A 57,671-nucleotide genomic window follows, 5' to 3' on the forward strand; every position below is an offset into this window, starting at 1 on the left:
AAATTGAGTTTGAATACTTAAGTGAATCTAAAATGAAGGTATATCGAAATCCTCTTATGTGTCTCATTTAATATTTTTAATAGATGGGGTGGGATAAAATTAAGATTACGAGTGCCCCAATAGTTAATGTCAATATCCAGAAGCTTAATCGTATCTAGTAAAGGAATCATTTCATTAACGATCAGTTTTCCAATAATTGTCAATTCATAAGTATCGTTATAATGAGTTACAAGATAATTATCTTCCAGAATTTTAGTTTGAGGAAGTAAGGCCTGTCTTGTTGTCTCCAGGTATTTGAGAAGGTTTTCCATTTCTGTTGGTCCTTCCTGTAATATTATCAATGTGTTTTTTCGTTTTTCCGATTTGAAGATAACATCTAGTATCAATTTTTTCATATATATGGCCACCAACATTTGTATCCATGTGATGGAGTTATATAAGTAAATTGGATGGTAGTAGCAATGGAACTTAAAACCTCTTCGAATATTTAGTCTATGTGAAAGTAACAATACCTGAGAAGTGGTAACAAATGATGAAACTTGGGATCTATCGCTATCCATGCCTGTATTTATTATTGTGCAAAATCAGTGAGCTTGCTGTAAAGAAAAAGGTCAGAAAAAAATAGCATCTTTTCATTCTATTTCAATATCAAAGACATTCAAAAGAGCGATTACTTCTGGAATGGAGAATTTTGTCTTTTTCAGGAAATTATTATTCGGATCGATGTCATAGTTCCTTGCATTCCTAAATGATGTGAAACTCAGGTTTGTATTTCTAAAGAGAGTGTTATTTAGATTAGAACCTTCAAAATTTGCGTTTTTGAGGTTGGTATTCATAAAATCACAGTCATAAACCTGACAATTAGTAAAATCGGTATTCTCCATATTTATATATGAAAATATTGAATAAGAAATGAAAGAGTCTTCAAATCCAATCGTAAATATAAAATCGTTGCATTTTGAAAAATCCAGTCCCTGGATTTTGCAGTTCCTGAACCTTACATCCTGAAATCTTGTGTTATTCAAATCTACGCTTGGTAAATTGCAGTTTTCAAAATTACAATCGATGAACTTTGAATTTTGAAAGGATATACCTGTAAAATTGGTGTTCTCAAAGTTTTCTCCTTCAAACTCTTCATTCTGGTATTCCATGTTCTATAACAGTTGTTCCTATCTAATATAGTTTTTTTAGTTCATCTATGGAAGATTAAGTCACTATGGTCCAGCAGGTCATACAACCTCACCTTTATCAGGTCTGTGATAACAAAAGCCACCAGTGCATACAGCCACACGATACCTGCAAGTTTCCAGCCAATTGGCGATATATAGAAACCATAAACCACAACGAGAGTTGCCAGGAACTTTGTGCCTATTGTTGACCAGAACAGGATACCGCTTGGCCTGATAGACCAGAAAGGACCTCTTGTACGGGCAAGGAATATCGTCAGGTGTCCTGCAACTGCAAGCTTTAGGAATATAAAAGACTGCAATACACCCTGACTGAGATTGAGGACATTCAACCCTATGTAAAAGATTGTAAAGGAAGAAATTACACCTATAATTCCCAGGAAAGTTGCCATACTCAAGACTTCCCTGATGTTCCACTTTTCCGGCATATTGGAATATTTCACATTATCATAGGCTATAGCCATGATAGGACCATCATTGAACAGTGCAAGTAACACTATCATGATGGCGGTCACCGGATAGAAATTAAACGCAATGATAGAAACTGTGATGAAAAACAGGACTCTCACAGTCTCAGCTATTCGGTAAATGGAATAGCTCTTCATGCGCTGGAAAATTTTGCGACTCTCTTTGATGGCATCAATGATCACTGAAAGTCCCGGAGTTGTAAATACGATGTCTGCAGCAGACTTTGCGGCATCTGTAGCTCCGAAAACGGCAATTCCTGCATCAGCTTTCTTCAGAGCAGGAGCATCATTGACACCATCCCCGGTCATACCAACAATGTGCCCTTTTTTTTGGAGAAGCTCGACTATTCTGTATTTATGTTCCGGAAACACCTGGGCAAAACCATCTGATCTTTCAATTAGATCCTGTGCCTGAAGATCAGTTTTGCCTTCAAGCTCCGGAGCACTTATGATATTCGTACCCATATCTATCTGACTGGCAATCTCCTTTGCAATTGCAACGTGGTCACCAGTTATCATCTTAATATCAACGCCCATGGAATTAGCAGTCTTAATGGTCTGAGCTGAATCTTCATGAGGTGGATCATACAGACCAATGAGTCCTACAAAGCTGCATGTTCCATTATCCTCACACTTTGCCACACCCAGCGGACGATAACCTTTAACTGCAAGATCATTTACACTCTTTTCCACCTTCTCTGTTATCATTTTCTTATTTGTGGACATGTCAAGAATGACCTGCGGCGCTCCCTTGATAACCTTAAAGTGCATGCCTTCAGGACTTTCGACACTGGCCTCCGTATGTTTTATTACAGGATCGAAAGGCTTGAACTCTGTTATTTTATAGTCGTCCAGCTTTTTTGTTGAATCTTCCATGGAACTTATTTTTCTGAAGACAGCATTATCGATGGGATCATTATCCTCTTTCCTCGATGCAAAAGCACTGTAGATTAAGAGGTCTTCATCTGTAAAACCATCAAAAGGAATAAGCTCTGATAAAGTCAATTCGTTCTTTGTAATTGTACCTGTTTTATCTGAACACAATATGTCCATACCTGCCATCTCTTCAATTGCCACGAGTTTACTGACAATCGCACCTTTTTTGGCAAGTTCGGTTGCGCCTACGGCCATAGATACTGACAGAACAGCAGGTAGCGCAGCAGGTATTGCTGCAACCACCAGAACAAGAGCGAATTGAAGAGTATCCGGAAGACTTTCGTGCCTGAATATAGCAACCATGAAAACTATGGCTACCAGTCCGGCAGCAAGGAATATCAGGTAATCTCCTATCTTTACGATTGCTTTCTGGAAATGACTCTGTGTCTTGACATCTGCAAGCAGTTCTGTGGTTTTACCAAAAAAGGTATTCATCCCGGTGGCAAATACTAACGCATTCATTTCACCTTTCTGAATAATGGATCCGGAATATGCAATATCTCCTAAAGCTTTGTCTACCGGAAGTGATTCTCCTGTCAGGGCGGATTCATCCACCTGAAGATAATCACCATCAATAAGTTTAACGTCAGCAGGAACAATATCTCCTGAACGTAAGCGGACAATATCTCCGGGAACAAGTTCTCTGGAAGCCATTCCTTTCCAGTCTTCATCCCGTAATACTCTGGCCTGCAAAGCCATTTTCTTTTTTAGCAATTCAATGGCATTATCAGCCTTATTTTCCTGCCAGAACCCAACCACAGCATTAAGGAGCAACAATATTGAGATAATGATGAAATCTCCCCAGTGTTGTATGATTGCCGAAAGGATAGCAGCAATTTCAATCATCCAAGGAATAGGGGCCCAAAAATAACCGATGAATTTTTGAAACGGATTGGTCTTCTTTTCAATAAGCTCATTGTAGCCATATTTCTGAAGACGCTCACCAGCTTCAGCATCAGAGATGCCCCCTATGCTGGAATCTAGTTTTGTAAATAGCTCATCGATATTTAGCTCTTTTACATTTCCAATTGTGTGTGATGCAGGTTCTTCCATTTTGACTGTCTCCCATAAAAGGTTACATGGACATATTGCTAAACTCACCCCAATGAGCTGCAAAATATGCAATGGTCCAAACCAGCATTATAAAGTAAAGTACATAAAGGAAAGTTGTGATAGGACCATGAGATTCGGCAATTATTCCACCAAATTCCTCTGCATGGGAATTTGCATCTTTCAGAGAGTAGTGATCCTGGTTCTTTGCGCTCAGCCATACCAGTACCAAACTTGAGAGTACTATGAGAACGGTTATCCATACTAAAGAGTTCACATAGCTTGCATATTCCAAGGTGAAACTCATATTTTCTCCCCCTGATGATTATTTGTTTCACTCCTATTTGACATTTCGTCAGGTATCTCCAGGATCCTGTATTTTGCTTCCTCGATATCTGTGAACTGTCCGGTTCTAATTCCCCATATCAGAAAACCAAGGAAAATAAGGAATAATGAAAATGCTGTGATGAGCATTGCCAGATTATATTCATCCATATCATCAGCTCCTCATATTTCTTGCATAGTTACTTTCGTACAATGGTCCCCATTTTGCATTGTAGTCATCCGGTGTGGCAAAGTGTTGGATGTAGAATATCGCCATGTACATCTCATCATCACTTAGAGAATACTTCCATGGAGGCATATTCGTAGTTTCCACGCCCTCCTTAACTTTCCAGACGTACTGTCCATAGTACTTGAAATCAGCACCTGATTCTGTGAAATTTGCAGGTTCCGGATCAATGTATCCTCCAGAGCTTAGAATAGAGGCAACACCATCTCCCTGTCCGCCCTCACCGTGACACTGTGCACAGTACAAGTTGAAAATCATCTGTCCCTTCTCGAACTGGTCCTGAGTACCTTCAATAGGCGGCACGATATGGGTCTGATTTGAAAAATTAATAGCTTCACCATCAGATACATCACCACTGACCGTCCTTATCGATCCTGTTGTAAAACTCATTTCATAGAGATTTATCTTCCATATCTCAGTTTCATTGAGACTTAGTTTCCAGCTTGGCATTGCCGTACCTGGCACACCCTCGCTTACTCTCCAGAAATGATATGAATCGCCTGTTTCAGGCATGTAGCTCATGATTCTTTCGTGAAGATTGGCGGGCTGGGTTACAACATGTCTTGCATATGGACCCTGGGCATTTCCTGAACAACCATGACATGCAAGACAACGTTCCGTGTAAGTTTTCTTACCTTCTTCAAAGATAGCTGCAAACTCTGCCCCTGTTTTTTCGTCTCCTGTATATGTCTGATTACTGGAATTATAATTCTGCATCGCAACAGACATAGAATCGGCAAATGGTTGCGTTTTATCTTGATACTCATAAGGTACTTCCGGATGGAAACTCATTACAGTAAGGTTATTTGTACCGAGGTTCTGGATATATGCAACCAGGGAATCCAATTGCGTATCTGAAAGGAATCCGAAAGGTGGCATAATGGAACTCGGACTGGTTGTTCTTGCATCCGTGTCATGAAGATAATGCCACTCAGTTGGTCTCATACCGCCTATCTGCGATAAATCCGGACCAGTACGTTCTGTTCCCAGAAGATGAGGAGAATCATAATAATAATCTCCCTGCTCAGATATTCTTCCAATAGCCCAGTCCTGAGGTCTTACAAATTGTGAATGACAGTAGAAACAGCCCATATCTGTGTATATTTCCCTTCCCTTTGCTTCTTCTATCGTATATGGATGAGCTATATCCGTGGCATTCACAGTATCAAGATTAAGTGCTGGCATGGCAACGACCATCCAGGTCATGAGAAGGAAAAGAGCCAGACCACCCACCACTATAACAGGCATACTCATGGCATGCTGAGACCGTTTCTGCAACTTAGAATGTGGCCTTGAACTTTGTTCGGGAGATATACTGAAAATATCTTCTTCAACATGGGGTTCTTTTGAATGTGTAAAGGTCAGCAGTGTATTATATGCAAAGACATACCCTGCCAGTACAACCATTCCTCCACCCATGGCTCTGGTAACATACCAGAACTGGAGGAGCTTTAATACAGGAGCAACAGTGATATTCTGGAACCAGGCTGAATTGGCGACCAGTCCTGCTATGGTCATGGATAGAAAAAAACTGGTAAAACCAATAAGTGCAAGCCACCAGCTGATACTCATAAGCCTGTCACTGTATATTTTTGTCCGGGTTATTTTAGGTATCAGCCAGTACATCATTCCGATTGCTAGAAATCCGAATCCTCCGAGTATTGCCAGATGAGCATGTCCTACTGTCCACTGGGAGAAGTGCAAGAATGAGTTTGTCCCCCTGAGTCCCTGAAGACTTCCCTGTACAGAAGTGAGAACGTAGAAAAAGAATCCTGTTACAATGAATCTGAATGGGATGTTCTCTGTAAAAATGTTCCATGAACCTCTGAGCGTCATTCCCAGATTTACTGCAAATGTAACTACAGGTACTAACATCAAAATACTCATAACAACTGCAATAGTCTTCACCCATTCAGGGATTGCAGTTTGAAGTAAATGATGGCCTCCAACACCTGTATAGAAAAAAGCAATGGTGAAGAAACTGATCACAGAAAGGAGATGACTGTACAGAGGCCTATTTATGATACGTGGGACCGCATAATACCATGTACCTATTCCAAGGGTGGTAAACCAGAGCCCCAGGACATTATGGCCGTAGTACCAGTTAAATATAGAATCCGTAATTCCTACCAATGCTCCCGATGGAGGTCTCCACATGACATTACCGATGAAATAGACTATAGGGAACCAGATGAAAGTGCCTGTGTAGTACCAGGTTGATACATAGAGTTTTTTCTCGGTCCTTCGCCCAAAAGTCGACAATATATTGTACAATATCATCAACAATGTCACCATAATCAGAACATCAATTGACCATGGAAGTTCTGCATATTCCCTTCCCTGAGTATTTCCAAGAAACAGGATCATTGCTATACCAGTCAAAAGAGCAAGATTCCATAAAATCGCAGAAAGTTTTGTAAGTCTGGCACTATAAATGGGAGTATTGACCAGCCTCGGAATGGCCCAGAACATCCCGCCTATCAGACCAGATGAAACAAAACCAAAAAGTACACCGTTAACATGAGCAGGCCTTATTCTGCCAAAGGTCAAAAAAGCTGCGTCGCCTAAAAAATACGGCTGGAAGAACTTAATTGCCAGTATGAACCCAAGTGTGGCAAATATCGGGAACCATATAAGTGATCCCAAAAACCAGTATTTTACAGCATCGTCGCCTTCGAGGAACTTATCCTTGGCAAGCTCGTTTCTGTTATCATTATCTTTTATTTCAGTTCCATCTTGAGCAGATAATTCGCCTTCTACTCCCCCACCGTCGTTAAATTCCATAATATACGACCTCCTTCAAGGAAAACATTGAGTGGATTTGAAGCATAAAAGGTTCCCCAACCTTTACTTCTCAATAACAAAGGGAAGTGATTACTATTTAATTATGTCTATAACTGTACAACTTTTCATGTTTCATCATTGTACAAATTATATTAGATAAATAAGTCTGGATATTTTAAGACCTACCCCTTATTCCAGGGTCAAAAGTATTTAAATACCCAACAACTAAGTTATTATTAACTGGAAAATGGGGTGAATATATGAAATATAAATTAATTCTTGTATTGTTCTTAGCAGCGATAATGTTGACAGTGGCACCTATGGCATCAGCAAAATCAAGTTTTATGAGTTCTTTCAACAATTACTATGATACCGGAGACACCAGGCTTGATTCATGTGCAATCTGTCACTCAGGTCCGAATGGTGGTTCTTTGAATTCTTATGGAAGAGCATATGGGGGAAATTATGCGTCAATTGAAGATCGTGATTCAGATGGTGATGGATTCAGCAACCTGGATGAGATAAATGCCCTGACTTTCCCGGGTAATGCCAATGATTTCCCCGAAATTGCAGCTGAACCTGTAGTTGAGGCTATACCTGAACTCATATCTGAAACACCAGTCGAAGAAACAGTAGACGATCAAAACATGGAAGAGCCAATTGTTGATGAAACTCAGGAAGAAACAACAATTGAAGAGCAAAGTGACGAAGCAACAACTGAAGAGCAATCTCCAGGGTTTGAAGTTATTCTTGCAATTGCCGGAATTTTTTCAGTAGCATATCTGAAAAGACGGGTATGACCTGAAATGAGTTGAAATCAGACAAACTATATTAGAATTAGTATATTTTATTCTGACATTCAGTCAGGATTTCTCTTTTTTATGTAAGGTTATGAAACAGAGGCATAGTCATCGTTGATATTTATATTTTTAATTTATTTTTTAATCTGGTGTTTTTGTTTAGATATTTTGTATGGAGTAAGGATTACTTTTCACAGATATCAATTAATTTCATTAGTAATTCCGTTCTGCTTCATCCAATCTACTAAATATTCAATTTCAGCAAGCTTATCCTCGAGAGATTGGAGACGCTTATATTCTTCATTTAAGGCAAAGTCAGTAAAAGAGTCCATGATACTAAAATTACTTTACTAATACTTAGTTTTTATCGAATAGTACAGGGTATCGATGGCAGTTTATCGAAATCCTCTTTAGACAAATCCAACATCTCGTTTTTAAAAGTAGAATCCACAGAAGTCGAATATCACATACTCAACACTATTATATATCATGGGTTATATATTACCGCACTAATTAATGTAATGATTATTTTTAAAAAAAGTTCATTTGGATACGTAGGTTCTTTTTGATAGGAAAGGTGTCGTATGAATGCAGAAATACTACTAGCCCTCATAAATAATGCGGCTTTACTTCTTGCTATAGGTGTTTTGTACGAAGTTCTTTTCTTCAATATGGACACTAACACACGCTTTAAAGGAATAGCTGCGGGTATAATCATTGGTTTGATAGGCATTGCCTTGATGCTAAATCCATGGGAGCTTTCCCCAGGATTATTCTTCGATACACGTACTATTCTGCTAAGCATAGTTGGTCTATTCTTTGGATTTATTCCCGCAGTTGTTGGAGCACTTATCATCAGTTGTTACCGCCTCTATGAAGGTGGTGTTGGAACAATTGTTGGTATTGCTACAACAGTAAGTTCTATGACATTGGGACTGCTATGGAGACAGTTCCATGACAGATTCCAGAAGCTCTTCGGTAAGTTTGATTTATACTTTTTTGGTATTCTAGTTCACATTGTCATGCTTATTTGCATTTTACTGCTTCCCTGGCCGTTTGCTTTCGAAGTTCTAAGCCATATCAGTTTTCCGGTAATGCTGATCTATCCGATTGGAACTGTATTGCTGGGAAGTCTTCTGAAAAATCAGTTGTCTCGTAAAGAAACTCAGGTTGCTCTGAAAGAGAATGAGGAAAAGCTTCAAAACTTCATAGATAATGTCCCGGTTGGAATTTTCCGCACAAGTTCCGAAGGAAAAATAGTTCAGGTAAATCCGGAAATGGCTCATATTGTCGGTCAGAGTACCCCTGAGCAAGCCATCAGTTACTTACAGGATATGGACGAAAACTATTATGTTGACCCCAATTGCCGTAAAGAACTAATCAACTTCCTTAAAACGAAAGGCTATGTTGAGAATTTTGAATATGAGGCTTTACGTGCAGATGGTAAGCACATTTGGCTACTGATGAATGCAAGGACAAGCGATGAACTGAAAGGAGGTTCATTCGTAATTAATGGTTTTATCCTTGATATCACAGAGCGCAAACGAGTGGATGAAGCACTGAAACAAGCCGAACGCAAGTACCGGCGGGCATACAATCTCATGCAGGGAGTGATTGAAAGCCCTGAAGATGTCGTTATATTCGCTCTTGATGGAGAATATCGATATCTTGCCTTCAACAAAAATCATCAGATAACAATGGAAAATATATGGGAGGCAAAGATAGAGGTTGGCGTTAGCATGCTCAATTACATCAGAGACCCTGCAGACAGAGAGAAAGCAAAAGTGAATTTTGACCGGGCACTCGCTGGTGAAGCTTTCACTCTAATTGAAGAATACGGTGATTTGTTATTCGAAAGAAGATGGTATGAGAATGTGTATAGTCCTCTTGAGGATGACGAAGGAAGTGTTATTGGAATCACACTGTTTTTATCAGATATCACTGAGCGCAAGCAGACTGAAATGGCTCTTATTCAAGCCAGGGCACTTGCTGAAGAATCAAACCGCATCAAATCGGAATTCATTGCAAATATGAGTCATGAGTTACGTACACCCCTCAATTCAATTATTGGTTTTTCCCAAATTTTGACTGAAGAGATAGTTGGTAATTTGAATGAAAAGCAAGTGAAATATGTCTCTAATATTCAAAAAAGTGGGAATCATCTGTTGGGTCTAATCAATGATATACTTGATATTTCTAAAATTGAATCCGGCAATATGAAATATGAACCTGATAAAATAAATCTGCAACAATCAATTAATGAAGCTATTTTGTTAATGGAGCCTATGATTAAAACGAAATTAATTGATTTTAAATTCAACACGGATCTTAAAAATCTGGAAACGTATGCTGATAAGATAAAAATAAAACAAATTATGTATAATCTTCTTAGCAATGCAATTAAATTCACACCTAAAAATGGGAAAGTCTGGATCGATTCCAAACTTATTAATAATAAGATTCAGATTTCCGTATCTGATAATGGCATTGGTATTCCTCTGGATGAACAAAAAACCATCTTTGATTCATTCAAGCAGGTAGATTCATCCGAGAATCGTGTTTATGGTGGAACCGGATTGGGACTTGCAATTGTTAAACATTATGTGGAGATGCATTCCGGAGAAATACATGTTGAAAGTGAAGTTGGAAAAGGAAGTACATTCACGTTCACAATACCTATAGATACTATTTAAATAAAATATTCAGATCGATTGATAATTCCTTACTTTCCTCGTTTTCTTTATGGGAGAATTCAGAGCAAATAGTCAATCAATCACAGGATTATATTTTAGGCTTTAATTGTCTCATCTATGATTTTCAGGAAACAATTTTACGATAGAATGGACAAATGATCAAATCGATTTGCAAAAACTACAAATTCAATGTAAACGAATTTATTCATGGAGAGTATCAATGGATAATGACAATAAACCTGTGATCAAGGTTTCAAAAAATGGACCACTCATTGTGAAAAATCTAAAAACGCTTAGAAATTCAAAGAGTGCTTTCATTGAAACTCGTCCTACTATGACACTGTGCAGATGTGGAGAATCCGAAAAAAAGCCATTCTGTGATGGAGTGCATCTGAAGAATGGATTCTCAGGGGAGAAAAAAGATGACCGTATTCCTGATAAAGTAGACAGCTACGAAGGAAAGCAAATCACCATCCATAATAATAAGGGAGTATGTTCACATATTGGCAACTGTGTCTTCAATTTACCTTCAGTATTTAGAAAAGGAATGACACCCTGGATCGATCCTGATGGTGCAGACCCGGAAGAAATAATAAAAATCATCAAAACCTGTCCTTCAGGTGCATTGAGTTATACCGTTAACGGAGAATTTCATAAGGAATATCCTCATGAACCGGAGGTCTTCATCATAAGGAATGGACCTTACAATGTTATTGGTGGAATAAAATTCGATGATTCGGATGGTTCAAAGCCTGAAACAGAGGACCATTATGCTCTGTGCAGATGTGGTGCTTCCAAAAACAAACCGTTCTGTGATGGTACCCATCTATTTATTGAATTCAAAGACAGGAAAAACTAAATCTTTCTGCTTTTCATTTATTATATTTCATCATTGGCACTATTATACTGGGTTTGCGATAGAAAAACCTTATATTGATGGCAACCTATTGGAAGGCGGTGATCGTGTTGAAAAAAGACCTTATGGAAATTCTTGCATGTCCTGTGTGTAAAGGGGACCTTGTCCTCAACATAGAAAAAGAAGACAGCAATGAGGTTTTATCGGGCACCCTGTACTGTTCTGTATGTAATGAATACTACCCTATAGAGGAGGGTATACCAAATATGCTTCCTCCTGAACTCAGGGAATAACACTGGTGAGGAAATTCAATTGCAACAGGTGCATATTAACAGACTGGGAGTAAATTCGATAGAATTCGAAATGGATACTGTTGAGTTACCTTTATCCCCTGGTGAGGAACGTAGTTTTGAAATTGTAATGATCAATTACGGTGCACCAACTCATATTAATTTATCCGTCGGTGAATCCTTAAGGGAAAACATTACTGTTCTTGAAGATAATCCATATGTGAGGCATGAGGAGTATATTCCTTTGATTGCAAGGATTCCATATGATGGGAGAGTCTATACTAAAGGACAGTTCTTTATTACAGTTGGTTATGGTTCCAAAAGACAGGCATTTGATCTGAATCTGGGTTATCCGAATCCAAGTGAAAAAAATTATGGCGTAGACGTTGACGAATCATTGTACAAGCCAGCACAGTCTTCTAAACAATCCAAATCTCCAAAACATTCTAAGTCTTCTTCTTCTGGTATGTATGAGCGTGAACATTGGAGTGCTCAGCTTCCTTCAATATCTGCTGAAATGATACAATCTGCTTTGAAAATAGCTGCTCCTCATTCAGGAAGTATTTTCAAAGTATTTATAGTATTATTAATATTCTCTGTGCTTGCCATAGTAGTGACGTCTATAGATTTTTCACGGTTCTTTGGTTTTTACCCATCTGTATTCTATTCAATTTTACTGACGTATTTTATGGTTTATCTGTTAATAGGACTTCCAAAAACGAAAAGATAATCAAGGTAGATGATTAATATGAAATATATCATAGTAACCGGCGGCGTAATGAGTGGGCTTGGAAAAGGTATTACCACTGCTTCTATCGGGCGTAACCTGAAGAACAAGGGGTACAAAGTTACGGCCATCAAAATTGATCCTTACATAAACATTGATGCAGGTACTATGAGTCCTTTCCAGCATGGTGAAGTTTTTGTTCTTAAGGATGGAGGTGAAGTCGATCTTGATCTTGGAAATTATGAACGTTTCCTTGATACCGAACTTACAAGAGAGCATAACCTGACCACAGGAAAGGTGTATGAGTCTGTCATATCCAAGGAACGCAGGGGCGAATATCTTGGAAAGACCGTGCAGATTATTCCTCATATTACAAACGAGATCAAGGACCGTATACGTAGAGTAGCTGCTAAGAGCGGTGCTGATATTTGTCTTATAGAGGTAGGTGGTACCGTTGGTGACATTGAGAGTATGCCTTTCCTTGAAGCTGTAAGGCAGATGCACAGGGAAGAACCAAAGGAAAATCTTGCTTTTGTGCACGTTACCCTTGTTCCTATGGATCCACAGGGTGACCAGAAGACTAAACCCACGCAACACTCCGTAAAAGAGCTAAGGGAACTTGGTCTTAAGCCCAATATTATAGTTACAAGATGTCATGAACCTCTGCTTGAAGGAACCATTTCCAAGATATCACTTTTCTGTGATGTTTCAGAAGAGGCTGTCATAAGTGCTCATGATGCCAATGATATCTATGAAGTGCCCTTGATGCTTGAAAAAGACGGACTTACTGATTTCCTGATGAAACACCTTGAACTGAGCTCCGCCGAATCAGATGATTCATGGGCCAGAATGGTTGACAGGATGCACAACCTCAAAGGTGAGGTAAAGATAGGAATTGTTGGTAAATACACACACCTTGAGGATTCATACTTGAGTATAAGTGCTTCTATTAAGCATGCTGCAATTGAATGTGGCGTTAATTATGAAGTATGCTGGATTAATGCGGAATCTTTTGAAGAACATCCTGAAATAATTTCTTCACTTTTCGGATACGATGGTATACTTGTTCCGGGAGGTTTTGGTGAAAGAGGTACTGAGGGTAAAATCAAGGCAATACAGTTTGCCAGGGAGAACGATATTCCTTACCTTGGTCTTTGTCTTGGTATGCAGCTGGCTGTCATAGAGTTTGCTAGAAATGTAGCAGGTCTTGAGAATGCAAACAGTACAGAGTTCGATGAGAACACGCCTTACCCTGTAATTGATCTGCTTCCAGAGCAGGAAAACGTTGTTGACATGGGTGCGACAATGCGTCTTGGTGATTATTATGCAGACCTGAAAGCAGGTTCATTGGCAGAAGAGATATACGGACAGTCTCAGATAATAGAGCGCCACAGGCACAGGTACGAGGTCAATCCTAACTATGTTGAAAGGATAGAGGATAGTGGAATGTTGTTCTCCGGTAAAAACAGGAACAGGATGGAAATAGCAGAGATACCTGGCAAGAAATTCTTCTTTGGATCACAATTCCATCCGGAATTCAAATCTCGTCCCGGTAATCCATCACCACCTTTTAAGGCTTTTATTCAGGCGATGCTGGATTAAACGTAAAGAGCTTATTGATTTAAAAAAGAAAGCCCGCTTTCTGTGGGCTTTAACTCATTTTTAATGGATTCGTTTTCATATACTCCCTAAGCACAGTTGTTGCATAACTTCCCTTTGGAAGGGAAAATGTTAGTGTTGCCTTGCTTTTTCCAGGGTTAAGCTCGTCCTCTTCGGTTTCAAATTCAGGTTTGCAGTTGAGAAGTATTTCCCTGCGCAGTCCTTTTGATGCAAGAGCAGGCATTTGTTTCATTCGGAAAGCTTCCTGTGGCACTCCGTTATCTTCAAACATCTTCCTCTCGAGTTCTCCTGGCACATCGGTAGCGAATTCAGTTTCATACCCTACAAGGGGTGCTGTTACAAATGCCCTTTTTCTTTTGAGGAGATTGTTCATGCCATCAACGTTATTTTCAGCTGTTTTCTGCATTTTTTTAACATCCGGAAGACCTTCTTTGTTCTTGAAACAGATGATATCTCCTGGATGGGCTTTGTCCAGTGGAAGTCCCTGCTCTATTCTTTTGCAGATAACGCGGTTAAAGATGTATGACTGGTATGCATGTATGAACATCCTGCTTATATTTTCTGAAAGTACACCGAATGAACCTGCAAAATCGCCCGGATTTTCTACAAGATAATGCATCATTGCTCTTTCATACCTCAGGCGCAATGGGTATGTTTTAAGTCCTTCAACAAAATCTCTTGTTTCCCATACATGGTCCCTTGCGTTTTGCACATCTTCCGGCTCATCCAGGAAGGACTGTGCAATGTATATGAGTGCAGCTTTTTCGAAATCGCCTTTAAGGAGCTGTTCTCCAACCATGTGGGTAACAGGCCTGATCGCTCCAAATCTCTGAATACCAAAAAAGTTTGGAACTCCACCAAAAGCAAGTATCTCTTCAGTTGTGTTCCTTAGTATTTTTTCCAGTTCATCGGGCTTAAGGTCAATATCTCTTATCGTAATTTTGAATTCGTTGCCATAGAGATCACCGAGTCCAATGGACCGTGTAGACTTTCCTATTACTTTCACTTCCACATCCTTAAGGTAAAAGTTCTCAATATCCTTTTCAGAAATATCATATATGCTGATCTTCTGAGTGGTCTTTGCTCTTTTGTCCTTTGTACCGGCAAATCCTATTCTCTTCTGACTGATGCCAAGTTTACGTGATACATCTCTGATAAGGTGGTGCATATCCCAGTTTGTCTTCGTAATTTCAAGAATTAGCTGCTTTCCGCTGTCACCTTCTTCACGGTTTGTTATTTCTCTGACAATAAAATCCTCAGGTTCCTGTCTCAGCACACCACCAATTCCTTTGGCATGTGTACAATAAAGCTCAATTCCCATTTTTTTTTCAATCGGTGGTATCATTTGTAATCATCCTATATGTAGGGTGCAGTATCAATCACGGTGACTGTGCTAGTGTTAAGGAAAGTCCAGCCTTCATCGGTGGGGGCTGTTCCGCTAGGCAGCCCGCCTGCATATATGCTGGATGTCGGGTCAAGCATAAGCCAGGATCCATACTGATCAGTAGTATAATATATAGGCACAGAGCCGTAATAATTCTCTATAGACCTTCCTACTTCTTCAATGTCGTTTCCTATATATACTGTCGCAAAGGCATGTGTGTCTGTCAGATATACTCTTGAAGTCCCTCCAATGGCTTCTATTAACGATGCCAGGAGGATTGCATAGTCATCACAGTCTCCTGCGCCCACTGTAATTGTTTCATCAGGTGTGGACCATAGGTCTCTTCCTCTGGGATCACTGATATACTCTATGCTTCCCCTGGTATCATCGAATAATGCACACACCTGGTATATGTTATATTTCCCCGGATACTTCTTTGCAGAAGCTGCAGCCATTGTCCTGACTTGTATATTATGAGGGTCTATTTTACTGTTTACCAGGTTAAAGACATATTCAGGGTTTGAAGAATATTCCGGTTCCTGCATGGATGCACTTTCCCGAACATTGATAGTCATCTCTCTAAAATCCTCAATCCCGTAATCATGCCATTTTCCCAAATCAGTCTGTGCAAGTATTGCCATCTCAGGCCGGACTTTAAGTTCTTCTACATCATCTGGAACATTCAGTGTAATTATTCCTATATTCCGCTCCTCTTCCGGAAGTATGGTCACACCGGTATCAACCATCGTAGTTTCATTTTCAGATAACAGCAGAAAACCAAATTTGTATATGAAAATTGGGGTATCACCTGTGTTTTTTACGTATACGGTGACAACATTCTTTTTTCCTTCGTAAAATTGCATGTACTGATAATAGCTTGAAATTTGAAAACCCGGAAACAGCTTTGAAGAATTATCCGGTATCTTTTCAGACCTGCTTACTTGCCTGCCTGTAGTAACCGGAACAGTAAGATCATTTGTTTTTATCCTATAATTATCTTTATTGTCTAACTCGCTGGTAGAATAAGAACTTAAAATCTCTCTTACTCTGTCAGTTTGTCCCAAAAGGAAACCCGACGCCAGGATTATTCCAATCAATATTATATAAAAGATGGCATTCCGAACATGATTCTTTTTCATCAAGATCCCTTACCAAATATAAATTCGATAAACCCAACGAAAATTGAATTCACACATTTATATAATTTATGGTTATATTTATACAAGCTTCAGGTTCCCTGTAATTTTATCGATATCATCGGCTTTTGCAGGTCCGATACCAAGTACTGTTACGGTTCCGGGAGCTATTTCTGTTAATCCTGCATCCTGTATGAGTGCTGTTGGAAGTCCCTGTCTTCTTGCCACTTCCTTTAGTTCAAAAAGATCTTTTAATGCAGGTACTCTGAGAACTACTTTTTTCTGCCCGCCTTCTTTCCACTTATCAAGGGTTGTACGGTCAGCCCATTCAGAAGCTGAAACTGCAGCATGTGCAACCTGTACGGCAAGTTTTCCTTTAGATAATTTGAGGTCGTCCCTGATAACGATACATTGTTTATATTCGCTCATTTTTTTATCCTTTAAGGCTGATTTTGAAGCCTGTTTTCTATAGTATTCAATATATGTTCTGCAACATTAATATTAAGGGAGTTATATATACCTGCTCCGGAGGGAGTTGCATTCACTTCCAGAACGAAACACCCATTTTTACCTTCAATAAGGTCTACCCCGGCAAATACTGCTCCAACAGCTCTGGCAGCATTTAAGCAGATATTTTCCTGCTCAGTTGTGAGTTTGCATTCCTCAGAAGTGCCACCCTGGCTCAGGTTATTCAGCCATCCTCCATCTGGTGTTTTCCGATATATTGCTCCTACAACGCTGTCATTGACAATAAATGCACGGATGTCCCGTCCCGGATTCTCTATAAATTCCTGTATGTAAAGAATTCCATTTTCTTCTATATAATGTGTTATAAGGTCATATACTTCTGTTTTATCGGGAGTCCCGTCCGGATTTATGACTTTATTACTTTTTATGCGCTTAATTCCTATCCCTTTGTATCCGAAAATCGGCTTGATTATAACATCTTTCAGGCTTTCGATAAGTTTCATGGCCGATCTAGTTTCTTGTGTGACAATGGTTTTCGGTGTGGGAATCCCGGCTTTAGAGATCAAGCAGCTTGTATGGAACTTATTCGCTGCATTCTGTATGGCAGCTGGGGAATTGATCATAAGTACTCCGCTTTCTTCAAGTTCCCGGAGTACATCAAAACGGAAAACGTGTGCATCGTTTTTTCCAGGTCCCATGTCCCTTATGATAATTGCATCTAACTCTGAAAGGTTAACTCCGTCAGCTTCATGTTTAATGTCTTTTCCAATGGTAGTTCCCACCTTTCCAAGGTCCAGGCAAAAGGTTTCAAAACCTCTTTTTCTGGCTTCCTGTATCAATGCATTTGCAGTCCAGTCGTTTGTGTCTGTAACCACTATTCCCAGTTTTTTCATGTGGGTTCCTTAAGTATTCTGTATAATTAGACTTGTTGCTTATCTGACATTAATGCCTATATCTGCCTGTTACTCAATTTCCTGGATATGCAGCCGGGGACATCAACAACACTTTTCACAGCATCGATTATGATTCCATCTGCTGTAGCTACAACATATGACGAGTCGCAGTTCTTCAGGCCATAGTCTGTATGTTTAGATGTTCTTGCATCTCCTGATATTGAAAGATCTTTCATTCTCTTTCTGATCAAGGCTGCAAGTTCTCCACTGTGCTTCATCTGGGTGTCCAGCAGTATAGTTGCTTTCTTCACTTCTGACATTACAAGGAAAGAGAGCATTTCTTCAACAGTTTCATATGTGATTTTATCGTTCGAATGATTTCTGAAAAGTCCACGAATATCCCTGATAAAAGAATCATCTGCAACCCATGTTCTTTCCCCCTGAAGGATACTTTCCAATGTGATAAGTACATTGTATCCGTCAATAAGGAGTGTTTTTCCTTTGAGTTCCTCGCATTTCAGTTTCTTTTTTCTGCGTTTCACGGATGTATCTGGTGAAAACACCGTACGTGCAAGTATAAATCTGTCATTTTTTCCAAGCCGATAATGATCACTGGTAAACCTGATTGAGCTATCTCTTCTGTATCCTCTTTCAAGGAGATAGCGGATATCTGCTGCAGCTATTGCAAGCTTTTTTGTCTCTTCATCAGCTATTTTTATCATCAGATGTCAATATATAATTCTGTATTTCAGGGGAATTATATGTATCGGAATAAGATGAACAATGTATTGGATTCAAATCGAGTGAACTATATCGTATGAAATTTGCTATTTTCCTGTCCCAGAGTTATTTTATTTATTAAAATCGGGTTTTGTTTATATAGTTTTAATAATATACAGTTTCTGGCTTTGATATTTGTTTATTTAATTTGAAAATAAATGCTAACTGAACATTTTATGAGTGACCGGGATGGATGAGCAAAAAAGAGGAAAGGTGCTTGTAGTTGATGATGAAGTAATGAACATCAGGCTGCTGGAAGCCTATCTAACCCATGATTATGATATATTCTCCGCATCAGGTGGAGTTGAAGCACTGGAAAAAGTGGAGATTCATAATCCTGATATAATTCTTCTCGATCTGATGATGCCTGACATTACAGGTTATGAGGTATGTAAGATACTAAAGAAATCTGAAAAAACCCGTTTTATACCTATTATAATGGTCACAGCACTCTCAAGTCTTGAAGATCGTATCAAGGGTATAAATGCAGGTGCTGATGATTTTTTGACAAAGCCTCTTGACAGGCTTGAGATTAAGACAAGGGTAAGTTCTCTTCTGAGAATAAAAAATCTGCACGATGAACTTATTGCTGAAAGAGATCAGGCACAGAATTATCTGGATCTTGCAGGAGTCATGCTTCTTGTTCTTGATGAAAAGGGTATTGTAAAGCTGATTAACAGGAAAGGATGTGAGATTCTTGGTTACAGTGAAAATGAAATAATCGGTAGTGATTGGTTTGAAAATTATGTACCTGAACTTTTCAGGGAACACGCCCAGCAAGGATTCACTAAACTTCTGTCCAGTGAAAATGTTGGAAATGGGTACTTTGAAATACCATTTCTCAACAGCAATCAGCAAAAAAGAATAATGAGCTGGAACAATATTGTTCTGCGGGATTCTGATGGTACTATAAATGGTCTGCTTGTTTCAGGTGATGATAGTACAGAAAGACTTGAAGCAGAGTCCAAGATTAAAAGAGCCAATGAATACCTCGACAATCTTTTGAAAGCATCTCCGATTGCCATACTTTCTCTTGACGGTAAAAAAAAGATAGTTACAGCTAATAAGAATGCTGCAGATCTTCTCGGTTATGATGTGGGTGAACTAATTGCAAAGCCTGTTAGAAATATTGTGGATGATGTGGACTTACTGGAATTTGCTGACAAAAAAGACTTTGAGATGGCATTTTTCACAAAACACGGCGAAAAAGTCTGGATGAATGTTTCAACTTCTCTCCTTAAGGAAGATGGTGAAAAGGAAGGATTGATAGTTGCACTTCAGGATCGCTCCAGCCTAAGGGGGTTATTCATTACTCCTCTTACTGAAGATGTAGGGGATGATACACAAGATACTGAAGTTGAACTGGAAAGTGGTTATGTTTATCTTTCGGATTGTGAATTTCCTGAAAAATGTTACCAGTTATTCTCTGAACTTGTTAAAAGCGGAAAACCAGGACTTTGCATCACAAGGAGGAACCCGGACAAGGTTCGAAATATGTATGGCATCGCAAAGACGCCTATTGTCTGGTTGACAAAGAATAAGGTAGAAGGCCAGCAATCAATAGATTCAACTGAAATTTTCAGGATATATCCTACAATAGCTGATTTTGTTAATAAGGTAGAAGATGGCGTTGTTCTGATGGATGGTCTGGAGTACCTTATATTGGACAATGATTTCTTATCAGTTGTAAAGCTTGTTGAGCAGACTAATGATACTATAATGGCATCAAATTCAAGGATGGTGCTACAATTGGATTCCGATGTCCTGGAAAAGAAGGAGTTCCATCTGCTCAAAAGATGGATGAAGTCGGTGTAATATTTCCTATGTATATTGCAAGGTAGTTTTATTTTAATTAGACAGTATTACCAATAAGTGTTGTTTTCTCCATTAAGGATATATATTATTTTTACACTAGTATACTTATTTATTCTTTGCACATAAAAGAAAGAGGAGTACAATGCGATTTGTGGACACCATAGGCGGCTTGAATGAGGTCTTTACGACTGATATACCAAAAGGCAGTGTTGTGCTTGTTACTGGTGCAGCAGGTACGTTAAAGTCAGGCTTTACTTTTCAGGTCCTTTCTAATTATCTGGAACAGCAGGATGAGTATGGACTTTATATAACTCTCGAGCAGAGTAAGGATAATCACCTTCAAAATATGGATAGTATGGGCATTAGCCTATCCAAAAAGCTGCATATATCTGATTTTAGTGACTATAGGGTACTATTCGATGATTTCTCAGGTGATTTTCTAAATATTCTTGAGGAGAACATCATCCAGTTCAAAAAGAATGTGGGGGATAAATGCACTTGTGTTGCTATTGATTCTCTTGGTGCGTTGTATTCTCTTCTGGATCTGGAATCCCCAGTTCTAAGGAAAAACATGTACAAAATGCTTGAAACCCTGCGGCGTGAACAATTTACAATTTTCCTCATCCTTGAGGAGGAAAAGCTATCAGGTATGGCAGATTCATCAACTGGTATGGAAGGCTACCTTGCGGATGGTATAATTGAACTTGGTCTTCAACTTAAAGGCAATGTTGCCAATAGGTATCTGAGAGTTCGAAAAATGCGTGCTACTTCTCATAGCATGGAACCCTGGATACTGACGGTCTCAGAGAGTGGCCTCAAAGTATATAAGGGTAATTTCTAATATTTAAAGCTAATATTTTTATACTCTGACATATCATATTCCTGTTGTACAAAAAAAGGGATGGGGGTACGCAGAATATGTTTACACAGTTCAATCAGGCTTTTGCAAATATATTGTTACAATTATTGTCAGTTCTTGTACTGGTTATTGCTGTATCGCAGGTGTCAAAAGACCCTGTGCGCAGACACTGCAAACTTGTAAGTGTTGCAGTATTACTGCAATTTGTATCCATCATTGTGTTCATGTTCCCTGCCATGTCAACATATACTGAGATTGGGGTTGGTTCCTCACTCAGCACACAAATGTACGTGCATCATTTTGCAGGTTTGTTGGTGATTATTTTCTCTATTTACATTAAACTTGCAGTCGATGGCAGAATCAAGCATATAGTTAATCCCTTTAAATTGATGAAAATAACTCTTGTATTGTGGGTAATCGTTTTTATTGGAGGTCTTAGCCTTTATCTTTCACTCTGGGAAGGTATTTCGCTTCTATGATCATCTTCTGTCAACTATGCGTTTTGGTCTTCCTTTGACACGGTAAAATTCCAGTTCTCCGGGTTTTGCATAGTTGAAAAGGATATTCAGGCTTCCGTCAATATATGAATTCTCAAGTTTTTTCTTATAAGCAAAGAAAGAGCGGAGGAAGTTTTCCTGAATGAACTCCTCGTCACATTTCAGACTATCATTACACTCCATACTTACTCTCAGGGTTGTTTCTCCTTCGTCATCCCCTCCATAAAGGAAAGCCTCGTATTCTCCGGTCAGGTACTCCATATTTTCTCTCTGAAAAACTCCCTTTTCAACATCGACACGATTAAATGGAGTGCCTGAGACCCAGAACGTCTCAGCTTCCCTTTCTGGATTCATTATTTTCATGTGACTTCTTCCACAGGCACATTTATCCCGGCTGACAACCACAGTTGTGTCTTCTGTATCATAGTTGATTAGTACATTTCCACTTTTTGCGCCGACAGGTAAAAGTGTCGTGAGTACTACCCTGCCACATTCCCCGTCCCTGACGAACTTGTCCATATGAGGATCATATACATCCAGATGCAGAAGGTCTTCAGGTACATGCAGACCGCTGATATCCGTGCATTCTCCGCACATGGTGCCCTCAGTACTTCCATATGTGTTATAGACTTCACAGCCCCATATATCAGATACGTAATTCCTTGCTTCTTCTGCAAAACTCTCACCACCTATTACAAGGCGTTCAATGCTTGAGCTTGCAGGGTCTGTGCCCTGTTCTTTCATCCTTTTTGCCAGACGGATCAGCTTGAAAATACTTCCAACGATCGATGTCGGTTTGTACGCTTCCATTACTCTCACAGGGAACGTGCACTTTCCTTCAGGTATCATTGTCATACCAATATTCCTGGCTGCAAGAGTCATTGTGTTTGCACCCACGTTCATTCCATAGGAGGCACATACAATAACACGATCACCAGCTCCAAATCCCTGGGACTGGAAGCTTCTTGCATATTTTTCTGCATATCTTTCCCAGTCATCCCATGTAAGGAAAAATGATTTTGGTGTTCCGCTGGTTCCACTTGTTTCATGAATTGTGAATACATCTTTCCAGTCCACCGTCTTAAATCCAAAATCCTCATTCACAGGTGGCTGGTTCTCACGAATAGTTTTTCCAGATATTATGGGAAGTTCCAGGAGATCATCATGTGTCCTGATATCAGAAGGTTTGACACTATTTTCCCTGAACCATTTCTTGTAGAACAATGAGTTCTCTGCAGCGTAGTTTACAGTGTACCTGATTCTCTCCTCCACAAGGGTGTCAAGTTCACTTCTGTCCATTGTTTCTATGTCCGGATTATAGAATCTACCTGATGTCATATTCATCATCACCCACTCTAAATATGTGTAAGTGCTTCTATCTGGCCCTTTATTGTGTCCATATCATTGGAAGGCAGTTTACAACTATGGTTCTGGCATATGTGCACTGTTACCCTGCCATCCTTCATTTCCATATTCTTTGTATAAGCTGCAATATCTGATATTCTGTCTTTTCCGTTTCCATCTTTGAAAAGCAGTACTTTCCCGGGGATAAATCTCTCATTTATGAATTCTATTATATCTCTTGTATCAACACTTTCCAGCTCCCCGACAATGACTATTTCTAAGGATTCATTCATAGCCAGGTCCGCAGCAGACATGAACTGTGTATAACCCACCGGTGCAGAACTTACTTTGCTCGTAAAGGCCTTCATTGTTGTGTGGGCCATGTCCTCAAGTTTGGAATCAGCAGTTATCTTTGCCAGTTTCAAGAGATTCAGTATACACACGGAGTTTCCTGAAGGAATGGCGCCATCATATACTTCCTTGCTTCTGAATATGAGTTCTTCAGCTTCATCAGATGTATGGAAAAATCCTCCGTTCTCATTATCAATGAAATGGGCCATAATATAATTGTTAATCTTGAGTGCATGTTCCAGATACTTTTCTTTAAAGTTTGTCTGGTAGAGTTCTGTAAGTCCCCAAATGAAAAAGGCATAGTCCTCAAGGAATGCATCAATGGCAGCTTCCCCTTCACGATACCTGTGTTTCATTTTTCCATTATTATCTGTCATTTTGGTAATGAAAAAATCTGCTGCATTTTCGGCTATTTTTACGTATTCTATTTCACTAAAAGCCTGTGCAGCTTTACAGAGTGCAACTATCGCAAGTCCGTTCCAGTCAGTGAGTATTTTGTCATCCTTTAAAGGATGAATGCGTTTTTCCCGTGCATTGAACAGTTTTCTTCTGGATTTCTCAATAGATATCATTATATCTTCCATGTGCTCAGATGTTGAAGATGTGATTTCATTCATGCTTTTTGTCATGTGGGGGATGTTTTTTCCGGTGAGCACTTTTGTGTGTTCCTCAACAAAGTTTCCCTTTGGTTTAATGTTGAAAAGATCGCTGAAAAGAACACTATCATCTTTTCCAAGTATGTCTTCCAACTGTTCAGTTGTCCATAGGTAAAATTTCCCTTCTTCTCCTTCACTATCGGCGTCTTCAGCTGAGTAGAATCCACCTTCCTTTGAAAGCATATATCTTTTGAGGTAAGTCAGTATCTCCTTTGCAGTGTTTCCGTATTCCGGGTTTCCGGTCACTTGATACGTTTCTGCGAGGGCGACTATCATTAAAGCCTGGTCATATAACATTTTCTCGAAATGGGGCACAAGCCACTGCCTGTCTGTAGAATAACGATGAAATCCAAAACCGATCTGGTCGTAAATACCACCCATGAGCATTGCGTCCAGGGTTCTTTCAACCATTTCCAGTGCATTTGGATTGCCGGTTCTTTTCCAGTATCTCAGAAGAAAAGTGAGATGGTGGGGGGTAGGAAATTTGGGTGCTCTTCCGAAACCTGCATATTCGCCGTCAAAGCTTCCTTGTATCTGCTGGAATGCCATGTGCAGCACCTTTTCATCGATATTGGTACCATGATCCTGTTTTCCGTAAGCTGATACCGCGGAAGTGATTGCTTCAGAACTATCGATAAGTTCACTTCTTTTATTTGCCCAGAGGTCTCTTATGGCCGGGACCAGATCTAACATTCCCGGCATACCTTGCCGGCTTTCCCTGGGGATATAGGTGGCTGCATAAAATGGTTTTTTTTCCGGTGTCATAAGGATTGTTAGTGGCCAACCTCCTCTTCCGGTAAGTGCCTGGCAGACCGACATATAAATATTATCAATATCCGGCCTCTCTTCCCGGTCGACTTTAACGCAGATGAACGACTCGTTCAAAAATTGTGCAACATTATTATTTTCAAATGACTCTTTCTCCATCACATGACACCAATGGCATGTGGAATAGCCTATTGACAGGAATATTGGCTTGTCGTTTTTCATTGCAATTTCAAAGGCTTCTTGTCCCCATGGGTACCAGTCTACCGGGTTATGGGCATGTTGTAGCAGGTAAGGACTTTTTTCTCCAATTAACCTGTTCTTTTGTTTAGGAACTTTATCTTCGTCTTTTGTCAATATGTCACTCCCAACTTCGAGCTTATTTTTGAATACAAGGATATATTCAATTAAATCCTGAAATACTCTCTCATGAAGTTGCCTGTAATTTGTGTTTCTTGTTTGCATCAACTTCCTAAAGTCAATATATTATAATAATGATGAGAATTGATTATTTTAAATGTTCTATAAGATATTTATGGGCTTAAAAAGAGACTAATAGGAGCAAATAAATACTTTAATAAGGCAAAGAAGCTTAAATTTAAATTATTTTGACGTAATTTCTATGGAGTATTTGAATTATATTTTTCATTGTATAAAGATTTATATGCAGTCATTTTAATGGTAACATATAAATTGTTTTAAAGAGCATTATATTCCATGAAAGCTGTCATTCTTGCAGCCGGCGAAGGTAAAAGATGCCGGCCTCTCACACTTACCAGGTCAAAGGTCATGCTTCCAGTGGCAAACAAGCCAATCCTCGAGCACGTAATCAATGCTCTGGTTAAAAACGATATTAAGGAAATCGTACTGGTAGTAGGGTACAAAAAAGAGCGTATAATGGACTATTTTGAAGACGGTATTAATTTTGGTGTCAAAATCAAGTACGTTGAACAAAAAGCACAAATTGGAACCGCGCATGCCATTCTCCAGGCACGGCAAATAATTGGTGAGGATGAAGGGAAATTTATAGTTGTTAATGGTGACAACATAATAGGACAGGATACAATATCTGCCCTGATAAACGGATCAGAAGGCGACGCAACAATTCTTGTATGCAAAAAGGATGATGTCAGCAATTGTGGAGTAATTGTTGCAAAAGGAAAGGATGTTAAGGAAATAATTGAAAAGCCAAAGACCCTTGTAAGTCATCTGATAAACACAGGTATCTATCTTTTAACGCAGGATATATTTGATCTGATCGAAAAAACGCAAATATCCACCGCCGGCGAATATGCCATTACTGATACACTCCAGTCTATGATAAATGCTGGAATGAATGTGACTATGGCAATGACCAATACGGAATGGCTTGATGCCGTTTACTCCTGGAACCTACTCGAAGCAAACAGCATCGTTCTTGGCGATCTGGAATCTGATATCAGCAAAGGAAAAGTTGAAGATGGTGTAAACATCAAGGGCAGTGTGTCAATTGGGAAGAACACTACCATAAGAGCAGGTTCATACATAGTGGGGCCGGTGGTTATTGGCGATAATTGCGATATCGGACCGAATGTTGTTATCCTTCCTTCCACAAGCATTGGAAATAATGTATCAATTGGGGCATTCTCCTATATCAAGAACAGCATACTTATGACTGATATACGTGTCAGCACCCATAGTAACGTGTCTAGTTCTGTTATCGGGAGCAATGTTTCAACTGGTCCTAACTTCCTCACTGAAGAAGGCAAAGATTTGTTAGTAAAAATTGAGAAAGAGCTACACAGTGCAGAAAAACTCGGGACAGTCATAGGGGACGATGTTGAAATTGGTGGAAATGTGCTTGTACGTGCAGGAAACCTAATCTCGGCAAACAGTCGCATCAGTTCGGGCAAAACAATATCTGAAGATGTTCCGACAAATTCAGTTGTAATTTAGGTACAGGGTGGTTATAATGTGCGGAATAGTTGGATATATTGGAAGTGAACAGGCAGTACCTATTTTAATTGATTCACTCAAGACATTGGAATACAGGGGGTATGATTCAGCCGGTGTTACAGTTTATAATGGAAAACTTGAAACATACAAAGTTGCAGGGAGAATAATGGAACTTGAAAAAGTTCTCCCTATAGATACTCCTGGAAATGTTGGTATTGGGCACACTAGGTGGGCAACACACGGTAAGCCTGAAACCAGAAATGCACATCCTCACCTGTCATCCAATGTATCAGTGGTTCATAATGGGATCATTGAAAATTATATGGTACTCAAGGAAAGGCTCATAGGTCTTGGTTATGAGTTCAAGTCTGATACAGATACTGAAGTTATTGCACATCTTTTGCATTTCAACATGAATCATGATGGTGGAAAACACCTTCTTGACGGGCTAACAGAGACAATAAAGGAACTTGAAGGTTCATATGCAATTGCTGCTATGTGTGAAGAAGAGCCAGATATAATTGCTTTTGCCAGAAAGGACAGTCCTCTGGTAATTGGAATTGGGAAAGGTAGCAATTATGCAGCATCTGATGTGACTGCTTTTTTAAAGCACACAAGGGAAGTCATCTTTATCAGTGACAATGAGGTGGGGCTTCTAAGGTCGGATTCATTTGAGATATTCGATCTTAATGGGAACAGCGTCTCCAGAGATATAGAAATCATAGAATGGAATCTTGAAGCTGCTGAAAAAGCAGGTTATGAACATTTCATGCTCAAAGAGATACATGAACAACCTACTTCAATCCGGAATACCTTTGCAGGGAAATTATCCGAAATAGAGGGAACCGTTACGCTGGACGAACTTTACCTCCAACCAGAAGAGGTTAAAAGGCTTAAAAGAGCTACTATTATAGCCTGTGGTACTTCATGGAATGCAGGCATACTTGGCAAATACCTCTTTGAAAAACTTGCAGGTATCCATACTGATATTGAAACAGCATCAGAGTTCAGGTACAGTAATCCTATTCTATGTGGGGAAGAACTTACAATTGCAATAACTCAATCTGGTGAAACAGCAGATACTCTGGCTGCGGTAAGGAGCTCAACTTCATACGGATGTCGTAGTATTGCAATCACAAACGTTGTTGGAAGTACTATCACAAGAGAATCTGATAGTGTACTCTATACCAGGGCAGGACCTGAGATAGGAGTTGCAGCAACTAAGACCTTTACAGCACAGTTGCTTGTGCTCTATATGCTTGCTATCAATCTTGGAAGAACACGCGGAGTTATTAGTGCAGCCGAAGCAAAGGATCTTATTGCTGGAATTAAGCGTCTTCCAGGGCAGATACAGAAAGTACTCGACAGGAAGGATGCAATAAACGAATGTGCCATACAGTTTGCAGACAAGAGGGACTATTTCTTCATCGGACGCTATCTCAATTATCCTGTAGCCCTTGAAGGAGCCCTTAAGCTAAAAGAAATATCATACATACATGCTGAAGGATATGCAGCAGGCGAACTCAAGCATGGTCCTCTGGCGCTCATTACAGATGAGACTCCGGTGGTTGCAATAGCCACAAAGGGACACACATACGAGAAAATACTTAGCAACATCAAGGAAGTAAAGGCACGTAATGCTACTGTTATTGCAGTTGCAAATGATGATGACACTGAGATTGAAAAGTATGTGGATGTTGTTATCAGGGTGCCTTCTTCACATGAGTTGCTTGCACCGGTACTTTCGTCTGTAGCTCTGCAGTTGCTTTCGTACTATACTGCATTGGCGAGGGATTGCTCCATCGATAAACCGAGGAACCTTGCAAAAAGTGTAACTGTTGAATGATTTTTTAATGAGAGGATGTCGAATGAAGTTATTTGGTTCTTCAGGTATTCGTGGACTTGCAAATGTAGAAGTCACCGTAGACCTGGCATTGAAAGTAGGAATGGCTCTTGGAAAGTCAAAAAAGACAGCAGTCATTGGAAGAGACCCTCGCGTAGCCGGAGAAATGATAGAACTTGCAGTTATTTCAGGCTTGATGTCAGCGGGATGTGATGTAATCCGTGTCGGTCTTGTTACCACACCTACGCTTGCATATGCAGCACGTAATTATGACTGTGGAGTGATGATTACTGCATCACACAATCCTGCCCCGGATGTTGGTATTAAATTATGGAACTCTGATGGGATGGCATTTGACTCTGTTCAGCAGGAAGAGATAGAGAACATTATTGAGAAAGAGGATTTTGTCTATGTGTCATGGAACATGGTAGGTAAGATCTCCATATATGAGAATGCTGTAAGGGATCATATAGACATGATACGAAGCCACTCTACCGGTGCGCCGATCCGTGTTGTTATTGATTGCGGAGGCGGTGCCGGCGGGACTATCACTCCTTTCCTTTTGCGGGAAATGGGATGTGAGGTCATTACGCTGAACTCCCAGCTCGATGGGCATTTCCCGGCACGCAATCCCGAACCCAATGACAAGAATCTCTGGATGCTGAAAAAAGCAGTAAAGGAATTTGAAGCTGAGCTTGGTATAGGGCATGATGGGGATGCTGACAGGATGATGGCTGTGGATGAGAATGGAATTTTCTTGTCTGGTGACGAAATGCTTGCCATATTTGCACGATATGAATGCAAGGAAAATGCAACGGTAGTAGTTCCTGTAGACACATCAATGATAGTTGATGACGCACTTCCAGGTTCAACTGTTATTCACACGAAGGTCGGCGATGTATACGTAGCTGAGGAAATGAAGAAACTTAAGGCTGATTTTGGAGGGGAACCTTCAGGAAGCTGGATATTTCCACGAATATCCTATTGCCCTGATGGGATCTATGCCGCAGCCCTGCTTGTGGACATTGTGAAAGAAAAAAAGCTCTCACTCCTAAGGGATGAATTGCCAAAGTATCCAACACTCAGAAGCACGGTAGTCTGCGATAACTCTAAAAAAGCAAAGGTTATGGAAGCTATCAGCTCAAAGCTTGCCACCATGGGTGATGTTTCAAACATTGATGGTATCAGGGTTGATATGGAGGATGGCTGGGTACTTGTTAGGCCATCGGGAACAGAGGCAAAGATAAGGATTACAGCAGAAGCCCGGAAGAATGTGGAAGAACTACATGCGAAGGTTGAGCATATCGTACAGGGGTGCCTCTGATGAAAGTAGTTATACTTGCTGCCGGTGAAGGCACACGCATGAGACCGCTGACTGCATCTAAGCCAAAGGTAATGCTTCCCATTGCGAATAAACCCATGATGGAACATACTATTAATGCTGCTGTGGGGGCTGGAGTCAAAGATTTCCTGATTGTAACCGGTTACCGGGAAGATGCAATCATGGATTACTTCAAGGATGGCAGTGAATTTGGAATCAGTGTTGAGTATGTGCATCAAGAAGAACATCTGGGAACTGCTAATGCCATAGGTTATGCAAAGGAGTTTGTGGAAGGTCACTTCATTGTACTTAATGGGGATATGCTTGTAAGCACGGAACACATCAGCCATCTGGTGTCCCGGACAGAAGATGCCATTATCAGTGTAAAGGAAGTGGAAAATCCTTCTCAGTTCGGCGTAATTGAAACTGATGAGGAAAAGGTTATCAGGATAGTCGAGAAACCAAAGAACCCGCCTACAAATCTTGCAAATGCCGGAATTTATCTTTTTGATGAGGTTATTTTTGATTATATTGACAGAACAGGGAAATCAAAGAGGGGGGAATATGAAATAACCGACTCCTTGCAAATGATGATAGATGATGGCTGCAGCGTTGGTTATGACCTTCTGGAAACTGAATGGATAGATATCGGCAGACCTTGGGATATGCTGGATGCTAATAAGGTGCTGCTTGAGAATATTGATAACACACGGGAAGGGACTATTGAGCCTTATGCAACTCTACACGGAAATGTGAAAGTTGGAAATAATACCATTGTCAGAAACGGTGCTTACATTGTTGGCCCGGTTATTATTGGTGATAACTGCGACATCGGACCCAATTGTTTCATCAGAGCTTCAACTGCAATTGGTAATGATGTCCACATCGGTAATGCTGTTGAAGTCAAGAACAGTATAATTATGGATGGCACAAAGATAGGACATCTCAGTTATCTTGGTGACAGTGTCATAGGTGCAGCCTGTAATTTCGGTGCCGGAACAAAAGTAGCAAACCTGCGACACGACAACAAGAATGTAAAAACCATGGTGAAAGGTGAGATCGTGGACACCGGACGCAGAAAACTTGGTGTGATCATGGGAGATGATGTTCATACTGGTATCAATACCAGTATCAACATTGGTGCTGTTATGGAGCCGGGAAGTTCTACAATGCCCGGTGAGGTAGTGACCCATAAAAGGAAAACTAATTAAGGCTCATTACCATCGTAATCCCGGAGATTCGGATGAACTTAAATATCGAGATGCAAAAACTCAAGGAACTGGCAAGAGAAGCAGCAGACAAAATTGAGAAATATGAACATGTCCGTATCATCTCTCACAACGATGCAGACGGCCTGACATCTGCAGGAATCATCTGTCAGGCGCTGATGAGAAAAGGCATCCATTTTCATGTAAGCATCGTGCCACGTCTTGATAAATCTGTAGTGGACATGGTAAAAGAAACTGCATCAGACGGTGATCTTGTACTGTTCTGCGACATGGGCAGCGGGCAGTCCGATATTATATCCGAGATCAAACAGGATATAGTTGTACTTGACCACCACGTTCCGGTGGGTGAGACTCCTGCAAAGGTCTTTGTGAATCCTCATCTTGTGGGAATTGACGGAGCTATGCATATATCAGGTTCTGGAGTTACTTTTTTTGTGGCAATGGAAATGGAACCTGCAAATGTTGATCTGGCAGGACTTGCCATTGCAGGTGCTGTGGGTGATAAGCAGCTTTTTAACACCCTTAACGGTCACATACTTGAAGAGGCTGTGAATGCTGAAGTGGTTTCTGTAAAGAAGGGACTTAAGGTCGGCGATGGTGACCTTGCTAAGGTGCTTGAATACACACCAGAACCTTACCTGGATATAACCGGGGATAGTGAAAAAATAGAGCAATTTTTGGATTTTCTTGGTATTAGCGGAAATATTGAAGACCTGAATCCTGATCATACTAAAAGTCTGACATCAGCTATCGCGCTTAAACTTGCAAAGAACGCCAGTCCTGAAGCTGTCGATGCTGCAATTGGTGACCTCTACATCCTGAACAAGGAAATAGTACACAATGTCTATGACCTTGTTGCAATATTGAACACCTGTGGCAAGGCTGAAAAAGGGGGTATGGGACTGTCAATTTGTATGAAAGATAAAACACATCTGGAAGAAGCCATAGATATGACAATATCCCATCAGATATCTATTGTTGAGAATATCAAGAAAGGTATGGATATGGTGAAGCAGGGTAATAGCATAGGTTACCTGATAGGGGAAGATATGGAATCCACTGGCATGATTGCCAGTACATTTGTCAGGTATGTAAATCCAGAAATGCCTTTTATTGCTGTAAATCAGGTAGAGGGTCTTGTAAAGGTTTCTGCAAGAGGCACCCGTGCACTTGTGGAAAAAGGACTCGACCTGTCATTTGCACTCCGCGAAGCTGCAAAGCTTGTTGGTGGCGAAGGCGGTGGGCACAATGTGGCATCCGGTGCATCGATTCCTCCGGGAACTGCTGAGCAGTTCATTGCCAAAGTTGACGAGATAGTTGCAGAGCAACTCCCAAAGCAGGGGAAAGCTGAATGAAGATTGAAACAACTATCGAGTTTAAGGATGAAGGTGGCATGAATGTAGCAAAGAGGATTGTCAATTCACTGGCTCCTGATAACATGACAAACATGCATACTGAAATTAAAGAGGATAGTGTGTGTATTCATATCACGACTGAGAAGATAACATCACTTATAGCTACAGTTGATGATCTCATGATGAATGCAAAACTTGCAGAAGAGATTGCTGAAGACCTCGGTGAATAAGATTTCTAATCCTCGTTTTTCTTTTTATTCCCACAGATGCCTGTTACTATCAATAAGATTATTCTGCTCCTCAATCCTTGAGCGCTGATAAATAAGCGCTGCTGGATGGTATATTTTAAGAAGTGTGTATTTTCCGTTGACTATCCTTGGGACTCCCCACTCTAGTTTCTCCCCATCACAAAAAGCTTTCTCTGCCGTGTTTCCCAGCAGAATTATAACTTTAGGGTCAAGGAGTTCTATCTGTGCCTGAAGAAATGGTTTGCAGGCATTTATTTCACTTTTAAGAGGATTGCGATTTTTAGGGGGACGACATTTTATAGTGTTTATGACTGCGTAATCATCCCCGGAGAGTCCCATATAATCGATCATACCATCAAGGTTCTTGCCAGCCCTGCCACAAAACGGGATGCCTGTTTCATCTTCATTTTTCCCAGGTGCCTCTCCGACAAAAACCACCCTGGGATTTCTGGAGCCTTTGCTGATTACTCTGTTTGTAACAGTTTCATGTAGTTGGCAGTCAGTACACTCAACAATCTCTTTTTCAATACCTTCAAATCCCTGCTTTACAAGTTCACTCACTGTTCGGATTGCCATGTACACACCTGTCAACTATAGTTACATCAGTTCAATAAATAATTTAAGAATGTTCTTGTTTTTCTGCCTGCAATGCTTCCATAAAACGTATCTGTTCTGAAATAAAAGTATTGTAAGGGGTATCAATACCCAGTTTTTTTGCCCTTGTCACTATGGCACCGTTGAGGAACTCAATCTCAGTCTTTCTTCCTGACGAGATATCCTGGAGCATTGATGAATGGTGTTCTGCTGTATTTGGCAGCTGGAAATTACGCAGAAATTCAAGGTATTCATCTGCTGTTCTCCATGGAAGGGGAACACCTTCAGCTTTTGTTACCATGCAAGCTTCCTTTACAATATTCTTAATTATACTCCATGCATGTTCGTTTTTCTCTTTGCCGTATGGGACGCCCATAACAGCACCAAGAGGATTGAGGGCTGAATTGTACAGAACCTTTGACCAGACAGAACTCATGATGTTCTCTGTTCCTGTAACCTGGAGACCTGCACTTTTTATCAGTTCTACAAGCTGGAGTACATTGTCATCAATTCCTGAGGGGAATCTTCCAAGGTTCATAGGCCCCGTTTCCACGGAAACATGTATCTGTGCATCACCTGCCCATTCAAAGCCTGTGATTATAGTGCCACCAATCACTTTATCGGTATATCTGGCGATAATCTCCTCGTTTCCAATACCGTTCTGCATGCTGATTACTTCTCTGCCTTTGATAACATCAGAGAACTGTTCACATATGGACTCGGTTGCAGTGGACTTGGAAGTGATGAATATATAATTGTAATCTTCCTCTGGCACATCTTCAGAGCAACTGAAAGTACAGGTGGATTTTCCCCAGAGGCCTGTCATCTTGAAACCTGCATCCTTTATCCTGTTAGCATGTCTCTGGCGGCAGACTGCGTGTACGTCACAAACTGAAGATAGTTTTGCAGCAAGGCTCAGACCTACTGCTCCTGCACCTAGTATCAGGACTTTCATAGAGCACCTCATTTCTGGCTTAGATGTTTTTTACCGTTAAAAGAATAACTCTTGGTTAACAGCCAACTAAGAGAAGCTCTTAATTAGCAAAAGATACATCATGCATAAAGTAACCAGACGCAGAAAAACATTTGTTAAAAGCAGGTGTAGCTGCTTACTTATCATAATCATACAGAGGAATGGAAATCTATGGAAGCAAAGAAAAGAGATGAATGCTGCCCGGCGGATAAACCGGAAGGTGTCGGAAGTGTAATGAATTTCAAATTCAGGCTGGAGTGTTCACTGAAGACAAGTGCCGATGCAACACAGGCTGTAGATGTTATTGACGAATATATACACGAGGCAAATCATAGCGTTCTGGCCAAAGGTGCACCGGAAGGACAGGGTGCAAAGGTCACAGGTTGGAGGGTTGAGGGTGACAGGATCAAGCTCATCATCGAGTCAGGTAGGCATGTTCGTGTACACGATGCACTGCTCCGTATGAGGAAACCACTTGCTGGAAAGCTTGGGAAAGAGTTTAAGATCGGTATCCGTGGAATAGAGGTTGAATCATATACTATTGAAGTACCTTCCGAAAAGGAACTTCCTGCAATGAAGATTCCCTATGTCAGTGAGATGACATATGAGGATGGGATCATTAAATTGGTGCTTGATGTTGATGAGGCTGCAATGTCAAACCGTGTGCCTGACCGAATACTTTCCCTGATGGAAGATAAACTGGAGCAGGGGGAATACGGCGGTAAAACAGAACACTGGCATGTACTCTGGCAGAGTGAAAAAAAGGAACATACGTTCACAGAAGACCCTACCAAAGCTATGATGGAGGCTGGCTGGCTTAAGAGAGGTGCCAGCAGGGGACAGTGGATACACGGTCCTCAGTCCACAAGGATGTTCAGGACTTTTGAGAAGATAGTGCTTGACGAACTGCTTGAACCATTGGAGTACAGGGAAATGATCTTCCCAAAGCTTGTACCATGGGAAGTCTGGCAGAAATCCGGGCATGCTAAGGGTGTCTATCCTGAAATATATTATGTGTGCCCTCCAAAGACGAGAGATCCTGAGTTCTGGGAAGAAGTAATTGACCATTATAAAGTAACTCTTGAGGTTCCAACAGCCCTTATCAAGGAGAAGATCGGTGACCCTATTGGTGGAATGTGTTATGCGCAGTGTCCTCCATTCTGGACATACCTTCAGGGAGAGACAATACCAACTGACGAGTTCCCAATAAAGGTGTTCGACAGGTCCGGAACCTCACACAGATATGAGAGTGGTGGAATCCATGGCATGGAGCGCGTGGATGAGTTCCACAGGATCGAGATTCTCTGGGTAGGAAACAAGGAACAGGTTATCAAAACCGCAAACGAGCTTCATGAAAAATACATGTACATTTTCAACGAGCTCCTTGATCTCGAATGGAGAAAAGCATGGGTCACACCATGGTTCATGGCACAGGAAGGACTTACAGGAGTTTCTGAGCAGACCGAGGCCGGCACAACCGACTATGAAGCTGTACTGCCTTACCGCGGCGAAGACGGAGAATGGCTGGAATTCCAGAATGTCAGTGTGAACGGTAACAAGTATCCATCAGGTTTCAATGTAAAATGTCAGTCAGGTGAAGAACTCTGGTCCGGATGTTCCGGTGTTGGACTGGAAAGGTGGGCATCAGCTTTCTTTGCACAGAAAGGTCTGGATCCTGCTAACTGGCCTGAAGAATTCAGAAGAAGAGTAGGGGATATGCCAGCAGGTATCAGATTCCTCTGATTATTTTTAAAAATTTCGAGAGGGTTAATTCCCTCTGTATATTTTTAAATATCTAGTACATTACTTTTGTGAAACCGCCTATCTGTTTCTTACAGATACTTGCGTGAACATCTTCATCTTTGATCAATTGTTCCAGGTCAGTCAGAAAATCAGTGACATCCTCTTCATTAGGAAGCAATTCTTTAATGATGTCCGAATTAGTGTTTTTCATGTCCTTGTAAACATTCATTGCCAGGATCTCATACTTCATTATGGACCTGAACATTTCTTGGTTTGCCATTCCGTCAAAATTAAATATGTGCTTTGGAAGTCCTGGTGGAGCTTCTTCTGGAATGGTAATGTTTGCTTTAATAAGCCACTTTTTCATAATATCTCCATGTCTGTCAGAGTCATGTGATAATGTTTCAAGTGCAGCCACGTTATCATCCATCATCTCTATGCGTCCTTCCCAGGTGCCGAGTTGCTCCATTTCAGCTTCTATCCAGTACATTCGCTGGAGCGTTTTCTCAAGGGTTACTTTATTTTTGATTGCTGGCAAAATTATTCCTCATATTTATTATAGTCATTTTTATATTTATCTCTTTTGAAATACCTGGCGATGATTATTTATAATCATATATTCTTTTAGTAGTCCTACAATAATACTGGAGTATTACTTATTACTCCTTTTACGGAGGGATCTCTATTAGCGCAATTGCTTTGTTAAGTAGCGGCCTTGACTCTGTTACTGCGGTCACCATGGTCCTGCAGCAAATGGAAATCAAAATGGCTCTTATATTCAACTATGGCCAGCGTTCGGTGAAGCGTGAGATACAGAATGCAGTAAAGGTCTGTGAAAATCTTGGAATAGAATATAATGTCCTTGATATAACATGGATGAAAGGAATAACCAATACATCCCTTGTAAATACAGATGCAGAAGTCCCTTCTCTTAGCATGGATGAGATATCTGATGATGCAGATCCTTCTATTACCATAGAGTCTGCAAAAGCTGTATGGGTGCCGAACAGGAACGGTATTCTCATAAACATTGCAGCAGCATTTGCTGAAAGCATGAGTTGCGACTATGTGATTGTCGGTTTTAATAAAGAGGAAGCAGTAACCTTCCCGGACAATTCTGGAGAGTTTATCGCTGCCATTGATGATTCACTTTCCTATTCAACACAAAATGGTGTAAAAGTGTATGCACCACTTATTGGTATGGATAAAAAAGAGATAGTTGTCAAAGCCATGGAACTTAAAGCCCCTCTGGAATATAGCTGGAGTTGTTATCATGGTGCGGATGTGCCATGCGGTGAGTGTGAGAGCTGTACTAGAAGAAGAAGGGCATTTGAGGCAGCAGGCGTTAAAGATCCTCTTCTTGAAAGGCTTGGAAATAACAGGACTAATTGATTGGTGCAAATAATGGAATGTATAGTCCTTGATAAAAAAACAGATTATGACGGTAGCCAGATATCATCACTCTGGGCCTATAATTTTGCAGACATACAGTCAGACTCTATAATTGCCTTCAGGGGTGGTTGTGATGTTAAGATCGAACACATGATTGACCTTGAGGACAAAAAACATGGAGACATGATTTTCTCTACTGATATGATACACTTCATAGTAGAACACTTTGATTCAACAGACCTGAAACTTGTTTATGCAAGACAGCGTTTGTTCACTGCGATTGTAAAAGAGATACTTTCTGAATACCGTGCTGATATCATAAGAAATGGTGATGACCTTTTTGTGGACGATAAAAAGCTCACTGTATCCATAGCCAGCACATCGGCAGTTTCACAGAAGATCCATTTCGGGATCAATGTGGAACATGACTATTATGGCAGCCTTGAAGATCTTGGACTTGGCAGTGATGATGTGCAGGATTTGATGGAAAAGATTGCCAATCTTTACTATAATGACTTCCTCGATATTGAGAAAGACCTTCGCAAATCCAGGCCATTGGATGTGGTATGATGCAGGCATCAATCAGTGAGGTATTTTGTTCTGTGCAGGGAGAAGGTCCTTATGTGGGATACAGGCAGGCTTTTGTCCGTTTTACCGGATGCAACCTGAATTGTAATTATTGTGACACTCCTGTGGAAGTGACAAACGTTTGCAGGTATGAGGCGGTTCCGGGATCAAATGTATTTCTGGATATTGAAAACCCTCTTCTTCCTGCCAGGGTAGGCGAGATGGTAAATTCCTATCCGAGATTACATTCGGTGTCGCTTACAGGTGGTGAACCTCTTCTATGTGCGGAATTCATATCTTCGCTGATTACGGATGCTCCATTGTATCTTGAATCAAACATGACATTGCCTCGTATGGCTAAAAAAATAAAGGATAAAATTTCCTATGTTTCCGGTGATGTGAAGCTTCTTCCTCATTCATTACTTGAGGACCCGGAGTTGCATCTTGACAGGACAATTGAGTGCTTCAGAATCCTGAAGGCTACAAAGGCCAGGGATTGTTTCTGTAAGATCGTTGTGACTAAGGATACGCCAGTTGATGAGATTGAAGGTGTTGTTGGTGCTATATCGGGCTATATATCCAGCCTTATACTGCAGCCTGTTACACAGAAGGATATGCAACCGGAACCTGGCTGTCTGCTGAAACTGCAGAAGTCATTCCTTAATGATGTTAATACGAGAATAATACCACAAACCCACAAAATGTGGGGGTGCTTATGATGAAAATGAAACTTGGAATAATTGATTATATTGACAGTGCCCACTATCTTCCGGGGCATGAAACATGTGGAATCGTTCACGGCCACACTTATAAAACTGAAGTTGTGATCGAAGGCGAGAAAAAAGAATCTGGCATGGTTATGGACTTCTATGAGATCAAGAAAGTAATAAAAGAAGTTCTCAAAGAATATGATCATGTGCTTTTGAACAACATACTGGAGTTTCCGAGTGTTGAGAATCTGTGTGAGCATGTTCATGCAAAGCTGTCTTCACGGCTTGATTTCCCGATGTCTGTAAAGATGTGGGAAGGCGAAGGCAAGTGGTGTGAAATAAGTACCCTTTAAGTCAATCTATACAAAAGTATATCTAGTAGTTTCCCTTAAATTGAGCCGTGTTTATTGGAGCTGCTCAGAACCATAGGAGCTATAAATATGGAAACGGAAAATGAAAAAGACATTTGCGAAATAGAAATTTCCAGGGATGAAGATGTCAAGAGAATGATTTCACAGCATCCTTGTTATTCCAAAGAAGCCCAGCATAAGTTCGGCAGAATCCACCTTGCAGTAGCTCCGAAATGCAATATTCAGTGCAATTATTGTGATCGTAAGTTTGACTGCGTAAATGAGAGCAGACCCGGTGTTACCAGTGAAGTACTGAGCCCACAGGCTGCCCTTGAAAGAACAAAGCAGGTACTAAAGGATTATCCTTTCATTAAGGTAGTTGGTGTCGCAGGTCCCGGTGACCCTCTGGCCAACGATGCAACCTTTGAGACACTGGAACTCATCAAGAAAGAGTTCCCTGATGTGACTCTCTGTCTGAGTACCAACGGACTCGCACTGCCTGAGAGACTTCCTGATCTTTTGAGGGTAGGAGTCACTACATTGACAGTGACCATGAATGCAATTGATCCTGAGATCGAAGCTCAGTTGATAGGTCATATTTCCTATAAGGGGAAGATCTACAGAGGACTTGAAGCTGCCGAGATAATGGTGAAGAACCAGCTTGAGGGTATCAGGCTTGCCGTGGAAGCAGGTCTTGTGGTAAAGGTCAATACGGTGCTTGTTCCAGGCATCAACGATAAGCATATCATTGAGGTTGCCAAGAAGATCAATGAGCTTGGTGTCTTTATCATGAATGTGATGCCCCTTATTTGTCAGGCAAAGTTCGCTGACATGGAACCGCCAACGCCCGAAGAGTGCAAGGCTATTCAGAATGAATGTGAACCTTATGTACAGCAGATGAGACACTGCCGTCAGTGTCGTGCTGACGCAATCGGTCTGATTGGACAGGATCTTTCACAGATGAGTGAAGAGCGTAGAAATATTATTAAGCTTGATATGAAAAAGAAGATGGGTTCAGATGAAAAGGCTTAAGCCTTTTCACTGGAACATTATTTAGTAACTTACATAATTTACTATTAATTCTATTATCGTTATGCAGGTGTTTTTTTGAATATTGAAGAGCTTGCGGCAAATTTAAGGAACTTTGAAGGGGTCACCCGGAAAAAGCCAATCGCAGATATTGTGAGTATATTCGAAACAGTTCGTTCGGAGTACGGTGAGGTCATTGATGATTTCGGAGATGATGCTGCAGTTATTGACATTGGTACTGATGATGTGATACTCTTTGCAGCTGATGCTATCTGGGGAAAGATAGTCAATAAGAGTCCCTGGTGGACAGGTTACACTTCAGTTGTTGTCAATGTGAATGATATATCGGCGATGGGTGGTCGTCCTCTTGCCATGGTCAATGTCATGGCTTCCAGTGACCTGAAATCAACTGAAGAGATTATGAGAGGTATCCGGGATGGAATTAAGAAATTCGGTGTTCCTATGGTAGGTGGGCACATGCATCCTGACACTCCTTATAATTCACTTGCAGTATCAATTATAGGTATTGCTAAGAAAGACTGTGTGATTCGCAGCGACAGTGCAAAGCCCGGGGATGTTGTGATAGTTGCCTATGACATGGATGGCAGGGTAGGGCAGAATTCTCCTTACAGCTGGGATACAACTTCATTCAAGGAAGCTGCTGTTGTTCGAGAGCGTTTTATGGTCATGCAGGAGATAGGTGAAAAGAAACTGGTAACTGCCGGCAAGGATATCAGTAATCCAGGTACAATCGGCACTCTTGGTATGCTCTGTGAAGTGAGCAGGATGGGTGCTTCTGTGGACCTTCGAAAAATACCACGACCTGATGATGTTGACTTTGAGCAGTGGTTGAAGATATATCCTGCAACTGGTTATGTTGTTACTGCAAAAGCAGAGAATGCTTCTCAATGTGTTGAGGTATTTGAGAATGCTGGCCTTAAGGCTGCTGTTGTTGGTGAGATCAATGCTAGCCAAGTCATTGATATTTATGAAGACAGTGGCAAAGCAATTGTATTCGATCTCAGAAATGATACAATAACTGGAATTTGAAAGGACCGGCCACAGAGCCTGTGCGCTTTCATTTCTATTTTTCAATCGCTGTTGATCCAAGCCTGTAGTTCTTCATGCAGGTACTTTTCAGCAGCCTGTACTTCTTCCAGGATTCCCCTGAGAACGATTAATTCCCTTTCGTCGGCCTCTACTATTTTGACATTCAATTTCCTTCCAAGAGGTTCAAGATCGAATTCCTCTACGAGATCGTAGATAATGTATGAAGGAGTCCCAGGTGGTATTATAAGATCATATAGGTCTTCAAGATTCTGCTCTTCAGGTCTTGCTTCTTTTTTGTTCTTTGATTTTTGAAGATCTTCAAGTTGTAGTTTCTTTGCCAATGTAATCACCGTCTATTCTGGTTTGATAGTGGAATACACATAAAAAGTAATCGCTGTGGTTTGCAGGGTTTAACTATTAATAGTGTTAGTTATAAAAATGGACATAGTTGAAATGTGGTAAAAACCACATGTGACATCCGGAGGGAATGAATGAGATTAATCGATTTATCAGAGGCAAAGGGGCAGATAAGGGTTGAGTTTGGTGGATGTAACATGAAATGTCCTTATTGTGTCCATATACACCAGTCTGTGAAAGAGTGGACTGTTGATGAGATTGTGGAATATGCCAGCAAGTCTACAACAGAGAATGTTTATCTTGGAGGTGCTGAGCCTACTCTTCAAAAAGATCTTCTGCCTCTAATAGAGGAATTACAGAGAATAGGCAAGAGTATAATACTAAAATCAAATGGTATGAAGCCTGATGTGCTTGAAAGTGTCCTTCCGTTGGTGCATGGTTTTGTACTTGAGGTCAAGACGGCAAATGATGATATCAAGGGCATCATGGAGCTTACGGGGATGTCAGAGCAGCGCAGCATAAAGTATGTGAATCTCCTAAAAGAGTCCCTGGTCATTGCTAAGAAAAAGTGGCTGAGGGTCTGGATAAGGGTCATACCTGAATATGTGAATGAGGATACTCTGCTACGTATAATGCCTGATTTAAAGGGTGCTTCTGAGGTAATGTTGTACCAGTTCATGAGCAATCCTGAGTTTGACGATCCTTTCATGGGCCATGATAACCCGACGCCTTCATGGACAGAGATGAAAAAGCTTGGGGAAATCGTGGCAAAAGTGATTCCAACAGTGAGAATTGTTGGAGAGAGAGGCCAGATATTGTTGCAGGAACAATGATGTTGGTGATATTGCAATGTGTCTGAAGGTATTTGAGATTCTTTTGTTCTCAAATACATCTGCATGATAACCAATAGGATTAAAAACAGTGTGATGTATGATACATAACAGAATTTTATTCAATTCAAGCCTATTATAGGGGATACTATTAATGCAGAAATATAAATTAAAGCGTGGTTATACACCTGATATGGATAGGATCTATGAATGCATGACTGAGATCTTTCCAAGTGAGGTCAAGAAGGAAGATGACAAATTCGTTACTTCTTATGGTGTTCTTTCCAGCCTGACGGTTTGGATAGAAGACAAGAGGATGGCTGTTGATACGGTGTCTGATACTACTTTAACGGATGATGAACTTATACTTGACTCTAATAAACGTTTCAGAGATTTCCTTTTACAGTCTACAGGCTACACCGCAAAGGAACGTTTGAAGCAGGCAAAGAAGGATGTTTCCAAGTAAATTTCCTTTATTCTTTTACTAATGCCAGGGATTACTAGCATGGGATTTCTCGAAAAACTGAAGAGCTTTGATATTCCCACATGCCTGAGGGTGTGCGCAGGAACTGACGGTTCGGTTACTTTCCTGCTTGAGATCATGACTAAATATCCTACTGCCGTTGTTACGGAGTGCCAGCATATCATTCCTGCAGATGAACACATGGCAGATATCTTCGGGGTGGATGTGGGCGCAGACATAAATGAGCGCGTGGTCACTCTCACAGCAGGTGATGTCCCGTATGTATATGCAAAATCCCTGTCAGCTATTGAGAAGATACCTGAAGGTGTCCGTTGTGACATGATGAAAGCTGATATCCCCATAGGCAGGATACTGCGTGACCATGATATTGAGACTCGCAGGGACTTCGAGGGCATTGATATACTCGAGAATGAGTCACTTTTCGGAGTTAAAAAAGTTCTTTCACGTTCTTATCGCATAGTCCATCACAACGGTGTCCTTATGTGGATCAATGAGAAATTCCCGGTTGATGACCGCTGGTGCTTATAAATCAATGTTCTTCCAACCGAAAACTTATTAATCGAGTCTGTGTATTAAGGGAAAGCACCCCAATACATCTTGTGTGCCTCGGTGGCTTAGGGGTATAGCGCGTCCTTGGTAAGGACGAGGTCGTGGGTTCAAATCCCACCCGAGGCTCTTAATTCTAATTCTTAAGCCGACAGGTTTAGATATAGCATTCTACTGTTTTATTTGTAATCAAGTCTAAATCTCAAAAAGGAATTTATGGATATTTGAGTCCTCTTTATTTTTAAGCAAAGTTCTGTTTTAAAAAATTGACCGGTTGAATTACTGCGTAAATCAACCTTTTAGTAAACGGTTGATGTGTCAATACGGCTGTTCGCCGCATTCACACAAGACGAAGGGATTACCTGAAAGGTAGGTATTTATAATTATTCTGTGACAGTTTATTCCTCTACAGTTTCCAACATATTCTGTTCTCTTTCATCCCATACGCCGTCGATGATCGCGAATACAACATTACTGTTGTATAATGTCATCTCTATTGTGTGGTTGGTTACTACTTGGGTGACCATCTGGTCTGTCCTGTTACCGTAACCTCCGTGGCTGCTGGTGAACGTGTAAGTGAGGGTATGTTGTGAAGGATATTCGGTGTCGGAATGGTAGTCTTCAAAGGCTAAGTTTGAACCATCGAAATTGTATGTAGGTGCATTCATGATCCACTCCTTGGCAATCACTTTTGCTTCGTCCTCAGATATTGACATGGCATAGCTCCTCAGATCAGTCAATGCATCATTTATTTCCTGCAGATTGGCAGGCATGTAATCATTGAAGTATGGATCTATCTTTACAGTCTTAGTCATTCCGTCCTGAGTCACTGTGATTTCTGCAATTCCGGTGTCAACTACAAGTGGCTGTCCTTTCTGTGGTTCATAGAGTTCTTGCATCCCGGTAAAACCATTATTTCTTAGAAGATCAAGCAAGTTGTTGCGAGTTTCCTCGTCAATTGGTTTGATGTATCTGGCTGTCAGTTCATTATCATAGTTGTAGTAGCTCAGATTAACCGTTGTAGAGTTAACAACAAGTTCCCCCATCGCCATCTCAGCTGGGGAGAATGCTCCGTATGTCAAAAGGGTGATGATAGCGTCATCGGATATCTCTGGTGTATTATTTTGTTCTTCTGTACATCCCGCACTGAGAATAACAAGTGCCAGAAGGAATACTATTATAATTCGTTTCATAAAATTCTCCATAATTGTTAATCTGTTCAAGTTTATGATTGTTGCTGGCCTGTCAGCTATTGTGTGGTAATGTAAGTTAACTTATTAAATAATTGTCTAAACTTCAAATTGAGTTGTAGTTATGGTTTTGGGGAAAAATGGTTGGGGAGGCGTTATTGGTCTAAAATGGATTCTAAGTGATTGTAATTGAGTATTGATATGAAAAATCGTATTGCAAATTGACTCTAGCACACACGCTTTCATCGTGTACCTATAAGGGAACCTTCCAGAAAAGCCATGGGCACCGCGAAGCGGCGCGAGTGCTGGGTAGATTGGGTTTTAAAATATAATCTTCATAATCTAGAAACGCTATCGGTTGTTTTCTGGAAAGAAAAATATCACGATTTTTACAGTCCCGAGAATCCAGCAGCTCCACCGGAAACAATACAGGGTTACTTGCTTAATAAAACAACAAAATAATTTCCGATTAGTCAAACTAATATGAAAATTTCTTCCGCAAATGAGCAGTATGTCAGAAAATCAGATTTAGTATCTAAATAAAAAAGGGTTTTTAAAAATGCTGTTGGAAGCATTTCCTTTACTTGGCAGTTTAGGCAATATTATTAGAGTTTATTTCATAAAAGCATCTACTTTCCGCATTAAATCATCTGTAATTGTTTTTTCGATATCAGCGGCTATAGAATGTGCTTCATCATCTGTCTTTGCACTAGCAAAGGCAGTTTGGAAATTAGTTCTTATACTAATCTCTTCAGCTTCTGATGTTGATATTTTTGCCTTTGCAGACAGCATTGAAATACGATTCCAATTATAATACATGATTTTTCCAGAGTCCATTATAAAATCACCAGATTCTATTTAGGTAAACTTAATATTTCAACTTCTGCCTTCCTTTATTATGGGTAACTGGAAACCCGGTTTATTTTATTCATCTGGCTATCCAAGCTGTTTATTCTTGCATAGCTATGGCTATTAGAATACACGGCTATGCCTCATTGTGTTATGATTTGACCTACAGCAATCTTACGAACAACACCAAGTTCTTTAAGAGTCTTATATAGTCGGTTAGAAATCAGCACAAACACGAAATTGATATTATAAAACAGAATGAACTTGACCTATATTCAATCGATATTGGTCTGCTCGTTAATCTCTTCAAAACAAACGTCTATTAAAAAAGCGGAGTGAAAGATCACTCCAGGATTATCTCGTTCTGCGGTTCCCATGCAGGCTGGTTTATGGAAAGGAGCACAAGGTCAACATCTCCTGTATTCTTGATGTATTGCTTTGCGTTTGCAGGTACGAGGACAAGTTGCCCTTTTTTCAGTTCAAATGGTACATCTTCTATGTAGAGCATACCTTCGCCCTCAAGAACATAATATGTTTCGGGGTTCTTCATAATGAGGGAATCAAGGGTAGCACCTGTTTTAACTGTAAAATGTGCAATGCTGTAATCCATGTCCATATCCATTTCAACTCTATTCGGGTTGATCAGATTTCTAACGGTTGCATCTCCGAAGTAGTTGATATCTTCAATGTCTTCAAGGTTTTTGTTATAGACGTAGTCATCTACGTAAAAGCCTGAATGGACAAGGTATGTCTGGTTACCGATAGAAGTTATCTTGGTGAATGTGCACTTCTTTGAAGGTTCTGTTTCGCCTGGTTTTGGCCAGTCATAATTGACCCATCCCTCGCCCTCTTCGCTTAAAGCAGTGTCTATGAGCATCCTGCCTAACGGTTTCCCATTATAATCTTTAAGATCGCTCACGTTCTCGCCCTCACCGCTTACTTTAGGAGGGAAGACAACACGTATTCCTTCAGTTTTCCAGACGGTGATGTAGGAATCATTATGATACCACTGGCTGTCCTTTTCTCGGAAATCATCAAATGCCAGCTCTCCTTTTTCATTCATGAGGTCAATAGCAGCATTGACCAGTGACATCCTATTCTCTTTCTGGGCTAAGAGTTCGTTCTGTTCATTTTCATTTATTTTTTCTTCTTGTTCAGTAATAACTATTTTTTCTGACTGTATGCAACCAGCAACAGCCAGCAAGAGAACAGTAATTAACATAACACAAAGTAGTTTTTTAAAAATATTCATAACGTCTCACCTGTCAAATTAAAATTAAAATGCTAAACTGTCAGTTTCCACCTGATACAGTTCATCCGGCTTATCTTCAACAGTTCTAAGCTGGATTCATCAGGATATTTCTAAAGCTCAAATTAGTACAATCAGTATTGAATTTCTGTTGTTCTATTTTAGTTCTATGTTTCGCATAAAGGGGGTGATTGTATTTGAGCCGCTAAGTTCTGCTAAACACTTATTATATCAAATAGTCTATATTAATCAATACTATATTTATTTTGTTAATGATTTCAATGATTAAGATTGTAGGGTATGGAGTACAGTGCTTCTTTAGTAAAGACGAGATGTCAAATCCACACAAGGATAAGAGATTAAAGAATGAGATGTTCAATGACTGCGTTCTTCATAAGTTCCTTAAGCGTTAAGCCGCTTAATCACAATTACAGGGTAGGTGCTTTTAATAACTTTCAGCTTTTAGTTCCAAAACAGGTTGCTGCAGAAAAAGAAAAGTTAAAGTGCCTGCAAAGCAGGCATCTGGATATTTTAACTGCAAGAGGAATCAAAATCGAATCCCAGCAGGAAAGTACCTTTCCCGTGGAGACACTCAAGTCCCATTTTTCCCTTCAGATATTCATCGCTTGGCGTGGATGGTGATGCGAGGACTACATTGCATACCTTATCTACACACTCTACCTCTTTACAGGGTTTTGGAGGTAATACAACAATCAGCGGATTTGTCTTGGAATTCATTCCTTTTAAGACGCTTGTGTCATATATGACAATGTTACCGATCAATAATTTATCCTTGCAGGATTTCATTTCCTCAAGTTTAGCTTCATCGTCAAGGTTCTGGCCTACAATACGATCGCCGTGCATTAGTATAACACTTGGTCCTTCAGGCCAGTTAAAATCCATATTTGTGGTGAAAGCGAAGATCACATTATTTTTCAGGACCGCTTTTACACCTTTATTATCACCCCTGCCAAGTCCCATCAGGGTCATCTCATCAGCCTTCTTCTCAAGTTCCCTGACAATTTCCTGATCATCTTCATTGAGTAAATAGGTAGTTTCTACACCCTTTATATGGACAATAGCATTTCTTACATTGTTAATGATTTCATCATGTTCCATGTATACTCCCCTTCCCTGATAATGCGCAGTTGAAGCCTTACAGCAACCCAAATACCTCATACAATTGTTGTATGAAGTTCAGTTCTATCTAAAAGCACTGGATCCTATTAGTATCTATAAATAGGCAAGGACATAAAGAATACTGGCCAACCCAATTCCCATAAATGCAAACAGTGCCATGTACAATAGAATTTCTAGATCTGCGTCCATTATATATATTGATGCCACTTTCAGTTATGAACTTGATGCTCTTTTTTAAAAATAGTTACTAAAAAGTATAGAGTGTTGCTGGTAGTCGAGTGTTTGAGAGAGATTGATAGATCATTGAATCACCGGTGTGTGAATCTCAACACATTTCCAACATCGCATTCGTACGGTAGATGCAACTGCAAAAAGGTTTTAGTGGTTTTCGGTCATTTAGTGAGTATGGTCTGCATGTTTGTTTTTTGGCCTGAACATGATATTCTATAAATAAATGCCTATGGGTCGATATCATTCTCTTCATATTCCTTGATGTTCTCCAGAATATCCCGTTCCATTTCTTCCTGGGTATTGCCCGAATCCCACAGAAAATTCGGAATTCCCCAGGATTTTCTTTCCATTTGTTGTTTTCTGAAATATTCACCACTAGCATTAACAAAGCCTAACAATATTCCAAGTCCCATGAAAACGTACACTATGGTAAAGATCTTCCCCAGGTCAGTAGCAGGTACGAAATCCCCAAAACCGATGGTTGTCAGGGTCATCACAGAAAAATATAATGAATCAAGCCACCTCCATCCTTCTATTGAATGATAGGCGACAGTTCCGAAAGCCAGTGTCAGTATAACGAGCATAAAAAAGTTTCTGAACTCCGGCTGCCTGAGCATTTTAAAGAGTGAACCGAGTGATATGAAGAATGTTACAATAACTGGAATCATGATTCTCCTATTACTCAATCTTTCTTCATCTGCAAATACTATTCGCTATTCTTTTTCAATGATGTCAGTTAAATGAAAGGTATGGATTAATTATCACAATTTAATGTTATTTTATTGTAAATCTTAATTCAGTCTAATGATTACGAAAATTATTATTTTGTAAAATTTAGACTCTTAGTGAACCACGAAACCCCCTAACATCATAGTAAGATGGTGCACTATTGTGATACACGAAGACATGTTCATAGCGGCGATCAGCAAAGAGGGCACCGCCAAGTTTTCTAATATCAGAAGGTGTTTTCACCCAGCTCGACGTTTTAGTATCGAAATTTCCAAGTTTCTGCAATTCCCGATATTGTTCTTCCGTTAAAAGCTCAATACCCATGGCACCTGCCATATCAATAGCGTTATTTTCTGGTTTATGTTCTTTCCTTGACTCCAGTGCTTCACGGTCGTAACAAACATTTCTGCGGTCTTTAGGACTTTCAGCTGAACAATCATAAAAAATGTATTCGCCTGTTTTGTCATCATGACCAACAACATCCGGTTCACCGCCAGTTCTCTCCATTTCATTGAGTGACCACATTTTTCCAGTATTATCTTCCAGCTTTGCTTGTACTTTAGTCCATTCAAGACCTTTGTGGTGGTTCATGTTTTTCTCAAAACGGGTTTTCAACGCTCGGAGTAGTTCTTCACGTTGTTCTGATGACAACTCCTTTTTATTGCTATCAATGTTGTTCATACTCTTATATTACCTATGTTGGTATTAGGCATTTAGTTAACGCCATTTTTATGGGTAATTGGAAACCCAAATTTCAGTTACAAATCGATTCAAATTCCATAGATTACCGAAATGACTCTTTTTAAAAAAGCAGAGTGAAAGATCACTCCAGTACTTCCTCATTCTCCTCTGCCCAGGCTGGCTGGTCTATGGCAAGGAACTCAAGATCAGTATCTCCTGTGTTAACCGTAGATTGCTTTGCGTTTGCCGGTATGAGCACTATCTGCCCTTCACTCAGTTCGAATGAAACATTTTCTATGTAGAGTATACCTTCTCCGGCAAGGACATAATGAGCCTCGGGATTCTTCATCAGGTGAGATTCAATAGATCCACCCGGCTTGATAATCACGTGGGCAATGCTATAATTCACACCTAAATCCATGTCAGTGGTTGCTGGATGAAGGAGATTTCCGAGTGATACATTTCCAAATCGGGTGAAATGTTGCATCTCATTGATATTTTCACTGTAAACGTAGTCATCCACATAGAAGCCGGAACCTACAAGATATTTCTCGTTTCCAATGGAAGTGTTTTTGATGAATGTGTGTTTCAATGAAGGCTCAGTTTCTCCGGGCTTTGGCCAGTAGTAATCAACCCAGCCCTTGCCGTCTTCGCTCAAAGCTGTTTCGATGAAGACACTGCCTATGGATTTGCCGTTGAAGTCTTCAAGATCGTTCATATCCTGACCTTCACCGCTTGTGTCCGGAGGATAAACCACACGTATTCCGTTGGTTTTCCAGACGAAAATATAGAAGTCATCATGGAACCATGTGCTGTTGTTCTCTCTGAAATCAGGAAATGCAGTCTCTCCTTTTTCTTCTATCAGGTCAATGGCTGCGTTGACCTGGGATATTGTGTACTCTTCCTGTGAGGATAGTTCGGTCTGTTCTTCTCCCGCCTCATCTGTTTGATTTTCTACTGTACAGATGGATGTGCCGTCTGGTTCTACACAGCCAGCAGCTGCCAGTAACAATGCAGATATTAACAACACGCTAAGTATGATCTTTGGTAAATTCATGTGTGGTCTCCTATTAGATTATCAAATGAATAGTTTAAACATTATTTATATTTTATTTTTACATAGCTGTATGTTTTTGAAAGCCGAGTTTGTTGGCATTGAGTGGCATATTAGTATATCAAAATAACATATACTGTTCATATTTAATTATAAATACAAGTTTTATAAAACCAATCAGTTTCGACTGGAACTTATTGAAATAGTAATTGCTTTATTTTACAGTTGTGTTCTGTATGGGCATATCATACATAACTTTATATCTAACCACCTCCATATGTAGTGATTAGACTACATATGCTGAAAGACTGCTCATATGTAGCTACAATTTAAAATAGGTGAAAATATGAAAAGAGCAATAATGTGGCTGACAATCGGAACACTCGTTCTCTTTGTTGGCGGAATGGGCACTGTCAGTGCACAGGCATATGAGAACAACAACGCATGGTACGATTCGATGTCCAACTGGATGGCAGGCCATATGGAAAGGTATGGATATGGCCCTGGGGCCTGCTGGGGAGGCTATGGAGCTAACTATGCAGACACAACAGCTCAGGAAATAACAGTCAGTACTGTAGACGAAGCTTATACCATTGCACAGAACGAGATTAGTGCCGATGTAACAACAGACAACATCAATCAGATGGGCAGATGGTGGGTAGTTTACTACACAGATGACAACGGTAAGGTCAAGCAAGGTCGCATTGACTCCTTCACAGGTGAAGTGATTAAAGACTTCAGCACAACCTCAGGGAATTACTACCAATCCGGTACATACGGTAGCGGTTACAGAGGTAAAATGGGTTCCGGTATGATGTATGGTTACTAAGCCATGTTTACAACAATAACTTCTAACACGGAGGTAAGTATATGATGTACGGAGGCTATGGCGGATTCGGAATGTTCGAAGGACTGGGTATGATATTCTATATCTTAATCTTCATTGCAATAATCTGGGCCGCATCTTCATTCTTTGGGAGAAACTGCAGAATAAATGGCTGTGGCTCAAGGATGTCAGAACATGACCATGATTCAAGGGTATCAGAAAGTGAGTATGATCCAAGGATTTCAAAACTTGAAAAAGATCAGGACGAAACTAGAGACTTATTGAATCAGATTCTTCGAAAACTCGAATGATAGCAGTAATGAATATATTACACGCATAAAACTGACATGTGAATCCAGACATTGATCGGTATTCATGTGGCAGATATGATGCTACCTATAAATAGGCAGCTATTTATATATTCTTTTTAGAAATAACAGAGTAAGGAAGGGTGAGGCGCAAATGATGGGTAGCAGCATGTATGGGACTGATGGCTTGATATGGGGCTTGCTTTTGAACATAGTATTTGTTCTGGTAATAGTCTGGGTTGCAGTGAAGCTGTTTAACAGATCGGAGTTCGTTGGTTCAGGAGACAACGAACATCTTGCAAGAGTCGAAAAGGATGTTGAAGAAATTAGAAAAATGGTAAATGATATCAAAGAGAAACTTGATGAAATTTAAATCGCTAACGTATCACCTAAAAAAGAAGTATCCGGGATGACAAAAACACTTCAACAGATTACATTGGTGGGAGAGGCCGTATCACATCCTGTCAGGCTGAAATTGTTGTATTTGCTTTCCGAGAAGGAAAGGTATGTGTATGAGCTGTCTAAAGATCTTGATCTGTCCCGACAGGTAATACAGCTGCACTTAAAACGTCTTGAAAATGCCGGTTTTGTTGAAAGTGATCTGAGGCTTGAAGATGATGATAACCGGGCAAAGAAGTTCTTCAGATTGAAAAGTTTTGATGTTAAACTGGAAATTGAAGATCTGGCAAAAATATTCAAGTAAATTTATGAACATAAAATTTTGTACGTTATATAATTCCGGTGTATATCTTTGTATGATGCCGTTTTTCAAAAAATTAATTAAAAGGAATCACTTTGCTGTGCAAATCTGACTCCCATCTCAAATGCTTTCTCGCAGTCCTTTGGGAATTCTTCAAGATGCCTTTTTGCTTTTTCTTCAGCATTGAATGCTGTTGATACATATTTTGAATAATCATCAAACTGGTATGTATCGGTAACGAACAGTGATTCTGAGACTCCAAAAATCCTGTTTAGTACCATCTCCATTACTTTCAGATTCTGTTCGTATCCTATTTGTTCCATAAGGCTCTGGTTCACATTCATCGTGTAGATCAAACCTGTCGATATCTTTCTTTTGAAAAGAGTAGACCTTTCCTTGTCATAGACCAGATACTGAAACAACAACCGTTCCAGGAAAGACCTCATTTCCCCGGTCATTCCTGCGAAATAGATAGGAGAACCAAAAATAAGAGCATCAGCTTCGTCTATTTTCTGAAGGACCGGAGTTAAGTCATCTTTCATAGCACAAGTGCCATAACTTGATCCGTTTATTCTTTTACAGGCAAAACAACTGATACAGCCTTTATAATCAAGGTCATAAAGATGGATAAGTTCTGTCTCGGCTCCCTGTGACTCCGCTCCTTTAAGTGCGTGCTCCAGAAGTGTCGCAGTATTCTTATTTTCCCTGGGGCTTCCGTTAAATGCCATTATTTTCATGTAATGTACCTCTTTTTTTGATACAAGAACTGAGTTCTTTTCAATTAAATAGGTCACTATACGGCTTTTTATGCATATTAACTAAGCTAAAAAGTTGTAAGTCTGGAAATTTCCCGGGCCAGATGTTATTTATTTATTATAATCATACAAAAAATGCACATTTATCGACTATACTGATGGGTATTAAAGCAACTATCTCCTGCGTTATTTCTTCCCCTTGACCCTCTTATCCCTTATATAAACAACAACACTCTTCCCTACACCATTCTGCGCTCTCTTATCAATATCAAACAGATTTGTCGCTTCAACCAGTTCACCGAGTTTCTTGTAACCATAGTTCCTCGGGTCAAAATCGGGACTGCGCTTGATAATATTTCCGCCAACATCTGCAAGAAAAGCCCATCCGTCATCATCGGCAGAATCCTCAACTGCATTTCTTAGGTTGTTAACCAGTTTGGAATTTCCCTTGAGTTCATTGGTGCTCCACTTATCTGATTTTGCTGAAGTGGTAACGTCAGATGTCGCTGTTACTTCTTTCCTCAGGTTCTCGGTATAGATGAACTTGTCACATGCTGAAATAAAAGCCTGTGGAGTTTTCTTTTCACCGAAACCATATACTTTCAGACCTGTTTCCCTTATTCTCTGTGATAGGCGGGTGAAATCACTGTCACTTGAGACAATGCAGAAGCCATCCAGCTTATCGGTGTAAAGCAGGTCCATGGCGTCAATAATAAGTGAGCTGTCAGTTGCATTCTTGCCTGTGGTATAAGCGAATTGCTGTATTGGCTGTATGGAATGTTCAAGCAAGGAATCTTTCCATGAGCCCAGGTTTGGCGAGGTCCAGTCCCCATAAATCCTTCTGACACTGGCAACACCATAGATCGCAATCTCATCCATCAGTCCTTCTATTATTGATGGTTGTGCATTGTCAGCGTCAATTAACACAGCCAGTTTATCTTGAACTCCATTTTCTTCCATTGTCAGCACCATTTTCTGTATTTCAAATAATTCCCTTACAAAATGATATGGAGTACACTATGTTTATATTTTGGTATTACTGAAAAATAGCCTAGGTACGCGGTGTAACCAATAAATACCGCGTACTTAGATTGTTCATGAGTTGCCTGTAATTTGAGGGCATTAGGAAGTAATTGCTTCTATTTGCATCACTTCAACTTTGTCCTGGCCTGAATCTATGTATCCTTCCCCTATCAATTCAAATGTAGCACCTGTAATGAACAATTCGGCAAACGGTGTTGCAACAAATAATCCAATTATTAAAGCTAGCGTTCCCAGATTGATCATTACAATGTAGAGTACAGTAACCAGTATTGTTTCTATTGGATACTGCGTTGCAATCTTTATGCTTTCTTTGCAGGATGCAAATCCTCCATATCCTCTAAGAATAAGTAGAGGCATAGTGTAAATTAAAAAGAAAAAGACTAGATATGCCAGGGCAGAATTGATGAGAGCAATAATAAAATAAGGTATTAACATACAAAGTGTTAAAACCCAGCTTCTAAAGAAGTTTCTCAGTTTGAATCCTTCAAGAATATCTGTGATATTTACTTTTTCATTCCTTAAACTTTTGATTGCCATCACATTGTAACCATAAGTAAGGGGTGCAAAAGAAATTATAAATATTGACCCGAAAAAGAGGATAAAGGTTGCTACTAAATAAGTTCCAAGATCTTTTTTCAGGAGGTAAAATGACGTTTTTAATAGTTTTTCGTAATCCAAAAATAATTCCTCCAAGTATGAGTTTTCTACAATTCTGTCATATCTATTAAAAGTTTACTATTTAGTCTTATTATTTGGCTTAATCAATTAAATTATATTTTCTGTTTAGAAACGAAAAAAAGAGATTTAATTATCTCTTTTTGTTCTTTCATCATAATATCTTTTTTACATATAGGTCTCTGATGACCGCTTTCTTTGGATTTTCAGGATCAACCATTAATGTTATTTCGTCGCCTTGTTGATAGTATTTTGTTCTTCCTGATTTGAAAATAGCATTATGGGATGTGTAATTGTTATTTCCATATGTGTACTCGTATCCCACTTTTCCTCTGTCTCGGTAGAAGTGGATATATGTAATGTAGCCGGTAACCTTTTCCGCGTTTTTGAACAAAGAGTTGAAAAAATTAATTCTCCATGTGAGAAGTGGTATTCCAAGAAGTGTACCTCCTATTGCTATCTTTAAAAATCCGGGTGCATCAGAGGTAGTTAGTGGATCACGTCCATATGTGCCTGGAATCTTGCCGTAGTACATCAATATAAGGTACATTCCCCATACTACAATAATCATAATCAACGATAACCCTGCTGTGTAATCTGATTGAAGTATTCTGAATACAGAAGGGTTTTGAGTTTTATTCTCCATTTTTTTCCTCCTTTGTTTACATCTAATTATTGCCTGCAAGCCGGTAGATTTTCAGCTTGTGTTCTTGTGCATTTTTGACTTTGGATATTACAGGCAAACTTCCTGATATGTTAGATACATATTAAATATATATTTATCTCTGATAAATATTTGTTGCGCTTTAACGACACAAAGGGAAAATGCATTTTTTCAAATATAATGGCAAATTAAAATATGAATGTAAAAAAAATTAGCATAAAAACGAAGTATTCCAAAAATAGAATTTCTACTATTAAGTAGAAATTAAAATCGAAAAAGAGAACGCTTTCACTGATTTGCTTTCCTTAGGCTCTTCATTCTCGCAAGCTCGGCTTCAAGCTCTTCTATTTTTGAGTCATTGATCTTGTCCGAGAGTTGTGCAAGTTCCTGATCTGCCATCTGGACTGAATTCTGCAGTTTTCCAATTATATTTTTCTCCAGATCAAGTTTCTGTCTTTTAGTCTCACTTATAATGTCTTCAACAAGTATTTTGCCTTCCTCTTTGCTTAACTTGCCAGTATCTACCTTTTCTTTTACGAATTCTCTTACTCTTTCTTCAGACAATGCTGCAAGGCCTGCACCAATAAGAGCTGCTGCTCCTAAAAGACCGATTTTTTTCATTTTATCCATACATTCATCTCCGGTGTATTTTAAAAAATTGTACTGTTAGTATTCTATGGTATCTCTTTCTATATATTCAGGCAGGTCACCGGGGAATTGTCAAGATGTTAATTTATCTGTACCACAACTAACAGATTGTATTTAGTAACATGCAAATGTGAAATTTATGCCATAAGCTATACTTTTTAAATTATGGCCTGACCTTTACTATTTGCGATATAGGGAAACCTGCAACACTCCCGGATTGCATTTACTGACTGATTAGAGTCACTGATTTCTATTATGTGCGACTGAAATATAAACCTGCTGAAGATTTATTATATCTGAAAGAAAAGCAATATGAGTTAATCAAACAACTTCTTTTTCTTAACAAAAGCATCAACTATCTTTACAACAGGTGCTTTTCATGCACCCGGATAACAATAAAATAAATTAAAAATGAATCTCTAAATATGTGTACTTCTAAGGCATTTCAAGGTGGCCGCATCCACAACTTCTTCCTAGGAATGTGGATACTCTGTGTTTAAGAGCATGTTCCTCCTGTTCGCTCATATCACCAAGGAGGTCCTTGTGTTCAGTTTCGATATGTGTAAGCATTTTCTTTTCAACTTCATCAAGGTCATATCCAAGTTCTATGTGGGTGCAATTGTTAATTCCCACATCACTGCATTTTACCATTCTAGTTTTCATGAAGGCTGCTCCATTGATACTCAATAAAAACTAATGTTGGTAGTAGGATATAAGCTAATTTATTGATTGATTTTAGTTCCACAAATTTATATAACAATCAATGCATAGTTATTTTGAACAAACATGAAGGTCAATGATCTCAAAGCAATTCTCAAATTCAGTGCAAAAGAAGAGGCCATGTTTGGCAGGTTCGGCCTTCCCAAAGATGCTTTTTATCCCATGATACTTTCCCTGAAGGTTGGCGGTGCCTGGAGTTATTCCACAGATGACCTGAATAGTATATCAGTGATGAAAGTCTTTACTACCTACGATGAGGGGACAAAGACAGGCCACACTGTTGAAGAAGTATATCTTTTTTTAAGTCCTGAATATGTCTCAAAAGAAGGGACCGTGCATAGGCTGGAGAGATGTGGCAACAAAGATGAACGTTCTCTTGTTACAAGGCCTTATTCAGTGACCTTGAAAGCAGAAAGAATAATCGTTGCAGCTATAAGTACGGCAAAAAAGAAAATATTTGTCAAAGAGCTTGATGAAAAAACAGTGTTATTTACAGGTCCTTCTGCTTTTTATGCTGCTCATGAGATGGAACATCTGGAACATATCGAAATAGAGGGACTTCCTATGTGGGCCTTTGATTATGAGGAAGTAAAAGAATAAATCCATAATCTGGCAAATATTTATTACTCGGTACAAACAACTTTATATTTCTTCCACATGAATAAAAATAAGCAAAAACAGTTATTCAATCAATCCATAATAGGTTAAAAGGTATAGAATATT

The 57,671-nt window shown here is 39.9% G+C and carries 61 protein-coding genes, 1 tRNA gene and 1 pseudogene; 32 read left to right on the top strand and 31 right to left on the bottom strand.

From position 1 onward, the window contains the following. Positions 1–17: 17 nt before the first annotated feature. The 6 genes from QZZ23_RS05130 to QZZ23_RS05155 all read right to left on the bottom strand — a co-directional run bounded on the left by QZZ23_RS05130 (position 18) and on the right by QZZ23_RS05155 (position 6,995). Entirely contained in the window at positions 18–395 is a 378-nt protein-coding gene (locus QZZ23_RS05130; RefSeq protein WP_366931319.1) for a hypothetical protein, read from the bottom strand. A gap of 237 nt (positions 396–632) precedes the next feature. Beyond that, the gene (locus tag QZZ23_RS05135) at positions 633–1,151 is read right to left on the bottom strand and encodes a pentapeptide repeat-containing protein (RefSeq protein ID WP_292467440.1); all 519 of its coding nucleotides are present in this window, start codon (positions 1,149–1,151) and stop codon (positions 633–635) included. Between the two features lie 41 nt (positions 1,152–1,192). Continuing rightward, positions 1,193–3,643, bottom strand: coding sequence for a plasma-membrane proton-efflux P-type ATPase (locus tag QZZ23_RS05140; RefSeq protein ID WP_292467442.1), 2,451 nt, complete (start codon positions 3,641–3,643; stop codon positions 1,193–1,195). Positions 3,644–3,665: 22 nt separating this feature from the next. Then, a complete protein-coding gene (locus QZZ23_RS05145; RefSeq protein ID WP_292467444.1) occupies positions 3,666–3,947 on the bottom strand; it encodes a hypothetical protein in 282 nt (93 codons plus the stop codon). Beyond that, positions 3,944–4,135 (bottom strand): cbb3-type cytochrome oxidase assembly protein, encoded by a 192-nt coding sequence (locus QZZ23_RS05150; RefSeq protein ID WP_292467446.1) that lies wholly within the window; start codon positions 4,133–4,135, stop codon positions 3,944–3,946. Before QZZ23_RS05150 ends, QZZ23_RS05145 begins: the two co-directional genes overlap by 4 nt. Positions 4,136–4,139: 4 nt before the next feature. Next, the gene (locus tag QZZ23_RS05155; protein WP_292467448.1) at positions 4,140–6,995 is read right to left on the bottom strand and encodes a cbb3-type cytochrome c oxidase subunit I; all 2,856 of its coding nucleotides are present in this window, start codon (positions 6,993–6,995) and stop codon (positions 4,140–4,142) included. Positions 6,996–7,255: 260 nt separating this feature from the next. Here QZZ23_RS05155 and QZZ23_RS05160 point away from each other — a divergent pair, with 260 nt between their 5' ends. Continuing rightward, complete coding sequence (locus QZZ23_RS05160; protein ID WP_292467450.1) at positions 7,256–7,795, top strand: PGF-CTERM sorting domain-containing protein; 540 nt, start codon at positions 7,256–7,258, stop codon at positions 7,793–7,795. 236 nt (positions 7,796–8,031) lie between these two features. Here QZZ23_RS05160 and QZZ23_RS05165 read toward each other — a convergent pair. Continuing rightward, positions 8,032–8,127 (bottom strand): annotated as a pseudogene (locus QZZ23_RS05165) (IS5/IS1182 family transposase); the annotation flags it as partial. 252 nt (positions 8,128–8,379) lie between these two features. Between QZZ23_RS05165 and QZZ23_RS05170 the strand changes: the two are divergent. From QZZ23_RS05170 to pyrG, 5 genes are all read left to right on the top strand, one after another. Further along, positions 8,380–10,488 (top strand): ATP-binding protein, encoded by a 2,109-nt coding sequence (locus QZZ23_RS05170; protein ID WP_292467452.1) that lies wholly within the window; start codon positions 8,380–8,382, stop codon positions 10,486–10,488. Between the two features lie 220 nt (positions 10,489–10,708). Then, complete coding sequence (locus QZZ23_RS05175; RefSeq protein WP_292467454.1) at positions 10,709–11,347, top strand: CDGSH iron-sulfur domain-containing protein; 639 nt, start codon at positions 10,709–10,711, stop codon at positions 11,345–11,347. Positions 11,348–11,424: 77 nt separating this feature from the next. Further along, the gene (locus tag QZZ23_RS05180) at positions 11,425–11,637 is read left to right on the top strand and encodes a methytransferase partner Trm112 (RefSeq protein ID WP_292467456.1); all 213 of its coding nucleotides are present in this window, start codon (positions 11,425–11,427) and stop codon (positions 11,635–11,637) included. A 19-nt stretch (positions 11,638–11,656) separates the two neighbouring features. Next, positions 11,657–12,364, top strand: coding sequence for a hypothetical protein (locus QZZ23_RS05185; RefSeq protein ID WP_292467458.1), 708 nt, complete (start codon positions 11,657–11,659; stop codon positions 12,362–12,364). An 18-nt stretch (positions 12,365–12,382) separates the two neighbouring features. Further along, positions 12,383–13,963: a glutamine hydrolyzing CTP synthase gene (gene pyrG / locus QZZ23_RS05190; RefSeq protein ID WP_292467460.1), complete on the top strand. Its 1,581-nt coding sequence runs from the start codon at positions 12,383–12,385 to the stop codon at positions 13,961–13,963. 49 nt (positions 13,964–14,012) lie between these two features. On the opposite strand, the gene truD is transcribed toward pyrG, so the two are convergent. The 5 genes from truD to QZZ23_RS05215 form a co-directional block, all read right to left on the bottom strand. After that, entirely contained in the window at positions 14,013–15,326 is a 1,314-nt protein-coding gene (gene truD, locus QZZ23_RS05195) for a tRNA pseudouridine(13) synthase TruD (protein WP_292467462.1), read from the bottom strand. An 11-nt stretch (positions 15,327–15,337) separates the two neighbouring features. After that, positions 15,338–16,504, bottom strand: coding sequence for a transglutaminase family protein (locus QZZ23_RS05200; protein WP_292467464.1), 1,167 nt, complete (start codon positions 16,502–16,504; stop codon positions 15,338–15,340). A 78-nt stretch (positions 16,505–16,582) separates the two neighbouring features. Next, a complete protein-coding gene (gene pth2, locus QZZ23_RS05205) occupies positions 16,583–16,930 on the bottom strand; it encodes a peptidyl-tRNA hydrolase Pth2 (protein WP_292467466.1) in 348 nt (115 codons plus the stop codon). A gap of 11 nt (positions 16,931–16,941) precedes the next feature. Beyond that, on the bottom strand, positions 16,942–17,862 hold the full coding sequence (gene mptN / locus QZZ23_RS05210; RefSeq protein WP_292467468.1) for a tetrahydromethanopterin:alpha-L-glutamate ligase: 921 nt from the start codon (positions 17,860–17,862) through the stop codon (positions 16,942–16,944). A 56-nt stretch (positions 17,863–17,918) separates the two neighbouring features. Continuing rightward, positions 17,919–18,584 (bottom strand): DUF434 domain-containing protein, encoded by a 666-nt coding sequence (locus QZZ23_RS05215; RefSeq protein ID WP_292467470.1) that lies wholly within the window; start codon positions 18,582–18,584, stop codon positions 17,919–17,921. A gap of 247 nt (positions 18,585–18,831) precedes the next feature. On the opposite strand from QZZ23_RS05215, the gene QZZ23_RS05220 reads away from it, so the two are divergent. From QZZ23_RS05220 to QZZ23_RS05230, 3 genes are all read left to right on the top strand, one after another. After that, positions 18,832–20,457, top strand: coding sequence for a DUF835 domain-containing protein (locus QZZ23_RS05220; RefSeq protein WP_292467472.1), 1,626 nt, complete (start codon positions 18,832–18,834; stop codon positions 20,455–20,457). A gap of 142 nt (positions 20,458–20,599) precedes the next feature. Then, positions 20,600–21,298, top strand: a complete 699-nt coding sequence (locus QZZ23_RS05225; protein WP_292467474.1) for an ATPase domain-containing protein — start codon at positions 20,600–20,602, stop codon at positions 21,296–21,298. Positions 21,299–21,342: 44 nt separating this feature from the next. Further along, the gene (locus QZZ23_RS05230; RefSeq protein WP_292467476.1) at positions 21,343–21,795 is read left to right on the top strand and encodes a hypothetical protein; all 453 of its coding nucleotides are present in this window, start codon (positions 21,343–21,345) and stop codon (positions 21,793–21,795) included. Here QZZ23_RS05230 and ftsA read toward each other — a convergent pair whose 3' ends face one another. Continuing rightward, positions 21,796–23,151, bottom strand: coding sequence for a coenzyme F390 synthetase (gene ftsA, locus QZZ23_RS05235; protein ID WP_292467478.1), 1,356 nt, complete (start codon positions 23,149–23,151; stop codon positions 21,796–21,798). 17 nt (positions 23,152–23,168) lie between these two features. Then, complete coding sequence (locus tag QZZ23_RS05240) at positions 23,169–25,286, bottom strand: thioredoxin domain-containing protein (protein WP_292467480.1); 2,118 nt, start codon at positions 25,284–25,286, stop codon at positions 23,169–23,171. A gap of 360 nt (positions 25,287–25,646) precedes the next feature. On the opposite strand from QZZ23_RS05240, the gene glmU (QZZ23_RS05245) reads away from it, so the two are divergent. Genes glmU (QZZ23_RS05245) through QZZ23_RS05270 form a run of 6 tightly spaced genes read left to right on the top strand, consistent with a single transcriptional unit; the run spans position 25,647 to position 32,842 of the window. Continuing rightward, positions 25,647–26,864 carry a bifunctional sugar-1-phosphate nucleotidylyltransferase/acetyltransferase gene (gene glmU, locus QZZ23_RS05245; RefSeq protein WP_292467482.1) on the top strand — a complete coding sequence of 406 codons (1,218 nt, stop codon included), beginning with the start codon at positions 25,647–25,649 and terminating at the stop codon, positions 26,862–26,864. A gap of 16 nt (positions 26,865–26,880) precedes the next feature. After that, a complete protein-coding gene (gene glmS, locus QZZ23_RS05250) occupies positions 26,881–28,710 on the top strand; it encodes a glutamine--fructose-6-phosphate transaminase (isomerizing) (protein WP_292467485.1) in 1,830 nt (609 codons plus the stop codon). Between the two features lie 22 nt (positions 28,711–28,732). Next, the gene (gene glmM, locus QZZ23_RS05255) at positions 28,733–30,031 is read left to right on the top strand and encodes a phosphoglucosamine mutase (protein WP_292467487.1); all 1,299 of its coding nucleotides are present in this window, start codon (positions 28,733–28,735) and stop codon (positions 30,029–30,031) included. Continuing rightward, on the top strand, positions 30,031–31,239 hold the full coding sequence (gene glmU / locus QZZ23_RS05260) for a bifunctional sugar-1-phosphate nucleotidylyltransferase/acetyltransferase (RefSeq protein WP_292467489.1): 1,209 nt from the start codon (positions 30,031–30,033) through the stop codon (positions 31,237–31,239). The genes glmM and glmU (QZZ23_RS05260) overlap by 1 nt, the downstream gene beginning before the upstream one ends. Before the next feature lie 32 nt (positions 31,240–31,271). Continuing rightward, positions 31,272–32,612, top strand: a complete 1,341-nt coding sequence (locus QZZ23_RS05265; protein ID WP_292467492.1) for a DHH family phosphoesterase — start codon at positions 31,272–31,274, stop codon at positions 32,610–32,612. Further along, the gene (locus QZZ23_RS05270) at positions 32,609–32,842 is read left to right on the top strand and encodes a KEOPS complex subunit Pcc1 (RefSeq protein ID WP_292467494.1); all 234 of its coding nucleotides are present in this window, start codon (positions 32,609–32,611) and stop codon (positions 32,840–32,842) included. Before QZZ23_RS05265 ends, QZZ23_RS05270 begins: the two co-directional genes overlap by 4 nt. Positions 32,843–32,866: 24 nt before the next feature. Here QZZ23_RS05270 and QZZ23_RS05275 read toward each other — a convergent pair whose 3' ends face one another. After that, entirely contained in the window at positions 32,867–33,436 is a 570-nt protein-coding gene (locus QZZ23_RS05275; RefSeq protein ID WP_292467496.1) for a uracil-DNA glycosylase, read from the bottom strand. A 43-nt stretch (positions 33,437–33,479) separates the two neighbouring features. Then, positions 33,480–34,409: a ketopantoate reductase family protein gene (locus QZZ23_RS05280; protein ID WP_292467498.1), complete on the bottom strand. Its 930-nt coding sequence runs from the start codon at positions 34,407–34,409 to the stop codon at positions 33,480–33,482. 252 nt (positions 34,410–34,661) lie between these two features. Here QZZ23_RS05280 and QZZ23_RS05285 point away from each other — a divergent pair, with 252 nt between their 5' ends. Beyond that, on the top strand, positions 34,662–36,170 hold the full coding sequence (locus tag QZZ23_RS05285; RefSeq protein WP_292467773.1) for a serine--tRNA ligase: 1,509 nt from the start codon (positions 34,662–34,664) through the stop codon (positions 36,168–36,170). Positions 36,171–36,222: 52 nt separating this feature from the next. Here the strand turns inward: QZZ23_RS05285 and QZZ23_RS05290 are convergent, their stop codons facing one another. Continuing rightward, positions 36,223–36,708 carry a hypothetical protein gene (locus QZZ23_RS05290; protein WP_292467500.1) on the bottom strand — a complete coding sequence of 162 codons (486 nt, stop codon included), beginning with the start codon at positions 36,706–36,708 and terminating at the stop codon, positions 36,223–36,225. 146 nt (positions 36,709–36,854) lie between these two features. On the opposite strand from QZZ23_RS05290, the gene queC reads away from it, so the two are divergent. From queC to QZZ23_RS05320, 6 genes are all read left to right on the top strand, one after another. Continuing rightward, on the top strand, positions 36,855–37,562 hold the full coding sequence (gene queC / locus QZZ23_RS05295) for a 7-cyano-7-deazaguanine synthase QueC (protein ID WP_292467775.1): 708 nt from the start codon (positions 36,855–36,857) through the stop codon (positions 37,560–37,562). 12 nt (positions 37,563–37,574) lie between these two features. Then, on the top strand, positions 37,575–38,132 hold the full coding sequence (locus tag QZZ23_RS05300) for a DUF366 family protein (protein WP_292467502.1): 558 nt from the start codon (positions 37,575–37,577) through the stop codon (positions 38,130–38,132). Then, positions 38,132–38,848, top strand: coding sequence for a 7-carboxy-7-deazaguanine synthase QueE (locus QZZ23_RS05305; protein ID WP_292467504.1), 717 nt, complete (start codon positions 38,132–38,134; stop codon positions 38,846–38,848). Before QZZ23_RS05300 ends, QZZ23_RS05305 begins: the two co-directional genes overlap by 1 nt. Further along, positions 38,845–39,192, top strand: coding sequence for a 6-carboxytetrahydropterin synthase QueD (queD, locus tag QZZ23_RS05310; RefSeq protein ID WP_292467505.1), 348 nt, complete (start codon positions 38,845–38,847; stop codon positions 39,190–39,192). The genes QZZ23_RS05305 and queD overlap by 4 nt, the downstream gene beginning before the upstream one ends. Positions 39,193–39,279: 87 nt before the next feature. Then, the gene (nifB, locus tag QZZ23_RS05315) at positions 39,280–40,221 is read left to right on the top strand and encodes a nitrogenase cofactor biosynthesis protein NifB (protein ID WP_292467507.1); all 942 of its coding nucleotides are present in this window, start codon (positions 39,280–39,282) and stop codon (positions 40,219–40,221) included. Between the two features lie 75 nt (positions 40,222–40,296). After that, entirely contained in the window at positions 40,297–41,268 is a 972-nt protein-coding gene (locus QZZ23_RS05320) for a methanogenesis marker 2 protein (protein WP_292467509.1), read from the top strand. Positions 41,269–41,309: 41 nt separating this feature from the next. Here the strand turns inward: QZZ23_RS05320 and QZZ23_RS05325 are convergent, their stop codons facing one another. Then, the gene (locus QZZ23_RS05325) at positions 41,310–41,609 is read right to left on the bottom strand and encodes a hypothetical protein (RefSeq protein WP_292467511.1); all 300 of its coding nucleotides are present in this window, start codon (positions 41,607–41,609) and stop codon (positions 41,310–41,312) included. 150 nt (positions 41,610–41,759) lie between these two features. Between QZZ23_RS05325 and QZZ23_RS05330 the strand changes: the two genes are divergently transcribed. The 4 genes from QZZ23_RS05330 (at position 41,760) to QZZ23_RS05345 (ending at position 43,614) form a co-directional block, all read left to right on the top strand. Next, on the top strand, positions 41,760–42,458 hold the full coding sequence (locus tag QZZ23_RS05330) for a radical SAM protein (protein ID WP_292467513.1): 699 nt from the start codon (positions 41,760–41,762) through the stop codon (positions 42,456–42,458). A 151-nt stretch (positions 42,459–42,609) separates the two neighbouring features. After that, the gene (locus QZZ23_RS05335; RefSeq protein ID WP_292467516.1) at positions 42,610–42,921 is read left to right on the top strand and encodes a DUF5611 family protein; all 312 of its coding nucleotides are present in this window, start codon (positions 42,610–42,612) and stop codon (positions 42,919–42,921) included. 39 nt (positions 42,922–42,960) lie between these two features. After that, positions 42,961–43,467 carry a chorismate pyruvate-lyase family protein gene (locus QZZ23_RS05340; RefSeq protein WP_292467518.1) on the top strand — a complete coding sequence of 169 codons (507 nt, stop codon included), beginning with the start codon at positions 42,961–42,963 and terminating at the stop codon, positions 43,465–43,467. A gap of 75 nt (positions 43,468–43,542) precedes the next feature. Continuing rightward, a tRNA-Thr gene (locus QZZ23_RS05345) sits at positions 43,543–43,614 on the top strand. 269 nt (positions 43,615–43,883) lie between these two features. Here the strand turns inward: QZZ23_RS05345 and QZZ23_RS05350 are convergent. The 3 genes from QZZ23_RS05350 to QZZ23_RS05360 form a co-directional block, all read right to left on the bottom strand. Beyond that, entirely contained in the window at positions 43,884–44,678 is a 795-nt protein-coding gene (locus QZZ23_RS05350; RefSeq protein ID WP_292467519.1) for a hypothetical protein, read from the bottom strand. 609 nt (positions 44,679–45,287) lie between these two features. Next, positions 45,288–45,512: a hypothetical protein gene (locus QZZ23_RS05355; protein ID WP_292467521.1), complete on the bottom strand. Its 225-nt coding sequence runs from the start codon at positions 45,510–45,512 to the stop codon at positions 45,288–45,290. A 355-nt stretch (positions 45,513–45,867) separates the two neighbouring features. Continuing rightward, positions 45,868–46,776 (bottom strand): cache domain-containing protein, encoded by a 909-nt coding sequence (locus tag QZZ23_RS05360; RefSeq protein WP_292467522.1) that lies wholly within the window; start codon positions 46,774–46,776, stop codon positions 45,868–45,870. 269 nt (positions 46,777–47,045) lie between these two features. Between QZZ23_RS05360 and QZZ23_RS05365 the strand changes: the two genes are divergently transcribed. Further along, positions 47,046–47,186: a hypothetical protein gene (locus QZZ23_RS05365; RefSeq protein ID WP_292467523.1), complete on the top strand. Its 141-nt coding sequence runs from the start codon at positions 47,046–47,048 to the stop codon at positions 47,184–47,186. 118 nt (positions 47,187–47,304) lie between these two features. Here the strand turns inward: QZZ23_RS05365 and QZZ23_RS05370 are convergent, their stop codons facing one another. The 4 genes from QZZ23_RS05370 to QZZ23_RS05385 all read right to left on the bottom strand — a co-directional run bounded on the left by QZZ23_RS05370 (position 47,305) and on the right by QZZ23_RS05385 (position 50,611). After that, on the bottom strand, positions 47,305–47,892 hold the full coding sequence (locus tag QZZ23_RS05370; protein ID WP_292467525.1) for a hypothetical protein: 588 nt from the start codon (positions 47,890–47,892) through the stop codon (positions 47,305–47,307). A gap of 479 nt (positions 47,893–48,371) precedes the next feature. After that, positions 48,372–48,830 (bottom strand): potassium channel family protein, encoded by a 459-nt coding sequence (locus QZZ23_RS05375; RefSeq protein WP_292467527.1) that lies wholly within the window; start codon positions 48,828–48,830, stop codon positions 48,372–48,374. 148 nt (positions 48,831–48,978) lie between these two features. After that, a complete protein-coding gene (locus tag QZZ23_RS05380) occupies positions 48,979–49,554 on the bottom strand; it encodes a DUF4256 domain-containing protein (RefSeq protein ID WP_292467529.1) in 576 nt (191 codons plus the stop codon). A 142-nt stretch (positions 49,555–49,696) separates the two neighbouring features. Next, on the bottom strand, positions 49,697–50,611 hold the full coding sequence (locus QZZ23_RS05385; RefSeq protein ID WP_292467532.1) for a cache domain-containing protein: 915 nt from the start codon (positions 50,609–50,611) through the stop codon (positions 49,697–49,699). A 343-nt stretch (positions 50,612–50,954) separates the two neighbouring features. Here QZZ23_RS05385 and QZZ23_RS05390 point away from each other — a divergent pair, with 343 nt between their 5' ends. The 4 genes from QZZ23_RS05390 to QZZ23_RS05405 all read left to right on the top strand — a co-directional run bounded on the left by QZZ23_RS05390 (position 50,955) and on the right by QZZ23_RS05405 (position 52,445). Then, positions 50,955–51,437 carry a hypothetical protein gene (locus QZZ23_RS05390; protein ID WP_292467534.1) on the top strand — a complete coding sequence of 161 codons (483 nt, stop codon included), beginning with the start codon at positions 50,955–50,957 and terminating at the stop codon, positions 51,435–51,437. Positions 51,438–51,478: 41 nt separating this feature from the next. Next, positions 51,479–51,745, top strand: coding sequence for a hypothetical protein (locus tag QZZ23_RS05395; RefSeq protein WP_292467536.1), 267 nt, complete (start codon positions 51,479–51,481; stop codon positions 51,743–51,745). A 151-nt stretch (positions 51,746–51,896) separates the two neighbouring features. After that, positions 51,897–52,115, top strand: coding sequence for a hypothetical protein (locus tag QZZ23_RS05400; RefSeq protein WP_292467537.1), 219 nt, complete (start codon positions 51,897–51,899; stop codon positions 52,113–52,115). A 36-nt stretch (positions 52,116–52,151) separates the two neighbouring features. Then, complete coding sequence (locus QZZ23_RS05405; RefSeq protein WP_292467539.1) at positions 52,152–52,445, top strand: winged helix-turn-helix domain-containing protein; 294 nt, start codon at positions 52,152–52,154, stop codon at positions 52,443–52,445. A 77-nt stretch (positions 52,446–52,522) separates the two neighbouring features. Here the strand turns inward: QZZ23_RS05405 and QZZ23_RS05410 are convergent, their stop codons facing one another. The 6 genes from QZZ23_RS05410 to QZZ23_RS05435 all read right to left on the bottom strand — a co-directional run bounded on the left by QZZ23_RS05410 (position 52,523) and on the right by QZZ23_RS05435 (position 56,891). Continuing rightward, complete coding sequence (locus QZZ23_RS05410; protein WP_292467541.1) at positions 52,523–53,179, bottom strand: flavodoxin family protein; 657 nt, start codon at positions 53,177–53,179, stop codon at positions 52,523–52,525. Positions 53,180–53,383: 204 nt separating this feature from the next. Next, entirely contained in the window at positions 53,384–54,157 is a 774-nt protein-coding gene (locus QZZ23_RS05415; protein WP_292467543.1) for an NYN domain-containing protein, read from the bottom strand. A gap of 162 nt (positions 54,158–54,319) precedes the next feature. Then, complete coding sequence (locus QZZ23_RS05420) at positions 54,320–54,919, bottom strand: hypothetical protein (protein ID WP_292467545.1); 600 nt, start codon at positions 54,917–54,919, stop codon at positions 54,320–54,322. 151 nt (positions 54,920–55,070) lie between these two features. Then, on the bottom strand, positions 55,071–55,562 hold the full coding sequence (locus tag QZZ23_RS05425; protein ID WP_292467547.1) for a DUF3592 domain-containing protein: 492 nt from the start codon (positions 55,560–55,562) through the stop codon (positions 55,071–55,073). 306 nt (positions 55,563–55,868) lie between these two features. Further along, positions 55,869–56,210, bottom strand: a complete 342-nt coding sequence (locus tag QZZ23_RS05430) for a hypothetical protein (RefSeq protein WP_292467549.1) — start codon at positions 56,208–56,210, stop codon at positions 55,869–55,871. Positions 56,211–56,663: 453 nt separating this feature from the next. Further along, positions 56,664–56,891, bottom strand: a complete 228-nt coding sequence (locus QZZ23_RS05435; RefSeq protein WP_292467551.1) for a DUF1059 domain-containing protein — start codon at positions 56,889–56,891, stop codon at positions 56,664–56,666. Between the two features lie 123 nt (positions 56,892–57,014). On the opposite strand from QZZ23_RS05435, the gene QZZ23_RS05440 reads away from it, so the two are divergent. Further along, on the top strand, positions 57,015–57,548 hold the full coding sequence (locus QZZ23_RS05440; RefSeq protein WP_292467553.1) for a RimK/LysX family protein: 534 nt from the start codon (positions 57,015–57,017) through the stop codon (positions 57,546–57,548). Positions 57,549–57,671 lie beyond the last annotated feature (123 nt).

The organism is Methanolobus sp., from assembly GCF_016278385.1.
Classification (GTDB): Archaea; Halobacteriota; Methanosarcinia; order Methanosarcinales; family Methanosarcinaceae; genus Methanolobus.

Coding starts and splice junctions, on each gene's coding strand:
- truD (WP_292467462.1), bottom strand. CDS start 15,326: ATGATACCACCGATTGAAAAAAAAATGGGAATTGAGCTTTATTGTACA.
- QZZ23_RS05400 (WP_292467537.1), top strand. CDS start 51,897: ATGATGGGTAGCAGCATGTATGGGACTGATGGCTTGATATGGGGCTTG.
- QZZ23_RS05360 (WP_292467522.1), bottom strand. CDS start 46,776: ATGAATATTTTTAAAAAACTACTTTGTGTTATGTTAATTACTGTTCTC.
- QZZ23_RS05430 (WP_292467549.1), bottom strand. CDS start 56,210: ATGGATAAAATGAAAAAAATCGGTCTTTTAGGAGCAGCAGCTCTTATT.
- queD (WP_292467505.1), top strand. CDS start 38,845: ATGATGAAAATGAAACTTGGAATAATTGATTATATTGACAGTGCCCAC.
- QZZ23_RS05175 (WP_292467454.1), top strand. CDS start 10,709: ATGGATAATGACAATAAACCTGTGATCAAGGTTTCAAAAAATGGACCA.
- QZZ23_RS05390 (WP_292467534.1), top strand. CDS start 50,955: ATGAAAAGAGCAATAATGTGGCTGACAATCGGAACACTCGTTCTCTTT.
- QZZ23_RS05380 (WP_292467529.1), bottom strand. CDS start 49,554: ATGAACAACATTGATAGCAATAAAAAGGAGTTGTCATCAGAACAACGT.
- QZZ23_RS05135 (WP_292467440.1), bottom strand. CDS start 1,151: ATGGAATACCAGAATGAAGAGTTTGAAGGAGAAAACTTTGAGAACACC.
- QZZ23_RS05305 (WP_292467504.1), top strand. CDS start 38,132: ATGCAGGCATCAATCAGTGAGGTATTTTGTTCTGTGCAGGGAGAAGGT.
- mptN (WP_292467468.1), bottom strand. CDS start 17,862: ATGAAAAAACTGGGAATAGTGGTTACAGACACAAACGACTGGACTGCA.
- pyrG (WP_292467460.1), top strand. CDS start 12,383: ATGAAATATATCATAGTAACCGGCGGCGTAATGAGTGGGCTTGGAAAA.
- QZZ23_RS05395 (WP_292467536.1), top strand. CDS start 51,479: ATGATGTACGGAGGCTATGGCGGATTCGGAATGTTCGAAGGACTGGGT.
- QZZ23_RS05270 (WP_292467494.1), top strand. CDS start 32,609: ATGAAGATTGAAACAACTATCGAGTTTAAGGATGAAGGTGGCATGAAT.
- QZZ23_RS05355 (WP_292467521.1), bottom strand. CDS start 45,512: ATGGACTCTGGAAAAATCATGTATTATAATTGGAATCGTATTTCAATG.
- QZZ23_RS05285 (WP_292467773.1), top strand. CDS start 34,662: ATGAATTTCAAATTCAGGCTGGAGTGTTCACTGAAGACAAGTGCCGAT.
- QZZ23_RS05155 (WP_292467448.1), bottom strand. CDS start 6,995: ATGGAATTTAACGACGGTGGGGGAGTAGAAGGCGAATTATCTGCTCAA.
- QZZ23_RS05330 (WP_292467513.1), top strand. CDS start 41,760: ATGAGATTAATCGATTTATCAGAGGCAAAGGGGCAGATAAGGGTTGAG.
- QZZ23_RS05350 (WP_292467519.1), bottom strand. CDS start 44,678: ATGAAACGAATTATAATAGTATTCCTTCTGGCACTTGTTATTCTCAGT.
- QZZ23_RS05160 (WP_292467450.1), top strand. CDS start 7,256: ATGAAATATAAATTAATTCTTGTATTGTTCTTAGCAGCGATAATGTTG.
- ftsA (WP_292467478.1), bottom strand. CDS start 23,151: ATGACATCAGGTAGATTCTATAATCCGGACATAGAAACAATGGACAGA.
- QZZ23_RS05225 (WP_292467474.1), top strand. CDS start 20,600: ATGCGATTTGTGGACACCATAGGCGGCTTGAATGAGGTCTTTACGACT.
- QZZ23_RS05385 (WP_292467532.1), bottom strand. CDS start 50,611: ATGAATTTACCAAAGATCATACTTAGCGTGTTGTTAATATCTGCATTG.
- QZZ23_RS05410 (WP_292467541.1), bottom strand. CDS start 53,179: ATGAAAATAATGGCATTTAACGGAAGCCCCAGGGAAAATAAGAATACT.
- QZZ23_RS05440 (WP_292467553.1), top strand. CDS start 57,015: ATGAAGGTCAATGATCTCAAAGCAATTCTCAAATTCAGTGCAAAAGAA.
- QZZ23_RS05145 (WP_292467444.1), bottom strand. CDS start 3,947: ATGAGTTTCACCTTGGAATATGCAAGCTATGTGAACTCTTTAGTATGG.
- glmU (WP_292467482.1), top strand. CDS start 25,647: ATGAAAGCTGTCATTCTTGCAGCCGGCGAAGGTAAAAGATGCCGGCCT.
- QZZ23_RS05340 (WP_292467518.1), top strand. CDS start 42,961: ATGGGATTTCTCGAAAAACTGAAGAGCTTTGATATTCCCACATGCCTG.
- QZZ23_RS05150 (WP_292467446.1), bottom strand. CDS start 4,135: ATGGATGAATATAATCTGGCAATGCTCATCACAGCATTTTCATTATTC.
- QZZ23_RS05280 (WP_292467498.1), bottom strand. CDS start 34,409: ATGAAAGTCCTGATACTAGGTGCAGGAGCAGTAGGTCTGAGCCTTGCT.
- glmS (WP_292467485.1), top strand. CDS start 26,881: ATGTGCGGAATAGTTGGATATATTGGAAGTGAACAGGCAGTACCTATT.
- QZZ23_RS05275 (WP_292467496.1), bottom strand. CDS start 33,436: ATGGCAATCCGAACAGTGAGTGAACTTGTAAAGCAGGGATTTGAAGGT.
- QZZ23_RS05370 (WP_292467525.1), bottom strand. CDS start 47,892: ATGGAACATGATGAAATCATTAACAATGTAAGAAATGCTATTGTCCAT.
- QZZ23_RS05180 (WP_292467456.1), top strand. CDS start 11,425: ATGGCAACCTATTGGAAGGCGGTGATCGTGTTGAAAAAAGACCTTATG.
- nifB (WP_292467507.1), top strand. CDS start 39,280: ATGGAAACGGAAAATGAAAAAGACATTTGCGAAATAGAAATTTCCAGG.
- QZZ23_RS05365 (WP_292467523.1), top strand. CDS start 47,046: ATGATTTCAATGATTAAGATTGTAGGGTATGGAGTACAGTGCTTCTTT.
- glmU (WP_292467489.1), top strand. CDS start 30,031: ATGAAAGTAGTTATACTTGCTGCCGGTGAAGGCACACGCATGAGACCG.
- QZZ23_RS05415 (WP_292467543.1), bottom strand. CDS start 54,157: ATGGAAGAAAATGGAGTTCAAGATAAACTGGCTGTGTTAATTGACGCT.
- QZZ23_RS05265 (WP_292467492.1), top strand. CDS start 31,272: ATGAACTTAAATATCGAGATGCAAAAACTCAAGGAACTGGCAAGAGAA.
- QZZ23_RS05170 (WP_292467452.1), top strand. CDS start 8,380: ATGAATGCAGAAATACTACTAGCCCTCATAAATAATGCGGCTTTACTT.
- QZZ23_RS05425 (WP_292467547.1), bottom strand. CDS start 55,562: ATGGAGAATAAAACTCAAAACCCTTCTGTATTCAGAATACTTCAATCA.
- glmM (WP_292467487.1), top strand. CDS start 28,733: ATGAAGTTATTTGGTTCTTCAGGTATTCGTGGACTTGCAAATGTAGAA.
- pth2 (WP_292467466.1), bottom strand. CDS start 16,930: ATGAGCGAATATAAACAATGTATCGTTATCAGGGACGACCTCAAATTA.
- QZZ23_RS05435 (WP_292467551.1), bottom strand. CDS start 56,891: ATGAAAACTAGAATGGTAAAATGCAGTGATGTGGGAATTAACAATTGC.
- QZZ23_RS05300 (WP_292467502.1), top strand. CDS start 37,575: ATGGAATGTATAGTCCTTGATAAAAAAACAGATTATGACGGTAGCCAG.
- QZZ23_RS05335 (WP_292467516.1), top strand. CDS start 42,610: ATGCAGAAATATAAATTAAAGCGTGGTTATACACCTGATATGGATAGG.
- QZZ23_RS05200 (WP_292467464.1), bottom strand. CDS start 16,504: ATGAAAAAGAATCATGTTCGGAATGCCATCTTTTATATAATATTGATT.
- QZZ23_RS05140 (WP_292467442.1), bottom strand. CDS start 3,643: ATGGAAGAACCTGCATCACACACAATTGGAAATGTAAAAGAGCTAAAT.
- QZZ23_RS05220 (WP_292467472.1), top strand. CDS start 18,832: ATGGATGAGCAAAAAAGAGGAAAGGTGCTTGTAGTTGATGATGAAGTA.
- QZZ23_RS05215 (WP_292467470.1), bottom strand. CDS start 18,584: ATGATAAAAATAGCTGATGAAGAGACAAAAAAGCTTGCAATAGCTGCA.
- QZZ23_RS05405 (WP_292467539.1), top strand. CDS start 52,152: ATGACAAAAACACTTCAACAGATTACATTGGTGGGAGAGGCCGTATCA.
- QZZ23_RS05130 (WP_366931319.1), bottom strand. CDS start 395: ATGAAAAAATTGATACTAGATGTTATCTTCAAATCGGAAAAACGAAAA.